The following is a 56044-nucleotide window of genomic DNA, read 5'->3' on the forward strand; positions in this document are numbered from 1 at the left end:
GCGTTGGAAAATGGCGTGGACAAATCTCATTATATAGATGAAGCCAATGCCATTATCGAGCGTTTCGGTTTGGTAAGGGATGAGGCTGCGCTTTCAGCCATCGAGGCAGAGGAAGCGTTAAAGGCAGAGGCTGAACTGCCGACAGTAAATAAATCTCAGAATGCTGCTCCCCGTTATAACGGCAATATGCATCAAATCAGAATGCAAGAAAAAATTGAAAATTACTCCGCTACGCAGAAAGTGGCCTCCATGCAGATTTCGCGTATGCGTTTTATTTTCCCTCATATCAAATAATTTGCTGCATAACCAAAAGGCCGTCTGAAAACCATGAATTTGTGGTTTCAGACGGCCTTTTCATTAAACCTCGTTTTAATGGTCTTCGCGAGCGTGGTTGATTGTATATTTAGGAATTTCTACGACCAAATCTTCATCGGCAACGACTGCCTGACAGCTCAAGCGTGAATCAGCTTCCAAACCCCATGCTTGGTCGAGCAGGTCTTCTTCCAATTCGGTCGGTTCTTCCAGGCTGTCAAAACCTTTGCGGATAATCACGTGGCAGGTGGTGCAGGCGCAGGATTTTTCGCAGGCATGATCGACTTCGATGTCATGGTCGAGCAGTACGTCAAGGACGGTTTGGCCTTCCGGCGCGTCTTCGATAACCGCGCCTTCAGGGCATAATGTCGCGTGTGGGAGTACGGTAATTTTTGGCATTTTTATTGTCTCGGTTGTTTAAGAGTGGTTGTGGTTAAAGTGGTTTCAGACGGCCTTGGATATTCAATATTCAGGCCGTCTGAAAAATGGGTTTATAACATGATGCCTTTACTTCTTAAATTTTCCAAACACTCGTCCAGATAAGCATCATCATGTTCGGCATAAATCGGCGAAGTAGCTGTTTCAGCCGCGTGTGAATGGTATGGGGCAGCGACTTTGCCGCGATATAGCGGGTCTTTCCATAAAGCATCCGGTTTGTAACCGCGCTTTTCCATCTCATCCATAATCAACGCGTGATATAGATAGAGTTTGTAGGGCGAATGGGTAAAAACGTAATTAACCGTCGCATGCGGCCTGCCCCAGCCCGCTCCGCGTAAAGCGGCGCATTCGCGGTGTTGCCCCAAAAGCTGGGCACGGGGGAGTAGGGGGATAAGGGTTTGGTGCCAGAGTCTCATTGTGATTCAAATAATTTTAAATATTCTGTGTAAGCTTTCTCTAAATTTTCTTTTGAATAGGTAGTATAAATATGAAGACCTTCTTCAATTTCAGTAGTTAGCTTTGAACCACTTGTCCCAAAGTATTCGTCTTTATATAAACGGACTTTGGAATTTTTGGGTTTATATGCATTTTCTGAAGAGATGAGATTTCTTAATATGGAAGGATTTTGTTGGTGCTTTTCCTTGATAAAGTCGATAAATGCACTTCTGTTTACTTCAAAGATTTTTTCTTGATGATGTTCTTCGACGGTTTTTTCAAAACCTAACTCTGCTATTTCATTTTTAGGAAATACAATTTCGCCTCTTAATGAGAGAAAAAGCCTTTTCGCAAGATTTTCATCAATTGCAAAAAGCTCAGTTTCTCCTATTTGGCTTTTGCCGAAAATTTCATGAAGTAAGGTTTCTTTTTCTTTATAGTTGTCGGTTTTAATGGCTAGAATGCGTTCTAACCCGGCAACGTTTGCGTAGCCGTTGTTTTCCAAATGGCGCATTCTAGTTTCAAAATTATTTTCGTCAGTAATACCAATTTTATATACGCCTTTGATGACGGTTTTCATCAGGTAGACAATGCCTGCTTTTTCCATTGTTGTCCTTTATTTTTATTTCTGTATGAAGATATCTTTTCAGACGGCCTTTTTATCAAAGGCCGCCTGAAACCATTTGCCGTCAAATATTATCAACGCTTTGTCCTGTCAATGCGCGTTGGATGTTGCGGTTCATGCGTTTGGCGGCGAAGTTGTCGGTGCTGTGGCTGAGCTTGGTGACGGCGGCACGGATGTCTTCGGCTTTGCCGTCTTTCAGACGGCCTTGCAAGTTGGCGATGTCTTGTTGAATCTGTTGCAATTCTTCGGCTTCCAACAAATCTCTGTCTAACTCAAGGGCTGCGTTGACAGCGTCGGTTAAGCTTTCGGCTTCGACTACGGCTTCGGCGCGTGCGCGTGCGGCCATGTCTTCGGCAGCGTTGCTCATGCTGTCTTTGAGCATTTGGGTAATGGTGCCGTCGTCCAAGCCGTAGGAAGGTTTGACTTCGATTTGCGCCTGTACGCCGGTGCTTTGTTCTTGTGCGGAAACGGACAGCAAACCGTCGGCATCAACTTGGAAGGTCACGCGGATACGCGCTGCGCCTGCTGCCATGGGCGGAATACCGCGCAGGGTAAATTTGGCAAGGCTGCGGCAGTCGGAAACGAGTTCGCGCTCGCCTTGAACGACGTGTATCGTCATGGCAGTTTGACCGTCTTTGAAAGTGGTAAAGTCCTGCGCACGCGCGGTAGGAATGGTAGAGTTGCGAGGAATGATTTTCTCGGCAAGACCGCCGTAGGTTTCCAGACCAAGCGATAAAGGTGTAACGTCAAGCAGTAGCCATTCGCCGTCGGTTTTGTTGCCGGCAAGGACGTTTGCTTGTATGGCGGCACCGAGTGCAACCACTTCGTCAGGATTGAGGTTGTTCAGCGGGGTTTGGCCAAAGAATGTGGCAACTGCTTGTTGAACGTGCAACATGCGGGTAGAGCCGCCAACCATAATCACGCCTTTGACATCTGCCTTGGTTACGCCTGCGTCTTTCAAAGCCTGTTTGACGGGCTCGATGGTTTTTTGTACCAGATTTTGGGTCAGATTGTGAAACTCTTGGCGGGTAATGACGGTATGAACTTTATGGCCGTCTGAAAGTGTGGTTTCGATGACGGCTTCGGTTTGAGTGGTCAGTTTTTCTTTGGCGGTACGGACAAGGGAAAGCAGAAGTTGGCTGTCTTGTTCGTTGAGTTTGGAAAGGTCGTTTTGTTCGAGCAGGTAGCAGAACAAACGATGGTCGAAGTCATCGCCGCCCAATGCGCTGTTGCCGCCGGTGGCTTTAACTTCAAACAATCCTTTGGTCAGTTGCAATACTGATACGTCGAATGTACCACCGCCCAGGTCGTAAACGACAAACGTGCCTTCTGAAGCGTTGTCCAGTCCGTAGGCGATTGCGGCGGCGGTCGGCTCGTTGAGGAGGCGCAATACATTCAAGCCTGCCAAGCGTGCGGCATCTTTGGTGGCTTGACGTTGGGCATCGTCGAAATAGGCAGGTACGGTAATGACGGCACCGACCAAATCGCCGCCTAATGTTTCTTCGGCACGCGATTTAAGGGCTTTGAGGATTTCAGCCGATACTTCGATAGGCGTTTTTGCACCTTGACGGGTGTTTAACTCGACCACGCGCTCATTGGGTGTAAATCGATAGGGCAGGTATTGCGCCTCTTGTGCGAGGTCGGTAAGGGTGCGGCCGATCAGGCGTTTGGCGGAGCTGACTGTATTTAGCGGATCGGTTTTTTGGGCAGAAAGGGCGTTTTTGCCGACTTCAACTTCGCCATCCAAATAACGGACAACCGAAGGCAGGGTGGCGCGGCCGTCTGAATCAGGCAGGCAGACTGCGCTGCCGCTGCGGACTGTGGCAACCAAGCTGTTGGTTGTGCCTAAATCAATGCCTACGGCGAGGCGGTGTTGATGGGGGGCGGCGGACATGCCGGGTTCTGAAATCTGCAAAAGAGCCATGATTGTGTGCCTTCTGATGCTGTATTTATTAGGATGGGGCAGATTTTAGCAGATTTTTGGCAGATAGTTGAGTGGTTTGCTAGGAAATAACCATAAGGCCTATTGTTGTTTTTTAATTGAAAAGAAAGTGGATTTTGAATCCGGACTTGTATTTTTTAAGAAATGCGGATAAAATTCAGCCTCTTTGCCTTGCCTTTTACTTCGCATGGTGAAAGGCTGTTTTTAATCATCCATAAGGAGATAACATGCGTCATTACGAGATCGTGTTTATCGTTCATCCTGATCAAAGCGAGCAAGTGCCTGCTATGGTTGAGCGTTACAAAACCATGATTACTGAAGCCAGCGGTAAAATCCACCGTTTGGAAGACTGGGGCCGTCGTCAATTGGCTTACCCAATCAACAAAATCCACAAAGCACATTATGTTTTGATGAATATCGAAACTACTCCTGAAGTGGTTGAAGAGCTGGAAACTGCTTTCCGCTTCAATGATGCCGTACTGCGTCACCTGACCATCAAAACAAAACACGCTGTAACTGAAGCTTCTCCAATGTTGGGCGGCGAAAAAGCAAAAAATTTGCTGAACGGTGCAGCTGAAGAAGTTGCAGCAGCCGAATAAGATTGAACAATCTGATTAAGCTTACCGCCCGTATCTTACAGGTTCAGCCTTTGAGATACACGCCGGCAGGAATTCCTGTTTTAGATGTTGTGTTACAACATGAATCTTGGCAGGAAGAAAACGGACAGAAATGTCTGGTCAAATTTGAAATTCCCGCGCGGATTTTAGGTAAGCAGGCTGAGGAATGGCAGTATCGGCAAGATGCTATCATCGAGTCGGAAGGATTTTTGGCGCAACGCAGCCAACGCTTCCCCAAGCCGGTACTACGCATACAGAACATTAAAGAATATAAAGGTTAAACGACAATGGCTCGTCAATCATTCAAACGTAGAAAATTCTGCCGCTTTACGGCTGAAAAAATCCAAGAAGTTGATTACAAACAAGTTGATTTGTTGAAAGACTTCATCTCTGAAAACGGCAAAATCATCCCTGCCCGCATTACTGGTACTAAAGCACACTACCAACGTCAGTTGGCTACTGCTGTGAAACGTGCCCGTTTCCTGGCTCTGTTGCCTTACACCGATCAACACAAATAATTTTGGAGTTTAAATCATGCAAATTATTCTGTTAGAAAAAATCGGCGGTCTGGGTAACTTGGGTGACATCGTAACCGTTAAAAACGGTTACGCACGCAACTTCCTGATCCCTGCCGGTAAAGCAAAACGTGCAACCGAAGCCAACATGAAAGAATTCGAAGCACGCCGCGCTGAATTGGAAGCCAAACAAGCTGAAATCTTGGCTGATGCTAAAGCACGTCAAGAAAAACTGGAAGGCCAAACCATTACTGTTGCTCAAAAAGCCGGTGTTGATGGTCGTCTGTTCGGCTCTGTTACCAATGCTGACATCGCTGAAGCAATTGTTGCTGCCGGTATCCAAGCTGCTAAAGCAAACGTACGTCTGCCTAACGGCCCATTGAAAGCTGTTGGCGAATACGAAGTTGAAGTGGCTCTGCACACTGACGCTGTTGCTAAAATTACCGTTGCTGTTGTTGCAGCCGCTGAGTAATTGATTCATTCAAGGCCGTCTGAAAATCAAGGGTTTCCTTGGATTTCAGACGGCCTTGTCTATGTGCTTGAGTCGAAGCAAATAGGTACCGAGTTTCTATATTTTTTGGCTGATTAAAAAGATGGCAGTTGGCATAGAGAGATGATGTGTTGGACGAATATTCTTTCGTATTCGGATTTATCATAGTATTTAATAAAGAGATTATTTATGAATAAAATCAAAATCTTTGGGATGGGTCTGGCTGCTTTGGCTCTAGCTTCATGTAGTACCCCGCAAAAGCCTGCTGTCGATACAGCGAAACCTGTTGAGCCTGTTTCTTCTGCAAAACGCCCTGTATTTGATGCAGCGGCTGAATCTGTTGCCAGCAGCGGTTTTAATGAGAACGTCAATGTTCAGCAGTTTATCCAATATGAAGTAAAAAACCGCCGTTTCAGTGCGGAAGAGTTGCGCAATTTCTTTAATGGCGTGGTGTATAAAGGCAACATTATTACCATTATGTACCGCCCAAGCACTTCGCGTCCTTGGTATGAATTCCGCACCGGTAACTCTGGTGCAGCCAAATTTAACGGCGGCAGACAATTCTATGCGGCAAACCGTGCCGTAATCGATGATGTGGCACGCAAATACGGCGTACCTGCCGAATTGATTGTGGCGATTCTCGGTATCGAAACCAATTACGGCAAAAATACGGGTAGCTTCCGCGTTGCCGATGCCTTGAGTACATTGGCCTTTGATTATCCACGCCGTGCCGAGTTCTTCCAAAACGAGTTGAGCGAACTTTTGCAGATGGCAAAAGAAGAAAAAGAAAATATCTTTGACTTCAAAGGCAGCTATGCCGGTGCGATGGGTATGCCGCAATTTATGCCTTCAAGCTACCGTAAATGGGCGGTGGACTATGATGGTGATGGTCATCGCGATATTTGGAATAATGTCGGCGATGTGGCGGCTTCTGTCGCCAATTATATGAAACAGCATGGCTGGCAGACCGGCGGTAAGATGGTTGTGCCGGTAAGTCTGACGATTACTCCGCACTTGCAGGCGATTATCGATGAGAAAACTGCCTTGACGCGCACTGTCGCAGATTTCAAAGCTTTGGGTGTCGTGCCTCAAGCTGCTGTTGCGGATAATGAAAAGGCTGTATTGTATGCTTTGGAAACCAGCCCGGGCGTATTTGAATACTATTTGGGCCTGAATAACTTCTACACTGTATGGCAATACAACCACAGCCGCATGTATGTAACAGCGGTACGCGATATTGCGAATGCAATCAATAACAATGGCCTGTAAGCCATAAGAAAACCACCCATTTGGGTGGTTTTTAAGTATTTGGGGCTTTTACAGAACATTTTAAGCCATCAGTTTGATTTTCATGGCGTAACGTTTTTTGCTGTGCCCTGAAACAAACTGTCCGCCTTTTGCAGGGGATAAAAACGCATTGCCTTCTGCGGTTGGTTCTGCACAAGTATATTGGCCGTTTCTATCGCTCCAGAGGGCATACACAGGCAGATTGTGGGTGCGGATATCCAGTTTCAAGCCGTTAAATGCAACGTGTGCATCCTGGTCGGAGGAAACAAATTCGGTATGGGAGATATAGTCGGCATCGTATGGCGCGCCGTTGAAATCAAATTGTGTACCTGCGGCGGTAAAGTAGGGGTGGAATCCCGGAGACGTGCGGACGGGCGATTCGCCGTAATTGCAGACAGTTAGGATGGCGATGGCTTCATTTTCGTTAGGCAGACTGTAATCAAGCAACCATTCGACGTGTTCATAGCCTTTTTCTGTGCTGATTAATTTCAAGCCGATATCCGATTCATTTTGATGGCGGATTTCCCAGTCTGAAGTTCTGCCGAAACCATGTTGAGCTAGATGATTTTTGCTGTCCGGTCCGAATTGGGGTAAGCAGACGTGCATGCCGCCGCGTAATTTTGTATCATCGCCCACGTGGACGCTGGTTTTCGGAAACAAGACTTCCCGTCCTTTTAGAATCAGGGAGTCAATATATCCGCCCATTGTATTGACTTGCATAGTGGCTGATTGGTTGCGTAGTATGATTTCAGGCATAATGATTTTAGCTTCAAATTGTTTATCATTTGTGTGGCATTCTAACATTGCGATGACATGCTGTCGCTGCCAGCTTGATAGAAAATCCTTAATAAAAATCAAAAAAATGCTAGAATATATGCCATTTTCTGAGGCCGTCTGAAGAGCGGATAATTCTTTTCAGACGGCCTTCCGATTTATTTCCCGTAGAGAAACAACATGGCTTATCAAGTTCTTGCACGAAAATGGCGTCCGAAAACCTTTGCCGATTTGGTCGGTCAGGAACACGTCGTCAAAGCCCTGCGCAACGCGCTGGACGAAGGCCGTCTGCACCATGCCTATCTGCTGACAGGGACGCGCGGTGTGGGCAAGACCACGATTGCCAGGATTTTGGCCAAGAGCTTGAACTGCGAAAATGCCGTGCATGGCGAGCCGTGCGGTCAGTGTGAAAGCTGTACGCAAATCGACAGCGGCCGTTATGTGGACTTATTGGAAATCGACGCGGCATCGAATACCGGCATCGATAATATCCGCGAAGTATTGGAAAATGCGCAATACGCACCGACTGCGGGTAAATACAAAGTCTATATCATCGACGAAGTGCATATGCTTTCCAAAAGCGCGTTCAATGCCATGCTGAAGACTTTGGAAGAACCGCCTGAACACGTTAAATTCATTTTGGCGACCACCGATCCGCATAAAGTCCCCATTACCGTATTGAGCCGCTGTTTGCAGTTTGTTTTGCGCAACATGACAACCCAACAGGTTGCCGAGCATTTGGCACATGTCTTGGACCGTGAAAACGTTCCTTATCAGCCGCAGGCTTTGCAGCTTTTGGGACGTGCCGCCGCCGGTTCGATGCGCGATGCGTTGAGCCTTTTGGATCAGGCGATTGCCATGGGTTCGGGTAAAGTTGCCGAACAAGATGTCCGCCAGATGATCGGAGCGGTCGATAAACAATATTTGTTTGAATTGCTTGAAGGAATCATCAATCAAAACGGTGAGGCCTTGCTGGAAAAGGCTCAGGAAATGTCCGCCAGAGCGATTGGTTTTGACAGCGCCTTGGCAGAATTGGCTATGTTGTTGCAACGTTTGGCTTTGATTCAAACCATTCCTTCTGCCTTGGCAAATGACGACCCTGAGCGTGAAACTTTGCTGCGATTAAGTCAGGCTTTGAGTGGCGAGCAGGTTCAGCTTTATTATCAATGTGCTATTCATGGTAAACAGGATTTGCCGCTGGCTCCGGACGAGTATGCCGGTTTTGTCATGACGCTTTTGCGCATACTTGCATTTGCGCCGTTGGCTGCTTCGGGTTGCGATACGCAAAGTCAGATTGAACACACGGATTTGCATTCCGACCATCAGAAAGCTGAGGCCGAAAAAAAGCCTTTTCAGCTGCCGAAATCTGAACCGATAGCAGCACCGGTGGTTGAGAAAGAGGCTGTTCCGACCAAACAGGATATCGTTGAAAGGCCGTCTGAAGAAACTATTCAGTCTGCTCAACAACAGACGGATGTACCGCCTTGGGAAGACATGCCGAGCCAAGTATCGGCTGAGCCGCCTCAAATTCAAGCGGCGCAGAAGCAAGAAGCTGCGGAGCCATTGCCTGTTGCAAAAGTTCAGACGGCCCCTGAGCTGGAAGAATATCCGCACATGGATGAGGAAATTCCGCCTCCGTATTTTGATGAAGCATATACATATGAAGATTCGCATCATGCTGATGTGATGGAAGTACCACAGCCGGTTGTGTCTGAAGAAGAGGAGGGAGATGAAGAAGAGCTTCAGTTCGCTCCTTTGCCTGAGTTTAAAACTGAGAATTGGCACAGCATTATCGAACGCTTTGCCCGTAAATTAGGCGCGGCGCAGATGTTAGCGCAAAATGCGGCATGGACGAGTTATGATGCGGAAGCAGGTTTAATCATGCTGTCGTTGACGGATGAGGCCAAAGCTACTGCCAATAAAGAGCGCTTGGACAAAATCTGCCAGACGTTGAGCGAGGCTTACCATCTTGGCAATTTAAGGCTGCAAACTGAGCCTTGGCAGGATGATAAAGGCTGGGAAACGCCGGTGATGCGCCGCAAACGTATTCAAGAAGAAGGGCGGCAGCAGGCGCAAGATTTGCTGGAAGCGGATACAACGGCGCAGAAAATCTTGCAAACCTTTGAAGCGCAATGGCTGCCGGATTCTTTAGAGTTGGCAGGACATTCTTAAAATACTGATATACAAGGCCGTCTGAAAGGCAATAGCGTTTTTCAGACGGCATGAGTGAAACCCATTTATTCAAACCCATAGGAGTAAAACATGTTCGGAAAAGCCGGATTAGGCGGCCTGATGAAACAGGCTCAACAAATGCAGGAAAACATGAAAAAGGCACAAGCCAAGCTGGCTGAAACCGAAGTTGAAGGTGAAGCAGGCAATGGTTTGGTGAAAGTTGTGATGACGTGTTCGCATGTTGTCCGCAAACTTGAAATCAGCCCTGATTTGATTCAAGAAGCCGCTGACGACAAAGAAATGCTGGAAGATTTGGTATTGGCCGCCATTAATGCCGCTTCTGAAAAAGCCGAAGAAACCACCAACAAAACCATGGGTGCATTCACCCAAGGCCTGCCTGCCGGTATGGGCGATTTCTTCCGTTGATTTAAAAATAAATAAAAGGCCGTCTGAAGCCAGATTTGGGTTTCAGACGGCCTTTTTTATTATGAGGACTCATGGGCTTTCTTTGGGAAAGAACAAGCGTTCCTTATTGATGTAAAAAAGCCTGAACAGCAGTTCAGGCTTTTGAAATTTGGCTCCCCGACCTGGGCTCGAACCAGGGACCTGCGGATTAACAGTCCGTCGCTCTACCGACTGAGCTATCGGGGAATGGGGCGTATTATAATGGCTGGAAAAAATGTGTCAATCCATATTTTCAAGAAAATGGTGCAAAATATTTCAAATGTTTGAATGTTAAAAATATTTTGTAATCAAGTTTCACATACTCCCCAGCCGTTTCAGACGGCCTTTAGTATTTGGCGTTAACCAATTTGCCGTTTTGGAATACTTGTTGCTGCATCACCGTGCCGTTGTAAGCGTAAGTGGTTAACGAGCCGTTACTTGGCGTGGCACGGAACTGCATCAGTTGGTTGCGGCTGAGGACGTAGGGGTCCGTGCGTTTTTGGCTGTTGTCGCTGTAAAAGTCTTGCACGACATATTCGTTGTTGCGTTTGCTGATCAGTTGGCGATGGAAACCGCCTTTGACTGCGCTGTTGCTGGGTGTGCCGTGTGCATCAAAATAGGTCACAATTTGTTCTTCTGAGATACGGATGCCGTCTGAATCCGTGCCTTTGGTGGTTTTGGTTTTATCCAAGCCGACAGGAATGTTGATGGATGTACCCAGGCCGACGTGGCGGCCGATGCTGGTGCCGACGCCTAAACCGACGGAAACGCCGGGCGTGCCGACTGTACATGCGCTGAGTGAAGCGGCCAAAAGGGCAGGTAAGAGAACTTTTTTCATAATGTGTATCCTTGTAATAAGAAATGTTTGTAATGTGGGAAGTATAGTATTTTTGCGGGGGGGCTGGTGTTAGTATTGGTAAAAGGGCGCAAGGCCGTCTGAAAAACAAGATAGAAACGAATATATCATTCTGGTGTAGAATGTGCCGAAATAATGATTTAATAAGAATGTGAATGAATAATGAAAACTTTAAAATTTACGAAGATGCACGGTTTGGGCAATGATTTTATGGTGGTCAATGCCATCAATCAGGACTTTGATCCGTTGGCTGCGCCGCTTGCCCAATGGGCAGACCGCTATCGCGGCGTGGGTTTTGATCAGTTTTTGGTAGTGGAGAAGCCTTCTTCTGATGCGGTCGATTTTCGGTACCGCATTTTCAATGCTGATGGTCGGGAAGTAGAGCAGTGCGGCAATGGCGCGCGTTGTTTTGCGCGTTTTGTCGCGGATAAGGGGTTGACGGATAAAACGGAAATTTTGGTTGAAACGACCAAAGGGATTATTGTGCCGAAGCTGTTGGATAACGGTTTGGTTACCGTCAATATGGGTAAACCGCGTTTCATGCCGTCTGAAATTCCGTTTGTGCCTGCACATGGTGAAAATGAAGATGCGCTGACGCATATTGTCTTGGTCGGTTTGGAATCTGTACCGGTAAGCTGTGTGAATATGGGTAATCCGCATGCGGTAATTTTGGTTGATAATGTTGAAACCGCACCGGTGGAGCATTGGGGCGGCGCTATTGAATCGCACGAGCAGTTTCCTGAACGGGTCAATGTCGGCTTTTTGCAGGTTGAAGATGAGTTGTCAGTCCGCCTGCGCGTGTTTGAACGCGGGGTGGGGGAAACTCAGGCTTGCGGCACTGGAGCGTGTGCGGCCGTGGTGGCAGGCGTGCGCAATGGCTTGCTGAAAGCGGGTGCGCCTGTGCGTGTTACTCTGCCTGGGGGCGAACTGTTTATCAGTTGGGAAGAAGGCGGCGATGTGCAAATGACCGGCCCTGCTGAAACCGTTTTTGAAGGCGAGTTGCAGTATTCATGATGGTTTCTTTGGATTTTTGGTTTGCCGTCGCGTATGCTGCGGTATCGTTGGCATTTATTTTTCGCGCACAGCGGTTTCAATGGCTTTGGGCTACGGTGTTGTTGTGGCTGGGGATTTCGGCACTGGGCGCACGCTTGTTGCCTGGAATGTGGGGCTTTACGCATACAGGCCCTTTGTTCATCCCTCATTTTTATCTGACAATCGCCAGTATTTTCTTCTTTATCGATGACTGCAGTAAAACGGAAGACAAAAAGTTTTGGTCGGCAGGCGAATATGCCGGTTTGACCTTATTTGCAGTTTCCAATGTCGTCATGACTTTGGCTTTTGTTTTCTTGGCAGGCGTGGTTTATTTCATCTTGCCGCTGGCAGGCTCGGTTTTTGCATGGGTGGCCTTACTGAAAATTTATGCTTTGAAACCCATTTATTGGTTTGTCTTGCAGGGCGTGTTGATGCTGGTGTTTTATCTGCACCGTGTGGTTGTTTGCAAGCAGTCTGCCTCTCTTTTCAGTATGCGGCAGATGTGGGCAGGCTGGATGGTTGCCGTCGTGATGCAGGCTGTGGTTGCCGTTACATTGATTTTTGAGCGCAGTGGATATTGACCGCGCTTGAACCAAAAGTTATAAAGAAAGAAATTTTCGATATTGGTTTTTTAGACGGCCTGAGTTTAATATGCAGGCTGTATTACATCTAAATCAGGAGCAGGAAATGAAAATTGCAAATAATATTACCGAGCTGATCGGCAACACACCTCTGGTGAAACTGAACCGCCTGACCGAAGGTTTAAAAGCGCAAATCGCCGTTAAACTTGAATTCTTTAATCCAGGCAGCAGCGTGAAAGACCGTATTGCCGAAGCCATGATTGAAGCGGCCGAGCAAGCCGGTAAAATCAATAAAGATACCGTTATCGTCGAGGCAACCAGTGGCAATACCGGTATCGGTTTGGCCATGGTGTGCGCGGCCCGCGGTTATAAATTGGCCATCACCATGCCTGAAAGCATGAGTAAAGAACGCAAAATGCTGCTGCGTGCGTTTGGTGCAGAATTGATTTTGACTCCTGCTGCCGAAGGCATGGCAGGCGCTATTGCCAAAGCCCAATCTTTAGTGGACGAACATCCGGGCACTTATTTCATGCCGCGCCAATTTGATAACGAGGCCAATCCTGAAGTTCACCGCAAAACCACTGCCGAAGAGATTTGGCGCGATACAGACGGTAAAGTAGATATTTTCGTGGCCGGTGTGGGTACTGGCGGCACGATTACCGGCGTGGGCGAAGTGTTGAAAAAATACAAACCCGAAGTTCAAATCGTGGCTGTCGAGCCTGAAGCTTCTCCGGTATTGAGTGGTGGCGAAAAAGGCCCACATCCGATTCAAGGTTTGGGCGCAGGCTTTATCCCCAGCGTTTTGAATACGACTGTTTACGACAGCATTGTCAAAGTACCTAACGAAGCAGCGTTTGAAACTGCACGCGCTATGGCTGAAAAAGAAGGCATTTTGGTAGGTATTTCTTCAGGTGCCGCGGTATGGAGCGCATTGCAACTGGCCAAAAAACCTGAAAACGAAGGCAAGCTGATTGTTGTCTTGTTGCCATCGTATGGCGAACGCTATCTTTCTACGCCTCTGTTTGCCGATTTGGCATAATATAGGATTGTTGTTAAAAGGCCGTTTTCAGACGGCCTTTTTTGCGTATGGGCTTGAGATATCGTATGAAATCTGTTGTAATTCAGTTAATCTGTTTTGAATACCGTTATTCAAAAGTTGGTTTCTTCAACGAATCATGCTTATAATGCGCATTATGAAAAAATACATTCTTCCTATCCTTGCTGTAGCGGCACTTGCCGGTTGTGAATCGATTTATGTTCCGACTTTGAAAGAAGTGCCAGTTCGACCAACCAACGTCAAAAAGCCTAAGGCTGATTCACAAGTTTCAGCTACCGGTTATCATTTGGCTCCTTCGCATTGGGCAGATGTTTCCAAGATTCATGATGAAGCACGTCGCTTGAGTACCCAAGTGAGCCAAGGTAGTCTGACCAAAGTTCAGGCTGCACAATATTTGAACCGCTTCCGTATCCAACAAGTGGGACGCAACTCTGTCGATGACAGTATGTACGAAGTTTATCTGCGTTCTGCCGTTGACAGCCAACGTGGTGAAATTACTACCGAGCAATCCAAACAGTACATCCAAGGTGCTTTGCGCGGTTGGCAACAGCGTTGGAAAAACATGGATACCAAGCCAAGCAATCCTGCGTTTACCAATTTCCTGATGGAAGTTATGGGTATGCAGCCTTTGAAATAAAAAAGTCATAAACTGAGAAGGCCGTCTGAATATTCAGACGGCCTTCTTTTTGTATTTATATATGTGTAGTCGAATTGTATCCAATTAAGAACCAAACAACTTGTCAGCCGCTTGACGGGCTTTTTCTTGAATATCTTCGGTCAGATAGTTTTTCATCTGAGAATAAACCAGCGCAATGACGGCAATGTCATCGCTGAAGCCAAATGGAATCAGAAGGTCGGGAATGCTGTCGATAGGGCTGAGGAAATAAACCAGTGCGCCGACAATAATCATTTTAGCCCGTTTGGGCGTGTGTTCGGATTCCCAAAGGTAATAAAGTACATAAAGCTGTCGGACGACAGGTTTGCCCAGGCGGCCGGCAAAGCGTCCGAGTTTTTTCATAAAACCGGATGTGTCCAAGTTTCGACGGCGGAAGGAGGGGATGTAGTCTTCCGGATCGGGTGTGTTTTGATGAGGGGAGTGTGTCATGATGCAGCTTCCTTATAAGGTATGGAAACATTGTTGGTGTTGTGCTGTATTTTAGTCCATCTAGGGATAGATGAAATGTCTTTGAATGTATAACTATGTAAGAGTAGTAGTAATAATGCAATAGTAATAAGTTAAAAATGGCTTATGCCTTTGTAAAGATTAGGTATCAAGAGTGAGAATTTATCTCGCAATAGATACGATTCTCAAATCATAATGATGTTATTGTAAGTGCTTTGATGGGGAGATGGCTTAATTGCAGGAAAGTAACAAAAAAGGCTAGCCACGCAAAAAAAAAAATCTAAGAATGATTGTTTGATTTTATTAGTCTTTTGGTAAAAATCATTAGAGCATTCATAAATTGCACTGTTCAAAATGAGATAAAACAGGTAAATTATGGTTTATGTAGCTTATTGTAGTGCTGAGCTATAGGTTTTGAGCTGATAATAAATCTAGAGGAACTGACCATGTCCGCCAAATCACGCCCGGTATTTTTGGAAATTCCGAATATCCGATTGCCCATACCGGGGATTGTATCTATTCTTCACCGTATCAGCGGCGTCGGCTTATTTGTGATGCTGCCTGTTCTCTTGTATTTCTTCTCTGGAACGCTGGATCGCGAAGCGTCGTTTGAAGCATATCGTTCTGCTATTTCCAATCCGTTTGTGAAGCTGATCCTTATCGGTCTGTTGTGGGCATATCTGCACCACTTTTTTGCCGGTATCCGCTTTCTGTTTTTGGATGTGCATAAAGGCCTGGAATTAAATACTGCCCGTACTACTGCTAAAGTTGTATTTGCTTCTGCTTTGATTCTGACCGTCGTTTTGGGAGCTTTGTTATGGTAGAACGTAAATTGACAGGTGCGCATTACGGTTTGCGCGATTGGGCAATGCAACGTGCAACTGCGGTCATCATGCTGGTGTACACCGTGGTTCTTTTGGTTGTTTTGTTTACGTTGCCTAAAGAATATTCGGCATGGCAGGCATTTTTTGATCAAACTTGGGTGAAGGTGTTTACCCAAGTGAGCTTCTTGGCCGTATTCCTGCATGCATGGGTAGGTATCCGTGATTTGTGGATGGACTACATTAAGCCTTTCGGCGTGCGTTTGTTTTTACAAGTTGCCACCATCGTTTGGTTGGTAGGCTGCTTGGTGTATTCAGTTAAAGTAATTTGGGGGTAAATATGGGTTTTCCTGTTCGCAAGTTTGATGCCGTGATTGTTGGCGGTGGTGGTGCAGGTTTACGCGCAGCCCTCCAATTGTCTAAATCCGGCCTGAATTGTGCTGTTTTGTCTAAAGTCTTCCCAACCCGTTCTCATACTGTAGCGGCTCAAGGTGGTATTTCTGCTTCATTGGGTAATGTGCAGGAAGACCGTTGGGATTGGCATATGTACGATACCGTAAAAGGTTCCGACTGGTTGGGCGACCAAGATGCGATTGAGTTTATGTGTCGCGCAGCGCCTGAAGCTGTAATTGAGTTGGAACACATGGGTATGCCTTTTGACCGTGTGGAAAGTGGCAAAATCTACCAACGTCCTTTCGGTGGTCATACTGCAGAACACGGTAAACGCGCGGTAGAACGTGCATGTGCTGTTGCTGACCGTACCGGTCATGCGATGTTGCATACTTTGTACCAACAAAACGTCCGTGCCAATACACAATTCTTTGTGGAATGGACAGCGCAAGATTTGATTCGTGATGAAAACGGCGACGTAGTCGGTGTAACCGCCATGGAAATGGAAACCGGCGAAGTTTATATTTTCCACGCTAAAGCTGTGATGTTTGCTACCGGTGGTGGCGGTCGTATTTATGCTTCTTCTACCAATGCTTATATGAATACCGGTGACGGTTTGGGTATTTGTGCCCGTGCAGGTATTCCGTTGGAAGACATGGAATTCTGGCAATTCCACCCGACTGGTGTAGCCGGTGCCGGTGTATTGATTACTGAGGGTGTGCGTGGTGAGGGCGGTATTCTGTTGAATGCCGACGGCGAACGCTTTATGGAACGTTACGCACCAACCGTAAAAGACTTGGCTTCCCGTGACGTGGTTTCCCGTGCGATGGCGATGGAAATTTACGAAGGTCGCGGCTGTGGTAAAAACAAAGACCATGTATTGCTGAAAATCGACCATATCGGTGCAGAAAAAATTATGGAAAAACTGCCGGGCATCCGCGAGATTTCCATTCAGTTTGCCGGTATTGACCCGATTAAAGACCCGATTCCTGTTGTGCCGACTACCCACTATATGATGGGCGGTATTCCGACTAACTACCATGGCGAAGTTGTTGTTCCGCAAGGTGAAGATTATGAAGTGCCTGTAAAAGGTCTGTATGCGGCAGGTGAGTGCGCATGTGCTTCCGTACACGGTGCGAACCGCTTGGGTACCAACTCCCTGTTGGACTTGGTGGTATTCGGTAAAGCTGCCGGCGACAGCATGATTAAATTCATCAAAGAGCAAAGCGACTGGAAACCTCTGCCTGCTAATGCCGGTGAATTGACCCGCCAACGTATCGAGCGTTTGGATAATCAAACTGGCGGCGAAAACGTTGATGCATTGCGTCGCGAACTGCAACGCTCCGTACAACTGCACGCCGGTGTGTTCCGTACCGATGAGATTCTGAGCAAAGGCGTTCGAGAAATCATGGAGATTGCCGAGCGCGTGAAACGTACTGAAATCAAAGACAAGAGCAAAGTGTGGAATACCGCGCGTATCGAAGCTTTGGAATTGGATAATTTGATTGAAGTAGCGAAAGCGACTTTGGTGTCCGCCGAAGCGCGTAAAGAATCGCGTGGCGCACACGCTTCAGACGACCATCCTGAGCGCGATGACGAAAACTGGATGAAACATACCCTGTATCATTCAGATACCAATACTTTGTCTTACAAACCGGTACATACCAAGCCTTTGAGCGTGGAATACATCAAACCGGCCAAACGCGTTTATTGATGAGTTTTCAGACGGCCTTTATCTTAAAGGCCGTCTGAAACCTAACCATACCCACATTGAACTGCTTGAATTCATAATACAAAATCATTGGGCAGTTTATGAGAAAAGGAACACTTCTCATGGAAAAAATGAGTTTTGAAATTTACCGTTATAACCCGGACGTTGATGCCAAACCTTATATGCAACGTTACGAGTTGGAATTGGAACCAACGGACGTTAAACTTTTGGACGCTTTGGTGCGTCTGAAAGCACAAGACGATACATTGTCTTTCCGCCGTTCTTGCCGCGAAGGTATTTGCGGTTCTGACGGTATGAACATCAACGGCAAAAACGGCTTGGCATGTCTGACCGATCTGCGTGGTTTGAAACAGCCGGTTAAAATCCGCCCTCTGCCAGGTCTGCCTGTTATCCGCGACCTGATTGTGGATATGACCCAATTCTTCAAACAATATCACTCCATCAAACCTTACGTTGTCAACGATAACCCTATCGATGCGGACAAAGAGCGTCTGCAAACTCAGGAAGAGCGTAAAGAGTTGGACGGTTTGTACGAATGTATTTTGTGTGCTTGCTGCTCGACTGCCTGCCCGTCATTCTGGTGGAACCCTGATAAATTCGTTGGTCCGTCTGGTTTGCTGAATGCTTACCGTTTCATTGCGGATAGCCGTGATACCATTACTAACGAGCGTTTGGATAATCTGAACGACCCATACCGTTTGTTCCGTTGCCACACCATTATGAACTGCGTAGACGTATGTCCTAAACACTTGAATCCGACCCGAGCCATCGGTAAGATTAAAGAGATTATGTTGAAACGAGCCGTTTAAGAAATGATGGTTTTTGACGATATTGCCAAACGGAAAATCCGTTTTCAAACCCGCCGGGGATTATTGGAATTAGATTTAATCTTCGGCAGGTTCATGGAAAAAGAATTCGAGCACCTGAGTGATCAGGAGTTGTCCGAATTTTCCGAAATCCTCGAATTTCAAGACCAAGAGTTGCTTGCCTTGATTAACGGACATTCGGCGACGGACAAGAAACACCTGATTCCCATGCTTGAAAAAATCAGACAGGCATGACGTGTTATAGAGCTTGTTTGCGATGCCAATCCGAACAAGCTCTTTCCATACGGAGGCCGTCTGAAAAAAAGGACCGTGCCGCTTGGGCGGCAACGAAAGCCCCAACTTACAAAGGAGTTTAAGAATGTCTAAATCAGTCAAGCTCACCACCCCAAATCAAGAGACCTTGGAACTGCCAGTATTGGAAGCAAGTATCGGCCATGATGTGGTTGATATTCGTGCTTTGACAAAAAATACAGGTCTGTTTTCCTTCGACCCCGGATTCGTGTCAACTGCAAGTTGCGAATCCAAAATCACTTATATTGATGGCGATGAAGGTCTGTTGTATTACCGTGGTTATCCTATCGAGCAGTTGGCCGAAAAATCCGATTACTTGGAAGTTTGCTACCTGTTGATTTACGGCGAACTGCCTACCCCTGAACAGAAAAAAGAATTTGATGCCACAGTCGGTCGCCATACTATGCTGCATGAGCAGCTGACTTGGTTCTTCCGCGGTTTCCGTCGCGATGCGCATCCGATGGCGATGATGGTTGGCGTGGTTGGCGCTTTGTCTGCTTTCTATCAAGACAGCTTGGATATTGCCAATCCTGAACACCGCAAAATTGCGATTTACCGCTTAATCTCCAAAATCCCGACAATTGCAGCAATGTGTTACCGTTATTCCAACGGTCTGCCGTTCAATTATCCAAAAAATAACCTTTCCTATGCTGAAAACTTCTTGCACATGATGTTTGCGACACCATGTGAAGAATACAAACCTAATCCAGTATTGGCTCGCGCGCTCGACCGTATCTTTATTTTGCATGCCGACCATGAGCAAAACGCCTCTACTTCGACTGTACGTTTGGCCGGTTCTTCAGGCGCGAACCCATTTGCCTGTATCGCTGCCGGTATCGCCTGTCTGTGGGGTGCTTCACACGGCGGTGCAAACGAAGCTGTGTTGAAGATGCTGGACGAAATCGGCGATGTGTCTAATGTTGCTGCATACATGGAAGGTGTGAAACAACGCAAATACCGTCTGATGGGCTTCGGTCACCGCGTATACCGCAATATGGACCCTCGCGCCAACATCATGCGCGAAACCTGTTATGAAGTCTTGAAAGAATTGGGCTTGGAAGACAGTCCTAAATTCAAGCTGGCGATGGAATTGGAACAAATTGCACTGAAAGATCCATTCTTTGTTGAACGCAAGCTGTATCCAAACGTCGATTTCTACTCCGGTATTGTCTTGTCCGCATTGGGTATTCCAACTGAAATGTTTACCGTTATCTTCGCATTATCGCGCAGTGTAGGTTGGATTTCTCATTGGCATGAAATGATTAGCGATCCGACACTGAAAATCGGTCGCCCACGTCAACTGTATACCGGTGCAGAACGTCGTGATTACGTTCCGGTAGATAAACGCTAATAGACAATACATTAATATATTGTTAAAAAGTCGTTTGAAAAAATCGAATTGCCGTTTTCAATGAGGTTGGTCGTAATTAATTAAGTTGATAGCAGGTAATTTGATTTGAAATAGGGTAGAATAAAGTGTCATTTCAGACGGCCTGAATTCCGTTCGGAGAACACGGGATTCTGCCCTTTGTTTATATTTTAAAGAAAAGAGCTCACGCCATGATGGACGAAAAACTCAATTTCTCTTATCTGTTTGGTTCTAATGCGCCATACATCGAGGAGTTGTATGAAAAGTTTCTGGATAATCCAGAATCTGTCGATGAAAAATGGAAACAGTACTTTACCGATTTGAGTAAACAGCCGGGCGCAGTCGCTGTCGATGTTGCCCATACACCGATTCGTGAATCATTTGCCACTTTGGCTAAAAAGAAAATTGCCGCAGCCGTCGCAGGCGGTGTGGATGAGGCAATGATGAAAAAGCAAGTTAGCGTTTTGCGACTGATTTCTGCCTATCGTATCCAAGGCGTGGGTGCAGCCCAACTTGATCCGCTCAAACGTATCCCTCCTCAAAATATCGAAGCTCTCGATCCTAAATTCCACGGTCTGTCAGATGCCGACATGGCGCTTCAATTCAATATGGGCGAGGGCGATTTTTCCGGTCAGAGCAAACTGCCTCTGTCCCAAATCATCAGCAACCTCAAACAAACCTACTGCGGCCATATCGCATTGGAATATATCTATATTCCCAATACTGAAGAGCGTCGTTGGGTGCGCAATTATTTTGAAAGCGTATTGTCTACGCCAAGCTACAACGTTGAACAAAAACGCCGTATCTTGAAAGAGATGACTGCTGCCGAAACTCTGGAACGCTACCTGCATACCAAATATGTCGGTCAAAAACGCTTTGGTGTAGAAGGTGGCGAAAGCGCGATTGCCGGTTTGAACTATCTGATTCAAAACGCCGGTAAAGACGGTGTGGAAGAAGTCATCATCGGTATGGCACACCGTGGCCGTCTGAATGTTTTGGTTAACATTTTGGGCAAAAAACCGGCTGATCTGTTTGCTGAATTTGAAGGCCGTGCCGAAATCAAATTGCCTAGCGGCGACGTGAAATACCATATGGGCTTCAGCTCCGACATCGCTACGCCACACGGCCCAATGCACGTTTCTTTGGCATTCAACCCGTCACACTTGGAAATTGTTAACCCGGTAGTGGAAGGTTCTGCGCGCGCCAAACAAAAACGTTTGGGCGAAAACGGCCGCGATAAAGTCTTGCCGGTATTGATTCACGGTGACTCCGCATTTATCGGTTTGGGTGTTAACCAAGCGACATTCAACCTGTCTAAAACACGCGGTTATACCACCGGCGGTACCGTTCACATCGTGATCAACAACCAAATCGGCTTTACCACTTCCGATACCCGCGATACCCGTTCTACCGTACACTGTACCGATATCGCAAAAATGGTTTCCGCTCCGGTTATCCACGTGAACGGCGATGACCCTGAACGCGTTTGCTTTGCCATTCAAGCCGCTTTGGATTACCGCAAAAAATTCCATAAAGACATCGTGGTCGACGTTGTCTGCTACCGTAAATGGGGCCACAACGAGGGCGATGATCCGACCTTGACCCAACCGATGATGTACAAAAAAGTATCGCAACACCCAGGTGCGCGTGCTTTGTACACCGAGCAACTGATTGCCGAAGGCGTGGTAACTCAAGCTGAGGCTGACGGTTACATCCAAGCCTACCGTGATGCTTTGGACAAAGGCGAACATGTTGAACAAACAACTTTGAGCAACTTCCAACGCACACAAATCGACTGGAGCAAATACCAAGGCAAAGATTGGCGCGAAAAAATCGAAACTGGTTTGCCTGCCGCCGACATCGAGCGCCTTACCGAGAAATTTACCGCCGTACCGGAAGGCTTTGCCCTGCATCCGACTGCAAAACGTGTGATCGAAGCGCGTAAAGCCATGGCATCCGGCAAACAAGCCATCGACTGGGGTATGGCCGAAACCCTCGCATACGCAAGCCTGCTGACCAAAGGTCATGGCGTGCGTATCTCCGGTGAGGACTCCGGCCGCGGTACATTCTCACACCGTCATGCAGTATTGCACGATCAAAACCGTGAAAAATGGGACGACGGTACTTATGTTCCTCTGCGCCATATGGGCGAAGGCATGGGCGAGTTCCTAGTTATCGACTCCATTTTGAACGAAGAAGCCGTGATGGCGTTCGAGTACGGCTTTGCCTGCTCCGCTCCTGACAAGCTGACCATTTGGGAAGCTCAATTCGGTGACTTCGCCAACGGCGCGCAAGTGACTATTGACCAATTCCTGTCTTCAGGCGAAACCAAATGGGGTCGTTTGTGCGGTCTGACCACCATCCTGCCGCACGGTTACGACGGTCAAGGCCCTGAGCACTCTTCTGCACGCGTAGAACGTTGGTTGCAACTGTGTTCAGAGAACAATATGCAAGTCATCATGCCGTCTGAAGCATCGCAAATGTTCCACCTCTTGCAACGTCAAGTCTTGGGTTCATACCGCAAACCGCTGGTGATTTTCATGTCCAAACGCCTGTTGCGCTTCAAAGGTGCAATGAGCCCGCTGGAAAACTTCACCGAAGGTTCGACTTTCCGTCCGGTTATCGGTGATACCGCCGAACGCGCAAGCAACGACAGCGTGAAACGCGTGGTATTGTGTGCCGGTCAGGTTTACTATGACTTGGAAGCAGGCCGTACCGAGCGTAAACTGGAAGATGATGTTGCTATCGTCCGCGTTGAGCAGCTGTATCCGTTCCCATATGAAGAGGTTAAAGCTGAACTGGCGAAATATCCGAATGCAAAATCTGTGGTTTGGGCGCAAGAAGAGCCGAAAAACCAAGGCGCGTTCTACCAAATCCGCCACCGCATCGAAGACGTTATCAGCGAAGAGCAAAAACTGTCTTATGCCGGTCGTCCAAGCAGTGCATCGCCTGCAGTGGGCTACTCAAGCAAACATATTGCTCAATTGAAACAATTGGTTGAAGACGCTTTGGCGTTGTAAACCAAGTAGCATTCCGTCTGAGGCTGCTCAGGCGGAATGCCCATATGCAGAATTAAAAACACACAACAGGCCGTCTGAAAGGGCCATTGGAGACACAAAATGATTATTGATGTAAAAGTACCTATGCTGTCTGAAAGCGTATCTGAAGGCACGCTCTTGGAATGGAAGAAAAAAGTTGGCGAAGCAGTTGCCCGTGACGAAATCCTGATCGATATCGAAACTGACAAAGTGGTTTTGGAAGTACCTTCTCCACAAGCCGGCGTATTGGTTGAAATCGTAGCGCAAGACGGTGAAACCGTTGTTGCCGACCAAGTTTTGGCACGCATCGATACAGCTGCTACTGCCGCTGCTGAAGCACCAGCCGCCGCGCCTGCCGAAGCTGCCCCAGCCGCTGCTCCTGCTGCTGCACAAAACAACGCCGCTATGCCTGCCGCCGCCAAACTGGCTGCCGAGACCGGTGTTGACGTGAACGCATTGCAAGGTTCTGGCCGTGACGGTCGCGTATTGAAAGAAGACGTACAAAATGCCGCTGCCAAACCTGCAGCAGCCGCAGCCCCTGCCGTTGCACTTCCTGCCGGCGCACGTCCTGAAGAACGCGTACCAATGAGCCGCCTGCGTGCCCGTGTTGCAGAACGCCTCCTGGCTTCTCAACAAGAAAACGCCATTCTGACTACATTCAACGAAGTCAACATGAAACCGATCATGGACTTACGTGCGAAGTACAAAGATAAATTCGAGAAAGAACACGGCGTAAAACTGGGCTTTATGTCCTTCTTCGTTAAAGCCGCTGTTGCCGCCCTGAAAAAATACCCGGTTGTGAATGCTTCTGTTGACGGCAAAGACATCGTTTACCACGGCTACTTCGACATTGGTATCGCAATTGGCAGCCCACGCGGTTTGGTTGTGCCAATCCTGCGTGATGCCGACCAAATGAGCATTGCCGACATCGAACAAGCAATTGTTGATTACGCGAAAAAAGCCAAAGACGGCAAAATCGCTATCGAAGATCTGACCGGCGGTACATTCAGTATTACCAACGGTGGTACTTTCGGTTCTATGATGTCTACCCCGATCATCAACCCGCCTCAATCTGCGATTTTGGGTATGCACGCTACTAAAGAGCGCGCTGTGGTTGAAAACGGTCAAGTTGTTGTCCGTCCAATGATGTATCTGGCTCTGTCTTACGACCACCGTATTATTGACGGCCGAGAAGCTGTATTGACCTTGGTAGCCATTAAAGACGCGTTGGAAGACCCAGCTCGCCTGTTGTTGGATCTTTAATCGTTTCAGACGGCCTTTTATTTATTAATGAAAAGGCCGTCTGAATTTTTATTTAGATGTAGCGTAATGTAGTATCGTGCTACAATAGGCTCAACGAACGATTGAGGCCGTCTGAAACATTTGATTCGAATGAATCGACAGATATGGACTTTCAGACGGCCTTTTCTTAAAACCATCAAAACGCAGTCATTCAAAATAAAAAAGAAACAAAAAGTATCGTTTTTATTTTGAGATACTGCCAAAAGCAAAGGATGACACGATGTCTCAATATGATGTAGTAGTGATTGGTGCAGGCCCGGGTGGATACGTTGCCGCCATCCGTGCCGCGCAACTGGGTTTCAAAACCGCTTGCGTCGACGCAGGCGTTAACAAAGCAGGCAATGCCCCTGCATTGGGCGGTACTTGCTTAAACGTAGGCTGTATTCCTTCCAAAGCCCTGTTGCAATCCAGCGAACATTTCCACGCGGCGCAACATGATTTTGCTGAACACGGTATCACTGTCGGCGACGTAAAATTCGACGCGGCCAAAATGATTGAGCGCAAAGATGCCATCGTGACCAAACTGACCGGCGGCGTGAAATTCCTGTTCCAAAAAAACAAAGTAACCAGCCTGTTCGGTACTGCTTCCTTTGCCGGTAAAAATGGCGATGCTTACCAAATCGAAGTCGATAACAAAGGCGAGAAAACCGTTATCGAAGCCAAACACGTCATCGTAGCCACCGGTTCCGTACCGCGTCCGCTGCCACAAGTCGCTATCGACAATGTGAACGTATTGGACAACGAAGGTGCATTGAACCTGACCGAAGTACCTGCCAAACTCGGCGTGATCGGTTCCGGCGTGATTGGTTTGGAAATGGGTTCCGTATGGAACCGCGTGGGTGCAGAAGTTACCATTCTTGAAGCTGCGCCGACCTTCTTGGCTGCCGCCGACCAACAAATCGCCAAAGAAGCCTTCAAATACTTCACTAAAGAGCAAGGCCTGAGCATTGAATTGGGCGTGAAAATCGGCGACATCAAATCCGAAGGCAAAGGCGTTTCCGTTGCTTACGAAACTGCTGCCGGCGAAGCCAAAACCGAAGTATTCGACAAACTGATCGTTGCCATCGGCCGTATTCCAAACACCAAAGGCCTGAACGCGGAAGCCGTAGGCTTGGAAAAAGACGAGCGCGGCTTTATCAAAGTAGATGGCGAATGCCGTACCAACCTGCCTAACGTATGGGCAATCGGCGACGTGGTCCGCGGCCCAATGTTGGCACACAAAGCCAGCGACGAAGGCGTTGCCGTTGCTGAGCGCATTGCCGGTCAAAAACCGCATATCGACTTCAACAACGTACCGTTTGTTATTTACACCGACCCTGAAATCGCTTGGGTGGGTAAAACCGAAGAGCAGCTCAAAGCCGAAGGCGTGGAGTACAAAAAAGGTACTTCAGGTTTCGGTGCAAACGGTCGCGCATTGGCAATGGGCAAAGCCAAAGGTACGGTTAAAGTGTTGGCAGATGCCAAAACCGACCGTATCTTGGGCGTACACATGATCGGCCCGGTTGTCAGCGAATTGGTTACCGAAGGCGTGACTGCGCTCGAATTCTTCGCCAGCAGCGAAGACATCGCCCGCATTATCCATGCCCACCCAACCTTGTCCGAAGTGGTTCACGAAGCTGCATTGGCGGCTGACAAACGCGCTTTGCACGGTTGATAGACATTAAGGCCGTCTGAAACTTTTCAGACGGCCTTAAGGCCTCCGACAAATTGAATGTTTCGAGAGCTTCGTTTTCTGATTTATAATTCCATCAGACAAACAAACAGCATTTACATTCGTTATGAACAAAGAAATAGTCGGTATTTTCTTTATACCGATGGGCATCATCAGCATGTGTATGGCCGCATTGTGGCAAATGTATGTGATGATGACCGAAACTTATACGCTCAACCGTTTCAAAGATAAAGAATTGGTTTGGCGCGTGGCATTGTTGTTTATCAGTTTCAGCCTTGCCGTTTATCTGCTCTGCCCGAATTCGCGTAAAAAAGGCATTGTCTTTTTTATTCTCGGAGGAGGTGGCGCAACCATGTATCTGCTGGCGCGGATGTGGTTGCCCTTCAGTAAATAGTAGGGCCGTCTGAAAATATGGGATTGGCCGCAGGGCGATTCCTAAAACCCACTCACCTTAAGGAGAAATCCATGAATTTACACGAGTATCAGGCTAAAGAACTGCTGGCTAGCTACGGTTTGCCCGTACAAGGCGGTATTTTGGCACACAACGGCGAAGAAGCCGCTGCAGCTTACGACAAATTGGGCGGCAAATTCGCTGTTGTCAAAGCACAAGTACACGCCGGCGGCCGCGGTAAAGCGGGCGGCGTAAAAGTCGTTAAAAGCCGCGAAGAAGCTAAAGAAGTGGCTGAAAGCCTGATTGGTACCAACTTGGTAACTTACCAAACCGATGCCAACGGCCAACCTGTCAACAGCGTTTTGGTTTGCGAAGACATGTATCCGGTTCAAACCGAGCTGTACTTGGGCGCAGTGGTTGACCGTTCTACCCGCCGCGTTACATTCATGGCTTCTACCGAAGGCGGCGTGGAAATCGAAAAAGTTGCTGCCGAAACTCCAGAAAAAATCTTCAAAGTAACCGTTGATCCGCTGGTCGGCCTGCAACCTTGCCAAGCTCGCGAAGTTGCCTTCCAACTGGGCTTGAAAGACAAACAAATCAACGAGTTCGTCAAACTGATGACCGGAGCGTACAAAGCGTTTGTCGAAAACGACTTCGCCCTGTTTGAAGTAAACCCATTGGCAGTCCGTGAAAACGGCGACTTGGCCTGTGTGGACGGCAAAATCGGTATCGACAGCAACGCGCTCTACCGCCTGCCGAAAATTGCCGCTTTGCGCGACAAATCTCAAGAAAACGAACGTGAGCTGAAAGCTTCTGAATTCGACCTGAACTATGTTGCCCTGGAAGGCAACATCGGCTGTATGGTTAACGGCGCAGGTTTGGCGATGGCCACTATGGACATCATCAAACTGAAAGGCGGCCAACCTGCCAACTTCTTGGACGTTGGTGGCGGCGCAACCAAAGACCGCGTGGTTGAAGCGTTCAAACTGATTCTGGAAGACAAATCCGTTAAAGGCGTATTGATCAACATCTTCGGCGGTATCGTACGTTGCGACATGATTGCGGAAGCCATCGTGGCAGCCGTTAAAGAAATCAACGTCAACGTTCCTGTCGTTGTTCGTTTGGAAGGTAACAACGCCGAACTCGGCGCGAAAATCCTGAACGAATCAGGTCTGAAACTGACTTCTGCAGACGGCCTGAATGACGCAGCCGAAAAAATTGTTGCAGCCGTAAACGCCTAAGGAGAAAAGAATGAGCGTATTGATTAATAAAGACACCAAAGTATTGGTTCAAGGTTTCACCGGTAAAAACGGTACTTTCCACTCCGAACAAGCTCTGGCTTACGGCACTAAAGTTGTCGGCGGCGTTACCCCGGGCAAAGGCGGTCAAACCCACCTGAACCTGCCTGTGTTCAACACCATGAAAGAAGCCGTTAAAGAAACCGGCGCAGACGCATCTGTAATTTACGTTCCCGCTCCGTTTGTTTTGGATTCTATCGTTGAAGCCGTAGATTCAGGCGTAGGCTTGGTCGTTGTGATTACCGAAGGCGTGCCTACTCTGGACATGCTCAAAGCCAAACGCTATCTGGAAACCAACGGCAACGGCACACGTTTGGTCGGCCCTAACTGCCCTGGCGTAATTACTCCGGGTGAGTGCAAAATTGGCATTATGCCGGGCCACATCCACCAACCTGGCCGCATCGGTATTATTTCCCGTTCCGGTACATTGACTTACGAAGCCGTGGCACAAACCACCAAACTGGGTTTGGGTCAATCAACCTGTATCGGTATCGGCGGCGACCCGATTCCTGGTATGAACCAAATCGACGCACTGAAACTCTTCCAAGAAGACCCAGATACCGACGCCATCATCATGATCGGTGAAATCGGCGGTACTGCGGAAGAAGAAGCAGCCGAATACATCCAATCCAACGTAACCAAACCTGTTGTAGGTTACATTGCTGGTGTTACCGCTCCTAAAGGCAAACGTATGGGCCACGCCGGTGCGATTATTTCCGGCGGTAAAGGTACTGCCGAAGAAAAATTCGCCGCTTTCGAAAAAGCCGGTATCGCTTACACCCGCAGCCCTGCCGAGTTGGGCACTACCATGCTGGAAGTGTTGAAAGCAAAAGGTTTGGCATAAGACTTAAGTCTTTAAGCTGAATGGAAAAGGCCGTCTGAAGTTTTCAGACGGCCTTTTTTTAAATTTCATTTGTTTGTTTTCAGAATAAGGACTTAATTTTATTTAAATTAACGTTTATTTGGAAATAAATGGTTATAATGTTATTAACAGATGAATAATCTGTAACCATATCAATCTATAGGAGAGTATGTATTATGAAAAAACATAATTTTGAAAAACGTCGTGATGCTTTGTTGGAAGATATCCGAGAAGTAATGGATGATGTGGACGAACTGTACCGCAATGGTGTTGAAGCCGGTTCGGAAGAAGGTAGTAAAATTCGCGCTAAATTGGAAGCAAAATTGGCAGAAGCCAAAGAGCGTTTTAGCAGCTTCGAAGAAGAGATTAGCGAACGATTTAAAGATGGTAAAGAGCTTTTTTCCGATTTAGAATCAGATGCTGGGGCGTGCTTGAAACGCGGTGCCAAACAAGCTGATGAAGTGGTGCATGAAAAACCATATTATGCGATGGGTTTTGCCGCATTGGCCGGTTTGGTTGTCGGTGTGTTGTTGAACCGCCGTTAATGTGAATATGTTAAGGCCGTCTGAACAGGCGTGTACATGAAATCATGGATTTCATTGCGCTGTGCAGACGGCCTTAGCCTTATTTTTCCTGGAAAAAAGGATAATCGAGATGGGAATTCGCCAGCGTTTTGAACATGGCAAGGCTTTGTTGAATCAGGGCGCGGATTTGCTGCTGCTGCGTTTGCAGGTATTGAGCTTGGATTTGACGCGTCAGGCGGAGAATGTGTTCCGGTTGGCGATCTGGCTGGTGTTGTCCGGCGCGCTGTTGATGGTGGGCTTGGTTGGTTTGCTGTTCGGTTTGAACCGCGTGCTGTCTGATGTGGCCGCTTTGTGGGTATTTTTCGGCATTTTCTTCATGAGCCTGCTGATTATTGCAGTATTGTTCCGCAAAGTATCGGCAGATTATCGGGAGCAGGGCAGTCGTGTGGCTGAAACCTTGCAGGATATTCGATCGGACATTGCGTATTTGCGCGGTGAGATAGACAAGGATGCGGACGATGAAGCAACAGGTGTATAGAGTTTTTTAAGAATATTAGAATATGTCAATTCTATTGCAAATGCCGTCATAGATAGACATAAAAATATTCTCGTAGCTTTTAAGATACTCTTGAAACCTTGATTAGGCACTTGCTCTCTAATGATAAGGGGTTGTCCTCAAATAATCAGTAAAAAAAGATTTGTTCTGGTTATCTATAGCAGGGTAGTTCCAGTAATATTAATTTGGGGATAGAGTTTTATCAGTATATGAAGGTTGTTAGAAAATTTAAATGATAGGCAATCACCATTTTCATCCAAATATAGCTTCGACAGATCTTCTAGATAAAGATCAATGACAATATGCTCTTTTCTGTAAAACAAGAGTCTGACAGAATTTACTGTCAGATCAAAGCTTAAAGTAAATCGTTCATCACCGTTAACAAACTTAACGGTCTGAATAACATCGTCTATTTCGCAATCAAACCCATAAATAGACATAAACTCATTACAATTTGGAATCACTAATTTAGCATTATTCATTCTGGTTCCCTCCTTTGAGTATTATGGTAGCAGAAGATCTCGAGTTGTTATTTCTTATTGGAAAAAGACTCTCAAATTTTTAACTTTTTAGGACATTTACATTTTCTTTTGTTTAAGCCTTATGTTTTCCTGAAAAGAGATAATATTGAGATAGCATTGTCAAATCTGGTGGCTTTGAGGATATTTTTAGGTATTTTTTATGAAGCTGTTGATTATACTGTATCATTTTAAACAGTATCGGCAGATTATCGGGAGCAGGGCAGTCGTGTGGCTGAAACCTTGCAGGATATTCGATCGGATATTGCGTATTTGCGCAGTGAGATAGATAAGGATGCGGACGATGAAGCAACAGGAGTATGAAGAAGCGCGCGAGCTGCTTCTTTTGGAAGCCAAGCTGGTGCGGCTGCGGATTGAAGCGGAAAATTTGAAACTGCGTAAAGCGGAAGAAGGTAATGCTCGGCAGACTAATCGCTTGGTAATGTTGGCCGATGTGGCGTATCAGTTGAGTCAAACGCGTTTGCTGTCTCAACGTGCTTTGTTTTCTACATCGCGCCGTCGGCATTGGATTTGGCTGGTATTGGCGGTCATAGTGGGTTTATCGAGATAATCGAGGGCGGAGGTTTGGTCAAAATGATATTTGCGGCGAGTTGTTGGCTCGTGGGAGCCGCTTGTTGAGGACGCTGCGTCATTGTGTTGCCGAAACTGAGACTTTATCTATGTTGAGTATTTTTTACAAAAGACACCGGCCGTCTGAACATTTCAGACGGCCTCAATGTTTGGAGTTTCAGATATAATGGCGGCAATTTTGAAATTATTAAATGAAGGATAAGTGATGAACCGTTTATATCCCCACCCGATTATCGCCCGTGAGGGCTGGCCGATTATCGGCGGCGGTTTGGCTTTGAGCCTGCTGGTGTCGATGTGTTGCGGCTGGTGGTCTTTGCCGTTTTGGGTGTTTACCGTATTTGCTTTGCAGTTTTTCCGCGACCCTGCGCGTGAGATTCCGCAAAATCCTGAAGCGGTGTTGAGCCCTGTTGACGGTCGTATCGTGGTGGTTGAGCGCGCACGCGATCCGTATCGTGATGTCGATGCTTTGAAAATCAGTATTTTTATGAACGTGTTCAACGTGCATTCGCAAAAATCGCCTGCCGATTGTACGGTAACGAAAGTGGTCTATAACAAAGGCAAATTCGTGAATGCGGATTTGGATAAAGCCAGCACGGAAAACGAACGCAATGCGGTGTTGGCGACTACGGCTTCTGGTCGTGAAATTACTTTTGTTCAAGTGGCCGGTTTGGTGGCGCGTCGTATTTTGTGCTACACCCAAGCCGGTGCGAAACTGTCTCGCGGCGAACGCTATGGCTTTATCCGCTTTGGTTCGCGCGTGGATATGTATCTGCCTGTCGATGCGCAGGCGCAAGTGGCGATTGGCGATAAAGTTACCGGCGTCAGCACTGTATTGGCGCGTTTGCCGCTGACTGCGCCGCAAGCTGAATCTGATCCTAAAGCCGCAGCTCCACAAGCTGCGCCTGCTTCACAAGCGGCTCCGGTTGAAACAGTGGCAAGCCAATCTACCGAGCAACAGCAAATCGAAGCAGCGGCGGCTAAGATTCAAGCGGCTGTGCAAGATGTGTTGAAAGATTAATAGTCAGTTTTGAATGATTGGTTAAAACAAGAAAAAGGTTTTCAGACGGCCGTCTGAAAACCTTTTTTGTTTGCCTGTCCGATTTTAAAACTTCACGTTTACACCGCCGGTAAAGCTGCGGCCCATTTGCGGCGTATCAGAGAGGAAGCTGCTGTGGGCGTAAACGGATTGGTTGAGCAGGTTGTCGGCTTTGACGTACCAATTCCACTCACCATAGCGCGTATTGCGGCGATAGTTTGCGCCGAGGTTGAGCATATGGTGTCCGGGCGTGCGCGTTTCGTAGCGGGCGAGTTTGTTTTGGGCGAACACGCGGTAGTAGTCCAAGTTGGCATCGATGCGGTCGGTCAGTGAGGCTTTCAGGTGGACGCCGAGGCGCGCAGCCGGAACACGGGGGGCGTTTTGGTTATCCTGTGCGATGAAAGGACGGTTGCCGTAGGCATCTTCCCTACCGGGTAGGGACGGTAGGTTTTTCAGACGGCCTCGTACATAGTCACCGGAAACGCCGATGCGGTAGCGCGGTGTCGGTTTGAAGTAGATTTCACCTTCCGCGCCGTAGAAGTCGGCGCCGGATTGGTTGTAACGCACAAGCTTCATTTCGCTGTCGTTTTCGATGGATTTGGGGCCGCGTCCGTCGTTTAAGGTTTGGGCGTAAATGTAGTTGTCGAAGCGGTTGCGGTAGAGCGCCAGATTGTATTGCCAGCGTTCGCCTTCGTAGCCCAGCGCGAGTTCGATATTGTTGGAACGCTCTTTGTTGAGGTGTTTGTTGCCGACTTCAAAGGTATTGGTGGCAACGTGTTTGCCGTGTGCGTACAGCTCTTGCGTTGACGGCAGGCGTTCCTGATGGGAGGCGGTCAGGCTGAGTTTGTGGTGTGGCGTGAAATACCAGTTGCCCGAAAGTGCGAACGAGCGGGCGGTTTGGCGGTGCGCGCCGAGGTCGGGTAGGGGTTGGTTGTAGTAGTTTTCCCGATCAATCAATGCTTTGTCGTACTGGATGGAGGCTTTTTGTTTTTCCACGCGTACGCCGCCTTCTAGCGTGAAGTTGTCCCAGTTTGCCTGTTCTACACCGAAAAAGCTGTAATGGCGGACATTGTTGTCAATCAACATCGGTTGTTGGACGGTTTCGGGAATGGCGGAAAGCGCGCTGGATTTTTGTCCCAAATATTGCACGCCCCAGCTGCCTTTCAGACGGCCTATGGGTTGGTGGCGCAACTCGATACGGGCGTTGTGTGTTTTATTGTTGAAGAAGTTTTCCACCGCGTCGCCCGCTTTTTCGTCGTGGTGGTAGTCGTTGCGGTTCAGGTGTACGCGCAGGGCTTCAAAACCTGGGAGCGGCTGCTTCCATTCGGCGCGGAGTTCGTAGCGTTTGTTGCGCAGGTCTATCCACGGTTTGCCGTTGTGGGCATGGGTGTGTGCATTATCGTCGTCGTGGAAGCCGCAGCTCAAGCCCGGATTGTCGTAATCGACGTCTTCTTCGGTCAACAGGTGCGGATAAAGCTGCAAATAGCGTTTGTTAATCAAACTCTTTTGCCAGATGATGTCGGCGTGGCAATCATCGTATTCGTGGCTGTGGGCAGGCAGGCCGTATTGGTCGCGACGGTCGCTGTACGCTACGCCGAGGAAACCTTTATCACCCACCCAAGACAGGCCGATGCTGCCTGTTTTTGAATCGGCATGGCTGTCGGGCAGTCGTTTCAGACGGCCTTCTTCTTTTTGATAGCGCGGTACGGCGTAATCGCCTGATTTGCGGTACAAGCCTTCGGTATGCAGCACGAAGTTGTTGCCCAGTCCGATATTGATGCCTGCGGATGTTAGTTTTTCCAAATTGCCGCTGCTCAAACGCAATCCAGCTTCGCCCGATACGCCGTTTTCAGGCATTTTTTCGGGGATTTTGCCATCGGCAACATCGACCAAACCGGCTACATTGCCCGAGCTGTACAAGAGCGTAACCGGACCGCGTAGGATTTCGACCTGTTGCGACAAGGCGCTGTCCACCATCAAGGCATGGTCGGGAGAGAAGTCTGCCATGTCGCCCGTTTCGCCGTGATGGTTCAATACTTTAATCCGTCTGCCTGTTTGACCGCGAATAACGGGAGCGGACGCGCCGCCGCCGTATTGCGAGGCATGAATGCCCGGTACGCCGTCTAAAGCATCGCCCAAGTTGACGGCTTTTTGGCGCAAGGTATCGCCGGAGATGATTTTGTCGGAGGCGGTCGAAGTGTGCAACAGCCCCGAAGTGGCGCGCGGACGGCTTTTGCCGACAACGGTAACCTCGTCCAAGTCCACCGACTGATCGGTTTCATGCGCTTGGGAGAGAATGGGGGTGCTGATTAAAAGAATAGATAAAACAATGGGTTTGAGTGTGGTTTGTGTCATTTTAGTTTCTCATCATATTTCGAAAGGCTGTTATTATATAACATTTCATCATTAATATAACAAGAATTTAAGAAGTAAATCGCATTTGATGCTGAAAAACAGTCAAGCCAAAGCTCATACAAACAGTGAAAAACCAAAGGTCGTCTGAAGCCCAATATCTTGAAAATGATAAAAAAGATGGAAACAACGGCGGCGCACCATCCCCCCGTTTGCTTGGAACGAATCATGCTGCCTAAACAGCAAAAAAGGTCGTCTGAAAACGTAATATGGTTTTCAGACGACCTTGTCGGTTTGATAACTGCTATTTGGCGGCTTGGGCGGTTTAGATCGGGAAAAAACGCGCTTCGTAATTTTCGATGTTCAAATGAGTTCAAGGGATTTAGACATAAAAGTCCTTAACAGTTGGTTAGACATTGTATAAATCAATGTTTAACCAACTGTTAAGGGGTGCTTGCTGACTATTTAACAGATACTAGAAAGTTATTGATAAAATTCTAAAACAGCTTTAGCAGTGTCATACAATATAAACAATGCATAAATAAATACTGTTAATAACAAAATTTCCAAACTGGCATTAATAATAGTCGGATTCCAAGCCCAATCTATTTTTTTCGATAAAATAGAAAGAACTAGACCACTACCTATCAAAGCAATTTGTTCACGAATAGACAACAACATTTGTGATTTGGTAGCACCAAAGATTTCATTAACTTTTTTTTGATGTTCTCGACTGATTTCATACATTTTTGACAAAATGACAGCTATTGTTGCAGTGTTAATAGCCATCAAAGTAACCAGAATATTGAGCAAATTGTCCTGCATGAATTCTCTGACAAAAGAAATCCCAAATAATGCTTGAATGGCACAAATAACCACAGCAATGACAAAAGATTTGGCAAAGGTGTCAGCAATAGTTTTAATCATTTTCTCTACAAGAATCTTGAATTTTGTCAACAAGGTTATAGGGGTGATATTCAATAGTAATCTCATCAACCGTTAAACTAGAGTGTTCAGTTTTGACGTTGGTAATTGCTTTGACACCTTTATACTTTACTCTAATATTTCCACCTCCTTTACTGCTGTAATCTACCAGTTCAGGAAGTTGCGGCATACTGGGTGAAATATTCAAAGTACCATTTTCGGGAGCAGTCAAAGTCAATTCTGTTGTGGCAGAATTGGACATTTTAGCTATGGCTTTTAATTCTTCACTTAATGACTGAGAAATAGAAGCCATGTTAGGTGTAACTATTTTGAAGATAACCTTTTCTAAGTTGCGACCTTCAATAAATTCCCAAAAGGATTTCTTATCAAATATCGGATTGATTTGCACATTTAAATTATGAATAGCAAGTATTTCATTTAAACGTTTTTCCAAGGTTGCTGCTAATGAATTAGTACTATGAAATGCTATTGGTCGATATTCAATAGCAATAATTTGTTGCTCTGGGTCATTCCAAATAAGTACAAACGCACTTGGCCAATTTTCTTCGGAAACCGATTCAAAATTTTCTGTTTCTCTCTTCAATCGCTTACGTGTAGCAACTTTAAATACAAAAAGTTGCTCACTTTCATCTGCATGGGTACTTGGGAAAATTTGCTTAATTCTTATCTTTCTAGTCGTTTCTTCATATAAATTCAAATCACTCTGCAGGATAAGATTATTAAAGGCTTCGATAAAAAATGCATTTTTATTTTGGATTACTTCTTCAACTGTCATATCCCCAAAAGGCAGACGTTCTTGAATGCGTTCATTCGAAATAATTTGATAGCGATATAAGTGAAAAAGACGGTTAGCCATAATTGATTGAACTCAAGAATAAAACAAGTTCAATCATAACATGATTTAATATAGAAACAATGGTTACTCTAACCCGATTACAGTACCTGAAGCAGCCGAAATCTTGTGTCTAGGTTTCGGCTGTTGGATAAATGGGTTATTTTGTAAAGGTCTTAGTTTGGGCAGCAGCAGTTTCGGCAATCAGATCAAGGAAGACCAACGGCTTTTTGCCGATATTTTTGAGTGCGTGGGACTGGCCGGGGCGGGCGATGGTAATGTCTCCGGCGCCGACTTCGGTTTGTTTGCCTTCGCTGTCGGTAAACAGGCCTTTGCCCGATACGATGATGTAGACGTCTTCATTGCCGGTATGTTTGTGCTGACCGATGGAAGCGCCCGGCGGCAGTGTCAGCCAGCCGATTTCTTTGAATGCGTCTTGGTCGGCGGTTTGATGGCGCGTGAAGGCAAAGCTGCCGAGCAAGGGGCCTTGGCCTCCGGCTGCGTTTTCGCGGTTCCATTCAGTTAAGTCGGCTTTTTTGTACACTTGGATGCTGCGGTCGGTGGGGGCGGTTTGTTCGGTAGCTTGAGCGCTTATGGATGTGCCGAGCAGAAGGGCAACAGATAATGCGGCAAATAGTGGTTTCATGGTGGTTCTCCGTTTGTCAGGTTGAGTCAGATAATGCGGATTCCGTTTTCAGACGGCCTGCGGGGTTGAAATGTGTAACCCCGCAGGCTTTCCCCAAGATTTATTTCACATTGCGCAGATAGTTCAACAATAAAGGAACAGGGCGGCCGGTCGCGCCTTTTTCTCCGCCGGATTTCCATGCGGTACCTGCGATGTCGAGGTGTGCCCATGGATAGTCTTCGGTAAAGTAAGACAGGAATGTTGCGGCGGTAATCGTGCCTGCACCCGGCGTACCGATGTTTGGAATGTCGGCAAAGTTGGATTTGAGTTGGTCTTTGTAGGTTTCAAAGAGCGGCAGTTGCCATGCTTTGTCGTCCACGTTGCGGGAAGCAGTCAGCAGGCTGTCGACCAAATCTTGATTGTTGCCCATCACGCCGCTGACGTCATGACCCAGGGCGATGATGCACGCGCCGGTTAGAGTGGCGACGTCGATGACGGCTTTGGGCTTGAACTGCTCGGCGTAAGTGAGCGCGTCGCACAAAATCAGACGGCCTTCGGCATCGGTGTTCAACACTTCGATGGTCAAGCCTTTCATGCTTTTCACGACGTCGCCCGGTTTGTTGGCCGCGCCGGAAGGCATGTTTTCACAAGTGGCGACGACGGCAATCAGGTTGATCGGCAGTTGCAGTTTGACGGCGGCGCAGAAGGTGCTGATGACGGTTGCCGCGCCGCACATGTCGAACTTCATTTCGTCCATGTTCAGGCCGGGTTTGAGGGAAATGCCGCCGGTATCGAAGGTAATGCCTTTGCCGACCAATACCACAGGCGCGGCTTCTTTGTCGGCCGCACCGAAATAGCTCAGTTCGACTAAATATGGATCCTCGACACTGCCTTTGGCGACAGACCAGAACGAACCCATGTTTTCTTTGATGTAGTCTTTTTCAATGATTTTGGCGTGTGCACCCAATTTTTCGGCTTCGGCTTTGGCAGTACGCGCGAGGAATTCAGGCGTGCATTCGTTCGGCGCGGCATTGCCCAAGTCGCGGCAGAGGCTTTGTCCGTAAACTTGCGCTTCGGCAATGCGCAGGGCTTCTTTGACGGCGGCTTCGTGTGCGCTGTGGAACACGGCTTCTGCAAATTTGGCCGGTTTGGCTTCTTTTTTGTAGCGGTCGAAACGGTAGGCGGCATTGCCGAAAGCAATCGCAAACGCTTCGGCAACGGCGGCGGCTTGCGCTTCTTCAAAGGCGTGAACGTCCACATTGACCGTTTCTTGATTTTGCGCCCATTTGGCGGCTTCGGCTGCAGCTTTGTTCAATGCGGCGCGGTCGGTTTTTTCGAGGCGGGCGATGGCAATGGCCTGCAAACCGTTGTCCGTCGGGATTTTGGTGTCGGCGAAATTTTGACCTTCTTCAAGGGAAGCGAAGAGGGCGAGGGCAGTCGGGTTGTTCAGTTGCGATGCTTCGGTGCAGACAAATAATTGCGCACCTGCCTGTTGAGCCTGCAAAGTTTCGGCTTTTGTGCTAAATTTCACGTTTATTCTCCTGATTGGAACGGTTGTCAGTTGTTCAGACGGCCTGTGACCAACCGTCCGAACAGATGAAAATCATTGTACTCCATTTGTGTCATGCCGTCTGAAGCCTTATTAATAAATATAGGTTTCCCATAAACCGTATACCACGCTCAATCTTATGATTTACCAAAGAAACTTTATTAAAGAACTTTCCTTTACTGCCGTCGGCATCTTTGTCGTCCTCTTGGCGGTATTGGTGTCTACGCAGGCCATCAACCTGCTTGGCCGCGCAGCCGACGGGCGTGTCGCCATCGATGCCGTGTTGGCCTTAGTCGGCTTCTGGGTAATCGGCATGACCCCGCTTTTGCTGGTGTTGACCGCATTTATCAGTACGTTGACCGTATTGACCCGCTACTGGCGCGATAGCGAGATGTCGGTCTGGCTTTCTTGCGGATTGGCATTGAAACAATGGATACGCCCGGTCATGCAGTTTGCCGTGCCGTTTGCCATTTTGATTGCCGTCATGCAGCTTTGGGTGATGCCGTGGGCAGAGTTGCGCAGCCGCGAATATGCTGAAATTTTGAAGCAGAAGCAGGAATTGTCTTTGGTGGAAGCCGGCGAGTTCAATAACTTGGGCAAGCGCAACGGCAGGGTTTATTTTGTCGAAACCTTCGATACCGAATCCGGCATCATGAAAAACCTCTTCCTGCGCGAGCAGGACAAAAACGGCAACGACAACATTGTTTTTGCCAAAGAGGGCAATTTTTCGTTGACCGACAACAAACGCACGCTTGAATTGCGTGACGGCTACCGTTACAGCGGTACGCCCGGCAAAGCCGATTACAACCGCGTTTCTTTCCAACACCTCAGCCTGATTATCAGCACCACGCCCAAACTCATCGACCCTGTATCACACCGCCGCACCATTCCGACTGCCCAACTGATTGGCAGCAGCAATCCCCAACACCAAGCGGAATTGATGTGGCGTATTTCCTTGACCGTCAGCGTTTTGTTGTTGTGCCTGCTTGCCGTGCCGCTTTCCTATTTCAATCCGCGCAGCGGCCATACCTACAATATCCTGATTGCCATCGGTTTATTTTTGGTTTACCAAAACGGGCTGACTTTCCTGCGCAATGCTGTGGAAGACGGCAAAATCCATTTTTGGCTCGGACTGCTGCCTATGCACATCATCATGTTTGTGATTGCCGTCGTCCTGCTGCGCGTGCGCAGTATGCCCAGCCAACCCTTCTGGCAGGCGGTTGCCAAAAGTCTGACATTGAAAGGCGGAAAATGAACCTGATTTCACGTTACATCATCCGTCAAATGGCGGTTATGGCGGTTTACGCCCTCCTTGCCTTCCTCGCTTTGTACAGCTTTTTTGAAATCATCAACGAAGTCGGCGATCTTGGAAAAGGCAGCTATAACGGCGCAAAATTGGGGCAGTATGTTTTAATGCAGATGCCTGCGCGCGCATATGAACTGATGCCGCTTGCCGTTTTGATCGGCGGCCTGATTTCCCTCAGCCAACTGGCTTCCGGCAGCGAGCTGACCGTTATCAAAGCCAGCGGCATGAGCACCAAAAAGCTGCTGTTGATTCTGTCGCAGTTCGGTTTGATTTTCGCCATTGCCACCGTTGCGCTCGGCGAATGGGTTGCCCCCGCGCTGAGCCAAAAAGCCGAAAACATCAAAGCCGCCGCCATCAACGGCAAAATCAGTACCGGCAATACCGGCCTTTGGCTGAAAGAAAAAAACAGTATTATCAACGTGCGCGAAATGTTGCCCGACCATACGCTTTTGGGCATCAAAATTTGGCAGCGCAACGATAAAAACGAACTGACCCAAGCGGCAGAAGCCGAATCCGCCGTTTTGAATCCTGACGGCAGCTGGCAGCTGAAAAATATACGCCGCAGCATATTGGGCGAAGATAAAGTCGAGGTTTCTACTGCTGCCGAAGAAAACTGGCCGATTTCCGTCAAACGCAACCTGATGGATGTATTGCTCGTCAAGCCCGACCAAATGTCTGTCGGCGAATTGACCACTTATATCGACCATCTGGAAAAAAACAACCAAAATACCCAAGTCTATGCCATCGCATGGTGGCGCAAGCTGGTGTATCCCGTTGCCGCATGGGTGATGGCGCTTGTTGCCTTTGCCTTTACCCCGCAAACCACGCGCCACGGCAATATGGGCTTGAAACTCTTCGGCGGTATCTGCCTTGGTTTGCTGTTCCACTTTGCCGGACGGCTCTTCGGCTTTACCAGTCAGTTGTACGGCGTGCCGCCGTTTTTGGCGGGCGCATTGCCGACGGTTTTGTTTGCACTGTTGGCGGTGTATCTGATACGTCGTCAGGAAAAAAGATAAGGCAAAATAAACTTCAGGCCGTCTGAAAGGCAATCTTCAGACGGCCTGAGTATTTTGTGTGCAAAAAACAAAATGCTAAAGTAAAATAATACCTTTCCAAACCAATGCGGCTATTGAAAATGTCCCAAACCATCTGCTTGAATATGATTGTCAAAAACGAAGCGGCAATCATCGAAGAAACACTGGCCAACATCACCGACCACATCAAACTTGACTACTATGTCATCAGCGACACCGGTTCGACCGATGATACCGCCGGCGTGATCCGCCGCTTTTTCGATGCAAAGGGCATCGCAGGCGAGATTCATCATGATGGTTGGCAAAATTTTGCATACAACCGCAATCAGGCTTTGAAACACGCAAAAGACAAAACCGATTATGTGTTGATTTTTGATGCGGACGACCGCTTTGAAGGCAAATTGGAATTGCCCGAGCTGACCGCCGACCGTTACCGCCTCCGCATGCGAAATGCCATGGGCAGCGTGGTTTATTACCGTCCGCTGTTGTTGCGCAATGACGGTACATTCTACTGGCGCGGCGTGTTGCATGAGTTTATCGAAACCGACAAACAAGATACCAGCGAAGCCACGCTTCATGGCGGCTATACGGTTCTCAGCGGCCGTTTCGGTGCGCGCAGCAATATGGCGAACAAATACCTGCTTGACGCCGTTTCTTTGGAAAAAGCGTTTTACAGCCCTGAAGATGAAGACCTGAAACCGCGTTACGCCTTTTATGCGGCACGTTCTTATTGGGATTCTGATATGCCCGAGCGTGCGAGCGAATGGTTTAAAAAACGCATCGAGTTGGGCGGTTGGATCGAGGAAGTGTCGGTTTCTTACCAACAGCTGGGCGAGTGCTACAAATTAATGGGCAAACGCGATGAAGCCTTGGCGACTTGGTTGGCAGGCTATGATTACAACCCGCGCCGTGCCGAATGTCTCTACCTTGCGCAAACCATGTTGCGCCAGGAAGGGAAATACCGCATTTCCCATGCGATCGGTCTGATGGCGAAACGTATCCCGTTCCCAACAGACGATATTCTTTTTGTCCAAAGCAATGTTTATCAGTTGGACATCGATTATGAATTGTCGGTTACCGCCTATGCGGCCGGCGATTTGCGCCAAGGCTATGAATCTTGCCGCCACTTGCTCTTGCTTAATGTACGCGAGGCATTGACCACGGTGACCATGCAAAATATGTGGCTCTACCGCGAACACGCGCAAACCGAAACGCGCGAAGTGTTGGAGCAGCTGGTGGCCGTAATGCAGCCTTATGCCGCGCAAGGCGGACGTTTGGCAGAAGTGACCGAATATTTTGCCGATATTTTGAAAAACCGTTAATTAGCACTTTGACCCAGCCATAAGGCCGTCTGAAAGGAAATTTTTTGAGCAAGCGCAATCTGTTTTCCGTCGATAAATCTTTGGAGCAGCCCGAACGCGTCCTCTTGGTCGGCGTAATGCTGACGGCGGACTATTCTGGCGCAAATGAAACGCGCGAGCGCGGCTTTCAGACGGCCTTGACCGAAGCGGCAGAATTGGTGAGCGCGGCCGGAGGCGATTTGGTTTCTATCGAAACTTCACGCCGCGACAAACCGCATCCGGCTTTGTTTGTCGGTACGGGTAAGGCGGAAGAATTGGCGGCAGTGGTCAAGCAGCATGATGTCGGGCTGGTCGTGTTTAACCACGAACTCACGCCGACACAAGAGCGTAATCTGGAGAAAGAGCTTCAATGCCGCGTCCTCGACAGAGTGGGTTTGATTTTGGCGATTTTTGCCAAACGCGCCCAATCGCAGGAAGGTAAGTTGCAGGTGGAGCTGGCTCAGTTGAACCATTTGAGCGGACGGCTGGTACGCGGTTATGGACACCTGCAAAGTCAGAAGGGCGGTATCGGCTTGAAAGGGCCGGGCGAAACCCAGTTGGAAACCGACCGCCGTTTAATCGGACAAAAAATCACGGCATTGAAAAAACAGCTTGCCGATGTCCGCAAACAACGCGCCACGCGCCGCAAATCGCGCATGAGCGGCCGTCTGAAAACCTTTGCCATTGTCGGCTATACCAATGCCGGAAAATCCAGCCTGTTCAACCGCCTGACCAAAGCGGACGTATTGGCGAAAGACCAATTGTTTGCCACTTTGGATACCACTGCGCGTCGGCTTTTTCTGTCGCACGAGGCGAGCGTGATTTTGACCGATACCGTCGGCTTCGTCCGCGATTTGCCGCACAAGCTGGTGTCGGCGTTTTCCGCTACTTTGGAAGAGACGGCGATGGCGGATGTGCTACTGCACGTTGTTGATGCGTCCAATACCGATTTTGAACGGCAGATGGACGATGTCAACGAAGTCTTGGAAGAAATCGGCGCGCATGAAATTCCGCAATTGGTGGTGTACAACAAAATCGATTTGCTGCCGTCAGGTATGCGTGAAGCAGGCATTTTGCGCGACAATTCCGGGCATGCCGTCGGCGTGAATGTTTCCGTTGCAGAAAGTTTGGGCTTGGACGGTTTGCGCGAAGCAATGATTGAATTGGCCGTACAGCCAAGTGCTTGATAGTATGGAATGAAACAAGGCCGTCTGAATGTTCAGACGGCCTTACCGTAAAATTCTAAATCTGAGGATTATGCCGACAGAGGGCTTTTCTTTTTGAACACGCTTTCGTAAAGCATCCAAGCGGCGAGGCTCAGGTATACGGTGCTGGACAAAATGCCGATAACGGCGAAGATAGGCATAAGGCGATCAATCATGGTGAGGTTTCCCAATAAGTTAGTTTTATAAGTAAATGTGTGTTTTTTTATTTCCGTCTTCGCGGAATGCCTAAAGTATGCTGCTTAAATGGATTGAGGTCAATAAAAAATGTATTGGAGTTTTTAAAAAAGTTCCATTTTTACATTAAAATAATTGGAAGTTTTTAAGGATAAACGGTATTTATATGTTACCGTTCATCATTTGATAAACGGTCAATACTTTGTTTTCCATATTTTTTATAAAATTCGACAGTCTATTAATTCAAAAGTAAATGAAATGAGGCGGAAAAACGCTTTTTGCTAAAATGTAACACCCTGAAACGATTGTTTCAGGCCGTCTGAAAAATAAATCGAACACATTATGACATCTTCCACACATCCCCAAAAAAACTGTTTCCATTGCGGACTTGAAGTCCCGGAGCATCTGCATCTGACGGTTCGTTTTGAAGACGAAGAACACGAAACCTGCTGCGCCGGCTGCCAAGCGGTGGCGCAGAGTATCATTGATGCCGGTTTGGGCAATTATTACAAACAGCGTACCGCAGACGCGGAAAAATCTGAATTGCCACCACCGGAAGTGTTGTCGCAATTAAAGCTGTACGATTTGCCCGAAGTGCAGGCTGATTTTGTCGAGGTTGGCGCAGGGGATGAGCGCGAGGCGGTGTTGATGCTGGGCGGCATTACCTGCGCCGCGTGTGTGTGGCTGATTGAACAGCAGTTGTTGCGTATGAAGGGCGTGGTGCGCGTGGATTTGAATTACAGTACCCACCGCTGCCGCGTGGTGTGGGACAGCGCCCACATTGAATTGTCGGACATTTTGCTGAAAATCCGCCAAACCGGTTATACCGCCGCGCCTTATGACGCGCAAAAAATCGAAGTGCAGGCTCAGAAAGAGCGCAAACAGTTTATCGTCAGATTGGCTGTGGCCGGTCTGGGTATGATGCAGACGATGATGTTTGCCCTGCCGACTTATTTTTACGGCGGCGACATCGAGCCGCTTTATTTGGAAATCCTGCATTGGGGCGGCTTTTTGATGGTATTGCCCGTTGTGTTTTACAGCGCGTTGCCGTTTTACCGCGGCGCATGGCGTGACTGGAAAAACCGCCGTGTCGGCATGGATACGCCGATAGCCATTGCCATTGTGATGACCTTTATCGCCGGTATTTACAGCCTGGCCACCAACGCAGGGCAGGGCATGTATTTTGAATCCATCGCCATGCTGCTGTTTTTCCTGTTGGGCGGGCGTTTTATGGAACAGATTGCCCGACGCAAAGCAGGCGATGCGGCGGAGCGGTTGGTCAAACTGGTTCCGGCATTCTGCCACCGTTTGCCGTCTTATCCTGAAAGCGAAGCCATCGAGGAAGCCGCGGTCGTCTGCCTCAATATCGGCGATACGATTGTTGTGAAGCCCGGCGAAGTCATTCCGGTGGACGGTACGGTTTTGTCCGGCGAGAGTGAAGTTAACGAAGCCATGTTGACCGGCGAAAGCCTGCCCATCGTGAAAAGGCCGTCTGAAAAAGTAACCGCCGGCACGCTCAACACCAGCAGCCCTTTAATCATCCGAACCGACCATACCGGCGGCAACACGCGCCTGTCCCATATCGTCAAACTGCTCGACCGTGCGCTGGCGCAAAAACCGCGTGCCGCCGAGTTGGCCGAAAAATACGCGTCCAGTTTTGTGTTTGGCGAACTTTTGCTTGCGATTCCTGTTTTTATCGGCTGGGCTTGGTATGCAGATGCGCACACTGCCTTATGGATTACCGTTGCCCTGCTGGTCATTACCTGTCCGTGCGCCTTGTCGCTTGCCACACCGACCGCGCTGGCCGCTTCTACCGGTGCGCTGGCCAAAGACGGCATTCTCATCAGCGGCAAACAAAGCCTGGAAACGCTTGCCCAAATTGGCGATGTCGTGTTCGACAAAACCGGTACGCTGACCAAAGGGCAGCTTTCCGTCAGCCGTATGTTGTCCGCAGGCCGTCTGAACGAAGCTCAAGCCCTTGCTATCGCCCAAGCATTGGAGCAGCAATCCGAACACCCCATCGCCCGTGCCATTTTGAACCATAAGCTTTCAGACGGCCTGGTATCCGCGCTTGATGTGAAAGTGCAGCAACGGGTCAACCGTATTGGGTACGGTGTCAGCGCGCAAATCGAATTTGATGGCGAAACCCAAGTTTGGGCTTTGGGCAAAGCGGCGTTTGTTTCGGAAATCGCCGGTAATCTGCCTGAAACATTTGCCCATATCGACCACACAGGCAGCATTATTTTCTTGGGCAATCAAAGCGGTTTTCAGACGGCCTTTTTGCTGGAAGACCAAATCAAAGACAGCGCCGCTGAAATGTTGCAAAACCTGAAACAACACGGCATCCGTTTACACCTTTTAAGTGGCGACCGTCAGGCTGCCGTAGCCCAAGTCGCGCAAGAGCTGGGTTTGGATGCCTATTGTGCCGAAGCTATGCCTGAAGATAAGCTGGCTTATGTGGAGAATCTGCAAAAACAAGGACGTAAAGTCATGATGATCGGCGACGGGATTAACGATGCCCCCGTCCTTGCCCAAGCCAACGTGTCGGCCGCCGTGGCCACGAGTGCCGATGTGGCGCGAGACGGGGCCGATGTGGTTTTGCTCAATGATGATTTGAACGTTTTGCCCGTGATGATGGAACAGGCACGCCGTACCCATCAAATCATCCGCCAAAACCTGACTTGGGCGAGCGCATACAATCTGGTTGCCGTTCCGCTGGCCGTGTTTGGTTACGTTACCCCGTGGATCGCCGCGCTCGGCATGAGTTTCAGCTCGCTGCTGGTGTTGGGCAATGCCTTGAGATTGTTGAAAACCAAAAAGGCCGTCTGAAAACAGCAAATCCATTGCCTAAACGAAAGAATACGCCATGCCTAAAGCCACTTTTTATACACACGTTGCCCGACCGGCCGCCTTTGCCTGTCGCTTGATTTCGCGCGCCATACGCGATGGCGGGCAGATTTTGGTGTGGTCGGATTCTGCCGCGGCAGTACAGCAACTCGACATTGATTTGTGGCAGCAGATTCCCGAAAGCTTTATTCCGCATGAAATCTGGCTGTCTACCGACCCCATGCCGTCTGAAACGCCGGTATTGCTTGCGTTTGGAAACGCATTGCCGAATATTTCGCAAGATTGCACGGTTTTGAACCTGTCTGCTGATTTCTGGAGTCAAGCCCCGGCCATTCCAAACCGTATCCTTGAAATTGTGGGAAATAGCTTAGAAGATTTGGCCGAAGCCCGAGACCGTTTCCGAGCTTATCGTCAGAGCGGATTTGAGATTGAGCATTTTTCGAGAGAAGGGAAGGATTGAGTATTGAAGATATTCAAGGCCGTCTGAATATAAACAAAGGGACATTTTGATGATGTCCCTTTCTGCTATTTATTGGAAACAATAGGGCTTATTGGGAATATTTCTTGCCTAAGGCTGTGGCAGCCTTTTCTACTTCTTGATTGGCTGCACGCAGGGTTTCTTGCAATTTTTGAGATTTTTCTTGGAAATCTTTGGCAAATTTGACTGCATCTTTATCTTTGCCGTCGATAGTCAGCTCAGAAGAATACTTGCCTGCATAAATCATCAGGTTGTTGGCAGCACTGCTGACTTGCAGTGTACGATCCATAACTGCTTTGATTTCAGGATCTTTGATATCGAGGGCAATTGCGCTCTGATGGAATTGCTCCAGAGCGTCAGTCAGTTTTTTCATCTGATCTAAAGTCTCGGCTTCTTTACCTTGTCTGGCCAGTTGCTGTAATTCTTGCCCCATCTTACCGATGTTTTGAGCTTCTTCACTGGTGGTGAAGTGAATGAATTTTTGCAATTCGGCAAGACCTTCTGGAGATTTTTTATCGGAAATAACAATAGGTTCAGCCAGTTTAGGATCTGCTTCCGGGAATTCACTCAAAGCTTTTTCGTATTTATTGTCTGAACTAGATTCGCTTTGAGCGACTTGTTCTGCTGGTTTGTCGCTGCTGCCTTTATTGCCGGAGTCGCCGCAAGCTGTCAGCAGGGAAGCGGTCAAGATCAGCATACCGAATTTGTTTAATACGTTCATATTAGGATTCCTTCTTAAGTTAGGGGAAAATTGGGGGAAATTTGTTTTTATTGATGAGCGTAGATAATTATTTGTGCTTTTGTCCTATTTTATTACAAATTTGTTTATTTTCCTTAAATTAGGTTAAGTGGTATGTTTTTGGAATTAAACGGCGAAGATGGATGGTTGTAAAATATTGAACATATAATGAAATTAACAAGGGTAATAATAAGGCAAGCTGTGCTGTTTTGAATTAAAGTAGATTTTTTTATTAAGATGTTGTTGATTTATGTAATGGAAATAAAAAAGGCCGTCTGAAACAATAAAGTTTCAGACGGCCTTTTGATTGGCTGGAATTAGTTGCCTAAGTCGAATGCTTTATGCAGAACGCGGGTGGCCAGTTCCATGTATTTTTCGTCAATCAGGACGGATACTTTGATTTCGGAAGTTGAAATCATTTGGATGTTGATGCCTTCTTCTGCGAGGGTGCGGAAGATTTTGGCAGCTACGCCGACGTGTGAACGCATGCCCAAGCCGACTGCGGAGACTTTGCATACGGTGTCGTCGCCGTCGATGTAAGCGGCGCCGATGCTGTCTTGGCGTTGTTGCAGGAGTTCGATGGTTTGTTTGTAGTCGCCGCGTGGAACGGTGAAGGAGAAGTCGGTTGTGCCTTCACTGCCGACATTTTGGATGATCATGTCGACTTCGATGTTGGCATCGGCAACTGCGCCGAGGATTTGGTAGGCAACGCCGGGTTTGTCAGGTACGCCGCGTACGTTGATGCGTGCTTGGTTTTTGTCGAATGCGATACCGGTTACGGCTGCTCTTTCCATGTTGTCGTCCTCTTCAAAGGTAATCAGGGTGCCGTTGCCGCCATCTTGCAGGCTGCTGAGTACGCGCAGGCGCACTTTGTATTTTCCGGCGAATTCTACGGAGCGGATTTGTAAAACTTTTGAGCCGAGGCTGGCCAATTCGATCATTTCTTCGAATGTGATCGTGTCCATGCGGCGCGCTTCGGGTACGACGCGCGGGTCGGTGGTGTAAACGCCGTCCACGTCAGTGTAAATTTGGCATTCGTCGGCTTTGAGGGCTGCGGCGATGGCAACGGCGGAGGTGTCAGAACCACCACGGCCAAGAGTTGAGATATTGCCTTCGCTGCTGATGCCTTGGAAACCGGCTACGATAACGACTTTTCCGGCGGCCAAATCGGCACGCATTTTCTCGTCGTCGATGTTTTCGATGCGGGCTTTGGTGTGGGAAGTGTCGGTTTGGAGGGCGACTTGCCAGCCGGTGTAGCTCTTGGCGTCAACGCCGATGTCTTTCAGGGCCATGGCCAGCAGGCCGATGGTCACTTGTTCGCCGGTAGCGAGAACGACGTCGAGTTCGCGCGGATCGGGATGCTCTTGCATTTCGTGCGCCAGTGCGACCAGTCGGTTGGTTTCGCCGCTCATGGCGGATACGACGACTACGATGTCGTGTCCTTCGGCGCGGGCTTTGGCGACACGTTTGGCTACGTTTTTGATGCGTTCGGGCGAGCCTACTGATGTGCCGCCGTATTTATGTACGATTAACGCCATGTTTCGTGCTTTCTTGTGGGGGGTTGTCGGGCAGCTTGGTTTGCTGGAAAAAGGGTTATTATTACTATTTTTTACATGGAATTCAAGGATGGGACGCGCTTTTTTGAGTAAATACGCATAAAGGGGTTTGGTTAAAAAAGGCCGTCTGAAAGTTTTCAGACGGCCTTGCTGATTATCGGGCCAAAAGGGCGGCCTGCTGGTGTTGAACCAATTCGGCAATGCCTTTGTGCGCGAGGGCAATCAGCTTGCCCAATTCTTCGATGCTAAACGGCGCGCCTTCGGCCGTACCTTGGATTTCGATGATTTTGCCGGATGCAGTCATGATGATATTAACGTCACTGTCGCAGCCTGAATCTTCGGGATAGTCCAAGTCCAAAAGCGGTACACCGCCTACCACGCCGGCGGAAACGGCGGCAACGGCTTCACGGATTGGGTTTTCGCTGATAAGGCCGTCTGAAAGGAGTTTGTCCACGGCGATTTGCAGGGCAACGTAGGCACCGGTAATGGAGGCGGTACGCGTGCCGCCGTCGGCTTGGATGACGTCGCAGTCAATCAGGATTTGGCGTTCGCCGAGTTTTTCCATATCGACAACGGCGCGCAGCGAGCGGCCGATCAGACGTTGGATTTCTTGTGTGCGGCCGGACTGTTTGCCTGCGGCGGCCTCGCGGCGCATACGGGAGGCGGTAGAAGCCGGCAACATGCCGTATTCGGCCGTTACCCAGCCTTGTTCTTTACCGCGCAAGAAGGGCGGGACATTTTCGTCGATGGAGGCAGTGCAAATCACTTTGGTGTTGCCGCACTCGATAAGGCAGGAGCCGTCGGCGTGTGGCAGGAAATTGGGGGTGATTTTAATGTTGCGCAGGCTGTCGGCAGCGCGGCCGGTGCGGGTGTAGTCGCTCATGATGGTCCTTTGGGGGGAATAAAAAATGGGCTGCCTTGAATTATAGAGGAATTTGGCAGCAAAGGCCGTCTGAAAATCGTCGGTCGGGTGTGTTATAGTGTCCATACTTTCACTCGTATTTGGAAACGGAGTAAAACCATGGCTACAAGACGAAATATTCAAATTCACAGTATGACCGGCTTTGCCAATGCCGCAGGCGAATGCGGCGGCAAGCGGATTAATTTGGAAATCCGCGCGGTCAACCATCGTTATTTGGATGTCCAATTCCGTATGCCGGAAGAGTTGCGCTATTTGGAAGGAGCATTGCGCGAACAGATTGCCGCGGCTGTGGCGCGCGGTAAACTGGAATGCCGTGTTCAGCTGCAAGATGCGGCTTCTGGCGGTCAGACTTTGGAAGTCAATCAGGATTTGGTCTCACAGCTGGCGCATTTGAACAAAGAATGGCGCAAGGAACACAATTTCGGCAAGCTGAGCGTGGCCGACGTTTTGCGTTTCCCCGGCGTTTTGGCAGGTCAGAGCGAAGACTCCGAGGCTTTGGCGAAAGGTGTCAAAGATTTATTGACCGGCGCGTTGAAAGAGTTCACAGCTGCCCGCAAACGCGAAGGCAAAAAACTGGGCGAACATTTGCTACAACGTCTGGACGGCATGGAAGAGATTGTGGATGCTTTGAACGAATTGTTCCCAAGCCTTTTGCAGGCACATATGGACAAAGTTAAAACCCGTTTGGCAGAAGCCGTCGGCAATATCGACAACGACCGCCTGCAACAGGAATTTGCTTTATTCATCCAAAAATCTGATGTGGATGAGGAATTCAGCCGTTTGCGCACCCATATCGCCGAAGTGCGCCGCATCGTTACTGAAGGCAAGAGCAGCGCAGGCAAACGTTTGGATTTTCTAATGCAGGAGCTCAACCGCGAAGCCAACACTTTGGGCAGCAAGGCCATCGCCGCCGAATGCACGCAAGCTTCGGTTGAACTGAAAGTCTTAATCGAACAAATGCGCGAACAGGTTCAAAATATCGAATAAATCGATAATGAACGGATAAAACAAGGCCGTCTGAAAAGTTTCAGACGGCCTTTGTGTTGATATTGGGTGGAGTCAGTGTGGTTTGTTTTTAAACATTATTGGATGATGGATTTCCTGTTTCGTTACTGTAATTGCGCATAAGAGTTAACATGTGTTAAATTATGGCAATTATTGTCATGATAAAAACATACAAAGGAGTAAAAACATGAACTTTCTGACCGCTATCAGTCGGCAAATGACCCGCTTCACCGCCTTGATTATTGTCCTTGCCTCCATCATCGCCTTTATCGAACCTGCCACTTTTTCGTGGGTAAAAGGCGATACGCAAGTCGTTGTACTCGGCATCATCATGCTCGGCATGGGCATGACTTTGGGTAAAGAAGATTATCAAATTCTGGCGCAACGTCCGCTCGATATTTTCATCGGCGCAATCGCCCAATACACGATTATGCCCCTGCTTGCCATCGGCATTGCCAAAGCCTTTGACCTTTCGCCCGGATTGACGCTAGGTCTGGTTTTGGTCGGTACCTGCCCGGGCGGTGTTTCGTCCAATATCATGAGTTTTTTGGCTAAAGGCGATGTTGCCTTTTCGGTTGGCATGACCACTGTTTCCACCGTCCTCGCGCCTGTGATGACGCCGCTGTGGATGACTTATTTGGTCGGACAAACCGTCGAAATGGACGGCTGGGGTATGTTCAAATTTATGCTGCTCGTTACCCTGTTGCCTGTCGTTATCGGCTCTGCCGCCAATATATTGCTGCATAAAAAACATTGGTTTGAAGACGTGCGCGCGATTATGCCTGCCGTTGCCGTTGTCGCGTTTGCCTGTATCGTCGGCGGCGTTGCTGCCGTTCACGGCCACCGCTTTGCTGAATCCGCTTTTGTTATGGTACTCGCCATCGCTGCCCACAACATCGGCGGCTACATCCTCGGCTATTACAGTGGCGCGCTGACCGGCATGAATACTGCTAAAAAACGCACCCTTGCCATCGAAGTCGGCGTACAAAATGCCGGACTTGCCACTGGTTTGAGTGCTAAATTCTTCCCCGGCAATGCCGAATCTGCCGTTGCCGCCGCCGTTGCCTGCGTTTGGCACTCTGTGTCAGGAACAGTTTTGGGTAATTTGTTTGCTTGGTGGGACAAGCGTAAGCAATAAGCCGGTAAACATTGCCAGATAACAAAAGGCCGTCTGAAACACTTCAGACGGCCTTTTGATTGCCTTTTATTATCAATGCGCTTTATGCGTCGTGCTGTACACGATTTTGTCCGTTAAAGCCATGGCAAGCGCGGAAATCAGGAAACAGATGTGGGTAATACATTGCCACATGATTTGTTTTTCCGACAGATTGGCGGCGTTGAGGAAGGTTTGCAGCAGATGGATGGAGGAAATGCTGATGATGGACATCGACAGCTTAACCTTCAAAACCGAAGCATTGACATGGCTGAGCCATTCGGGCTGGTCGGGATGCTCGTCAACGTGAAGGCGGGAGACGAAGGTCTCGTAGCCGCCGACAATGACCATGGTCAGCAGATTGGCAATCATCACGACATCAATCAGGTTCAATACGGCGATCATGATGGTGTTTTCATCCATGATGCTGAAATTGGATACCAAGTGCCACAAGGATTTGAGGAACTTACAGGCATAAATGACTTGGGCGATAATCAAGCCTATATAAATCGGCAGTTGCAGCCAGCGGCTGGCAAAAATGAAATGCGCGAAGATGCCCATTCGGTCGTGGGCTGTGCGTTTGGTCGGGGTGGAATGTTCCATAAAATGTTTTGTGTGTAGGAAAGATAAGGGGCGGCATTTTAATGGAAAAATTTTTAAGCCGCAATTTGAGTGGTTGAATTTAAAAAGAAAGGCCGTCTGAAAACAGGATATTGTTTCTTGTTTTCAGACGGCCTTGTAGGTTGTCAGGATAGGCAAATACGCGCAAAATCGCTTTGCTTTTTAGAGATGGACATTATGCTTGCAGATTTGTTTTTTTATTATCTGGTGTTGGTCGGCTTTGCCGCAGGGCTGATGGATGCGGCGGTTGGCGGCGGAGGGCTGTTGCAGATTCCCGGATTGTTCAATCTATTGCCAAACGCTACGCCTGTGGCCTCGGTGATGGGTGTCAATAAATTTGCTTCCTGCTGTGGCACGTTGACCGCGACGGGGCAATATCTGCGCCGAATCCCCGTGCCGTGGAAAATGCTGCTGCCTGCCGCGGCGTTAGCATTTGCCGCTTCATATTTGGGCGCGAAAACGGTGGTGTATTTCCCCGTGCAATACATGAAACCGGCAATGCTGGTCATCATGATTGCCATGTGCCTGTACACTTTTTTGAAAAAAGACTTGGGGCAGACGGTGCGCACTGAAAAGCTGACGCGCCGCGAAACTTTATGGGGATTATTTTTCGGCGCGTTAATCGGGTTTTACGACGGCGTGTTCGGGCCGGGAACGGGCAGCCTGCTGGCTTTTGTGTTCGTCCGCTTTTACGGCTATGATTTTCTGGCGGCAAATGCTTCGGCAAAGGTCATCAATTCGACCACGAATCTTGCCGCGCTGACGTTTTTTATCCCGCAAGGCCATGTTGCGTGGGAATGGGCGATACCGTTGGCAGTGGCGAATTTGTGCGGCGGCGTGGTCGGCGCGCGCTTGGCAATACGCGGCGGAACTAAATTACTTCGTTATGGGTTTATGTTGCTGCTGTGCCTGACCATTGGGAAGTTTGCTTGGGATTTATTGGGTTGATATCGAATGAAAAAAAGGCCGTCTGAAAGTTTCAGATGGCCTTTGCGTTTTACAGTTTAACCGAATGTTCGCGTGTTTCGTGGAACACGATGTCCGGCCAGCGTTCTTGTGTCAGATTTAAGTTTACGCGGTTAGGCGCGAGGTAGGCGAGGTTGCCGCCAGCGTCTATCGAAAGGTTGCCTGCATTGGCTTTTTCAAATTCCGCCAGCTTTTTCTTGTCTTCGCACGATACCCAGCGCGCCGACCAGATGGATGCGCTGTCGAACACGGCTTCTACGCCGTATTCGTTAGCCAGCCGCGAGGTAACGACTTCAAACTGCAACACGCCGACCGCGCCTAAAATCAAATCCGCGCCGCTCATCGGTTTGAAAACCTGTACCGCGCCTTCTTCGCCGAGCTGTTGCAAACCTTTTTGCAGTTGCTTGATTTTCAGCGGGTTTTTGATGCGTACGCTGCGGAACAGTTCGGGCGCGAAGAATGGGATGCCGGTAAATGCCAGTTGTTCGCCTTCGGAGAAGCTGTCGCCGATTTGGATGTTGCCGTGGTTCGGGATGCCGATGATGTCGCCCGCGTAGGCTTCCTCGACCAGCTCGCGGTCGTGCGACATGAAGGTTACTACGCTGGAGGCGGCGATTTCGCGGTTGATACGCAGGTGTTTCATCTTCATGCCGCGCTCAAACTTACCGGAGCAGACGCGCAAGAAGGCGATACGGTCACGGTGTTTCGGGTCCATATTGGCTTGGATTTTGAAGATAAATCCGGAGAATTTCGGCTCGTCCGGCTCGACCATGCGTACGGTCGCATCGCGCGGTTTCGGCGCAGGCGCCCATTCAATCAATGAATTGAGGATTTCCTGAATACCGAAGTTGTTAATCGCCGATCCGAAGAACACGGGCGTGAGTTCACCGGCGAGGAATTCGTCGAGATTAAATTCATTGGAAGCAGCCTGCACCAATTCGATTTCGTCGCGCAACTGCTGGATTTCCAATGGAAAGCGTTGTTCCAATTCAGGATTGTCGATGCCTTTGATGATGTCGAACTCGTGCGGCAGACGTTCGCCGCCTGCGTCGAAGAGATAGATTTCGTCATTCAGGATGTGGTACACGCCTTTGAAGTTTTTGCCCATGCCGATTGGCCAGGTTACGGGCGCGCAGCGGATTTGCAGGATGTTTTCCACTTCGTCCAGCAACTCCAACGAATCGCGTACTTCGCGGTCGTATTTGTTCATGAACGTGACAATCGGCGTATTGCGCAGGCGGCAGACGTTCAAGAGTTTGATGGTTTGCGCTTCCACACCTTTTGCCGCGTCGATGACCATCAAGGCGCTGTCCACGGCGGTCAATACGCGGTAGGTATCTTCGGAGAAGTCTTGGTGTCCCGGCGTGTCCAAGAGGTTGACGGTATGGTCTTTGTAGTCGAATTGCATTACGGACGAGGCCACGGAAATGCCGCGCTGCTTCTCGATTTCCATCCAGTCGGAAGTGGCGAATTTACCGGTTTTCTTGCCTTTTACCGTACCCGCGCTTTGAATCGCACCTGAAAACAGCAGCAGTTTTTCGGTCAGCGTGGTTTTACCCGCGTCGGGGTGGGAGATGATGGCAAACGTGCGGCGGCGGCGCACTTGGTCGAGGATTTCTTGGGACATGGTTTTCTTTGCAAAAAGTTTCAGGCCGCTTTTTCAGACGGCCTGAAGGATATGGGTGTTGGAAAACAGGCTAAAATAAGGGCGTGTGCAACACGCCCTGCAATAGATTGAAAGATGCGGAATTGTACAAAAAAATGCTTGATAATTCAATGTTTGTACCAAAACAAAGGCCGTCTGAAAAGTTTCAGACGGCCTTTGGTTATGAATCGATGATTAAATATCCATCGGTTTCCATTCTGCGCCTTTTACCGGCGGCAGCCATGATTGCGTACCACTGGAGGAAAATACCCATAAGGTGTCGGGGAGGCCGTAATGGTCGGCGCGCGTCGGATCGAGTTGCGTTTCGATTTCATCTTCGCGGCCTTCACGGATTTGCGTGGCGATGTGCGGATTAATCATCACGGTTTTGCCCAATGCGATAAATTCTGCCCAGCCGGTTTCATAGGCGGCCAAAATTTGATCGGCGGTAAACAGGTTGCCCACGCCGATAAGCGGCAGTTTGCCGTTGATGCGTTCGTGGATAAACTGCATACGGGTTTGGACGGTATCGCCGCCGCGACGGATTTTTTTATCAAATTCCCACAAGGAAACGTGCAGATATTGCAGCGGTTTTTGTACCAATGCGTCAATCAGTGCGCCGGTTTCGGTCATGGTTAAGCCGTCGTCGCCCGGTTCTTCAGGGGAGAAGCGGTAGCCGATGATGAAGCCGTTGCGCTGGTGTTTTTCACGGACGGCAACCACGGCATCAATAACGGCCAGCGGGAAGCGCATTCTGTTTTCCAGACTGCCGCCCCATTGGTCGTTGCGGCGGTTGCTTTGGGCAGAGTAA

General features: G+C 48.5%; 57 protein-coding genes and 1 tRNA gene (2 of these 58 running past the window's edge). 37 read left to right on the forward strand and 21 right to left on the reverse strand.

Annotated elements, in window-relative coordinates; translation table 11 throughout:
* Positions 1 to 294: the final stretch of a hypothetical protein gene (locus LPB400_RS03870; protein ID WP_070461312.1), read on the forward strand. Its footprint begins 327 nt before the window's first position; only the last 294 of its 621 coding nucleotides appear in the window; the start codon falls outside the window, past its left edge; it ends in the stop codon at positions 292 to 294.
* A 75-nt stretch (positions 295 to 369) separates the two neighbouring features.
* On the opposite strand, the gene fdx is transcribed toward LPB400_RS03870, so the two are convergent.
* The 4 genes from fdx to hscA all read right to left on the reverse strand — a co-directional run bounded on the left by fdx (position 370) and on the right by hscA (position 3734).
* On the reverse strand, positions 370 to 711 hold the full coding sequence (fdx, locus tag LPB400_RS03875; RefSeq protein ID WP_003686005.1) for an ISC system 2Fe-2S type ferredoxin: 342 nt from the start codon (positions 709 to 711) through the stop codon (positions 370 to 372).
* Positions 712 to 803: 92 nt separating this feature from the next.
* Positions 804 to 1166: a TIGR02328 family protein gene (locus tag LPB400_RS03880; RefSeq protein WP_070461313.1), complete on the reverse strand. Its 363-nt coding sequence runs from the start codon at positions 1164 to 1166 to the stop codon at positions 804 to 806.
* The gene (locus LPB400_RS03885) at positions 1163 to 1792 is read right to left on the reverse strand and encodes a GIY-YIG nuclease family protein (RefSeq protein WP_107768907.1); all 630 of its coding nucleotides are present in this window, start codon (positions 1790 to 1792) and stop codon (positions 1163 to 1165) included. The genes LPB400_RS03880 and LPB400_RS03885 overlap by 4 nt, the downstream gene beginning before the upstream one ends.
* Before the next feature lie 82 nt (positions 1793 to 1874).
* Complete coding sequence (hscA, locus tag LPB400_RS03890; RefSeq protein WP_070461315.1) at positions 1875 to 3734, reverse strand: Fe-S protein assembly chaperone HscA; 1860 nt, start codon at positions 3732 to 3734, stop codon at positions 1875 to 1877.
* A gap of 245 nt (positions 3735 to 3979) precedes the next feature.
* Here hscA and rpsF point away from each other — a divergent pair, with 245 nt between their 5' ends.
* From rpsF to mltB, 5 genes are all read left to right on the forward strand, one after another.
* A complete protein-coding gene (gene rpsF / locus LPB400_RS03895) occupies positions 3980 to 4351 on the forward strand; it encodes a 30S ribosomal protein S6 (RefSeq protein ID WP_003686150.1) in 372 nt (123 codons plus the stop codon).
* Positions 4348 to 4650 carry a primosomal replication protein N gene (gene priB / locus LPB400_RS03900; protein WP_191620669.1) on the forward strand — a complete coding sequence of 101 codons (303 nt, stop codon included), beginning with the start codon at positions 4348 to 4350 and terminating at the stop codon, positions 4648 to 4650. The genes rpsF and priB overlap by 4 nt, the downstream gene beginning before the upstream one ends.
* 6 nt (positions 4651 to 4656) lie before the next feature.
* The gene (gene rpsR, locus LPB400_RS03905; RefSeq protein ID WP_003678863.1) at positions 4657 to 4887 is read left to right on the forward strand and encodes a 30S ribosomal protein S18; all 231 of its coding nucleotides are present in this window, start codon (positions 4657 to 4659) and stop codon (positions 4885 to 4887) included.
* A gap of 16 nt (positions 4888 to 4903) precedes the next feature.
* Positions 4904 to 5356: a 50S ribosomal protein L9 gene (gene rplI, locus LPB400_RS03910; RefSeq protein WP_003678862.1), complete on the forward strand. Its 453-nt coding sequence runs from the start codon at positions 4904 to 4906 to the stop codon at positions 5354 to 5356.
* Between the two features lie 207 nt (positions 5357 to 5563).
* Complete coding sequence (gene mltB, locus LPB400_RS03915; RefSeq protein ID WP_070461317.1) at positions 5564 to 6643, forward strand: lytic murein transglycosylase B; 1080 nt, start codon at positions 5564 to 5566, stop codon at positions 6641 to 6643.
* Positions 6644 to 6703: 60 nt separating this feature from the next.
* On the opposite strand, the gene LPB400_RS03920 is transcribed toward mltB, so the two are convergent.
* Complete coding sequence (locus tag LPB400_RS03920; protein WP_070461503.1) at positions 6704 to 7417, reverse strand: aldose epimerase; 714 nt, start codon at positions 7415 to 7417, stop codon at positions 6704 to 6706.
* Between the two features lie 198 nt (positions 7418 to 7615).
* Between LPB400_RS03920 and dnaX the strand changes: the two genes are divergently transcribed.
* Both dnaX and LPB400_RS03930 read left to right on the forward strand, forming a co-directional pair.
* Positions 7616 to 9607, forward strand: coding sequence for a DNA polymerase III subunit gamma/tau (gene dnaX / locus LPB400_RS03925; RefSeq protein WP_107792444.1), 1992 nt, complete (start codon positions 7616 to 7618; stop codon positions 9605 to 9607).
* 90 nt (positions 9608 to 9697) lie between these two features.
* Positions 9698 to 10033, forward strand: coding sequence for a YbaB/EbfC family nucleoid-associated protein (locus tag LPB400_RS03930; protein WP_003678854.1), 336 nt, complete (start codon positions 9698 to 9700; stop codon positions 10031 to 10033).
* Positions 10034 to 10182: 149 nt separating this feature from the next.
* On the opposite strand, the gene LPB400_RS03935 is transcribed toward LPB400_RS03930, so the two are convergent.
* A tRNA-Asn gene (locus LPB400_RS03935) sits at positions 10183 to 10258 on the reverse strand.
* Positions 10259 to 10397: 139 nt separating this feature from the next.
* Positions 10398 to 10889 carry a hypothetical protein gene (locus LPB400_RS03940; RefSeq protein WP_003678851.1) on the reverse strand — a complete coding sequence of 164 codons (492 nt, stop codon included), beginning with the start codon at positions 10887 to 10889 and terminating at the stop codon, positions 10398 to 10400.
* Between the two features lie 180 nt (positions 10890 to 11069).
* On the opposite strand from LPB400_RS03940, the gene dapF reads away from it, so the two are divergent.
* The 4 genes from dapF (at position 11070) to LPB400_RS03960 (ending at position 14214) form a co-directional block, all read left to right on the forward strand.
* Entirely contained in the window at positions 11070 to 11921 is an 852-nt protein-coding gene (gene dapF / locus LPB400_RS03945; RefSeq protein WP_004519258.1) for a diaminopimelate epimerase, read from the forward strand.
* Positions 11918 to 12520 (forward strand): hypothetical protein, encoded by a 603-nt coding sequence (locus tag LPB400_RS03950; RefSeq protein WP_070461321.1) that lies wholly within the window; start codon positions 11918 to 11920, stop codon positions 12518 to 12520. The genes dapF and LPB400_RS03950 overlap by 4 nt, the downstream gene beginning before the upstream one ends.
* Before the next feature lie 106 nt (positions 12521 to 12626).
* Positions 12627 to 13559, forward strand: coding sequence for a cysteine synthase A (gene cysK / locus LPB400_RS03955; protein WP_100066632.1), 933 nt, complete (start codon positions 12627 to 12629; stop codon positions 13557 to 13559).
* 154 nt (positions 13560 to 13713) lie between these two features.
* On the forward strand, positions 13714 to 14214 hold the full coding sequence (locus LPB400_RS03960; RefSeq protein WP_371444493.1) for a membrane lipoprotein lipid attachment site-containing protein: 501 nt from the start codon (positions 13714 to 13716) through the stop codon (positions 14212 to 14214).
* Positions 14215 to 14298: 84 nt separating this feature from the next.
* Here LPB400_RS03960 and LPB400_RS03965 read toward each other — a convergent pair whose 3' ends face one another.
* Positions 14299 to 14682, reverse strand: coding sequence for a YkvA family protein (locus tag LPB400_RS03965; RefSeq protein WP_039861948.1), 384 nt, complete (start codon positions 14680 to 14682; stop codon positions 14299 to 14301).
* A gap of 464 nt (positions 14683 to 15146) precedes the next feature.
* Between LPB400_RS03965 and sdhC the strand changes: the two genes are divergently transcribed.
* The 14 genes from sdhC (at position 15147) to LPB400_RS04035 (ending at position 29755) form a co-directional block, all read left to right on the forward strand.
* Entirely contained in the window at positions 15147 to 15524 is a 378-nt protein-coding gene (gene sdhC / locus LPB400_RS03970) for a succinate dehydrogenase, cytochrome b556 subunit (protein ID WP_004519263.1), read from the forward strand.
* Positions 15518 to 15859 carry a succinate dehydrogenase, hydrophobic membrane anchor protein gene (sdhD, locus tag LPB400_RS03975; protein ID WP_004519264.1) on the forward strand — a complete coding sequence of 114 codons (342 nt, stop codon included), beginning with the start codon at positions 15518 to 15520 and terminating at the stop codon, positions 15857 to 15859. The genes sdhC and sdhD overlap by 7 nt, the downstream gene beginning before the upstream one ends.
* Before the next feature lie 2 nt (positions 15860 to 15861).
* Positions 15862 to 17625 carry a succinate dehydrogenase flavoprotein subunit gene (gene sdhA, locus LPB400_RS03980; RefSeq protein ID WP_070461322.1) on the forward strand — a complete coding sequence of 588 codons (1764 nt, stop codon included), beginning with the start codon at positions 15862 to 15864 and terminating at the stop codon, positions 17623 to 17625.
* A gap of 119 nt (positions 17626 to 17744) precedes the next feature.
* Entirely contained in the window at positions 17745 to 18452 is a 708-nt protein-coding gene (locus LPB400_RS03985) for a succinate dehydrogenase iron-sulfur subunit (RefSeq protein WP_002241462.1), read from the forward strand.
* Between the two features lie 3 nt (positions 18453 to 18455).
* Positions 18456 to 18704: a succinate dehydrogenase assembly factor 2 gene (locus LPB400_RS03990; RefSeq protein WP_003678830.1), complete on the forward strand. Its 249-nt coding sequence runs from the start codon at positions 18456 to 18458 to the stop codon at positions 18702 to 18704.
* Positions 18705 to 18828: 124 nt separating this feature from the next.
* A complete protein-coding gene (gltA, locus tag LPB400_RS03995; RefSeq protein ID WP_219089471.1) occupies positions 18829 to 20112 on the forward strand; it encodes a citrate synthase in 1284 nt (427 codons plus the stop codon).
* Between the two features lie 209 nt (positions 20113 to 20321).
* The gene (locus LPB400_RS04000; RefSeq protein ID WP_219089474.1) at positions 20322 to 23150 is read left to right on the forward strand and encodes a 2-oxoglutarate dehydrogenase E1 component; all 2829 of its coding nucleotides are present in this window, start codon (positions 20322 to 20324) and stop codon (positions 23148 to 23150) included.
* A 99-nt stretch (positions 23151 to 23249) separates the two neighbouring features.
* Positions 23250 to 24431 carry a 2-oxoglutarate dehydrogenase complex dihydrolipoyllysine-residue succinyltransferase gene (odhB, locus tag LPB400_RS04005; RefSeq protein WP_063075931.1) on the forward strand — a complete coding sequence of 394 codons (1182 nt, stop codon included), beginning with the start codon at positions 23250 to 23252 and terminating at the stop codon, positions 24429 to 24431.
* Positions 24432 to 24690: 259 nt separating this feature from the next.
* Positions 24691 to 26124, forward strand: coding sequence for a dihydrolipoyl dehydrogenase (gene lpdA / locus LPB400_RS04010; protein ID WP_002217382.1), 1434 nt, complete (start codon positions 24691 to 24693; stop codon positions 26122 to 26124).
* A 124-nt stretch (positions 26125 to 26248) separates the two neighbouring features.
* Positions 26249 to 26536 carry a hypothetical protein gene (locus LPB400_RS04015; RefSeq protein WP_004519272.1) on the forward strand — a complete coding sequence of 96 codons (288 nt, stop codon included), beginning with the start codon at positions 26249 to 26251 and terminating at the stop codon, positions 26534 to 26536.
* A 71-nt stretch (positions 26537 to 26607) separates the two neighbouring features.
* A complete protein-coding gene (gene sucC / locus LPB400_RS04020) occupies positions 26608 to 27774 on the forward strand; it encodes an ADP-forming succinate--CoA ligase subunit beta (RefSeq protein ID WP_049352726.1) in 1167 nt (388 codons plus the stop codon).
* Between the two features lie 10 nt (positions 27775 to 27784).
* On the forward strand, positions 27785 to 28675 hold the full coding sequence (gene sucD, locus LPB400_RS04025) for a succinate--CoA ligase subunit alpha (RefSeq protein WP_003678822.1): 891 nt from the start codon (positions 27785 to 27787) through the stop codon (positions 28673 to 28675).
* A gap of 194 nt (positions 28676 to 28869) precedes the next feature.
* Positions 28870 to 29238 carry a DUF883 family protein gene (locus LPB400_RS04030; protein WP_063068023.1) on the forward strand — a complete coding sequence of 123 codons (369 nt, stop codon included), beginning with the start codon at positions 28870 to 28872 and terminating at the stop codon, positions 29236 to 29238.
* A 109-nt stretch (positions 29239 to 29347) separates the two neighbouring features.
* Positions 29348 to 29755 carry a phage holin family protein gene (locus tag LPB400_RS04035; RefSeq protein ID WP_219089475.1) on the forward strand — a complete coding sequence of 136 codons (408 nt, stop codon included), beginning with the start codon at positions 29348 to 29350 and terminating at the stop codon, positions 29753 to 29755.
* A 173-nt stretch (positions 29756 to 29928) separates the two neighbouring features.
* Here the strand turns inward: LPB400_RS04035 and LPB400_RS04040 are convergent, their stop codons facing one another.
* Positions 29929 to 30255: a hypothetical protein gene (locus LPB400_RS04040; protein ID WP_219089477.1), complete on the reverse strand. Its 327-nt coding sequence runs from the start codon at positions 30253 to 30255 to the stop codon at positions 29929 to 29931.
* 340 nt (positions 30256 to 30595) lie between these two features.
* On the opposite strand from LPB400_RS04040, the gene LPB400_RS04045 reads away from it, so the two are divergent.
* Complete coding sequence (locus LPB400_RS04045; protein WP_219089479.1) at positions 30596 to 30862, forward strand: hypothetical protein; 267 nt, start codon at positions 30596 to 30598, stop codon at positions 30860 to 30862.
* A 225-nt stretch (positions 30863 to 31087) separates the two neighbouring features.
* Positions 31088 to 31900, forward strand: a complete 813-nt coding sequence (locus LPB400_RS04050) for a phosphatidylserine decarboxylase (RefSeq protein WP_219089481.1) — start codon at positions 31088 to 31090, stop codon at positions 31898 to 31900.
* Between the two features lie 84 nt (positions 31901 to 31984).
* Here the strand turns inward: LPB400_RS04050 and znuD are convergent, their stop codons facing one another.
* From znuD to LPB400_RS04075, 5 genes are all read right to left on the reverse strand, one after another.
* Positions 31985 to 34273 carry a TonB-dependent zinc receptor ZnuD gene (znuD, locus tag LPB400_RS04055; protein ID WP_219089483.1) on the reverse strand — a complete coding sequence of 763 codons (2289 nt, stop codon included), beginning with the start codon at positions 34271 to 34273 and terminating at the stop codon, positions 31985 to 31987.
* Positions 34274 to 34753: 480 nt separating this feature from the next.
* Positions 34754 to 35197 carry a hypothetical protein gene (locus LPB400_RS04060; protein WP_070461331.1) on the reverse strand — a complete coding sequence of 148 codons (444 nt, stop codon included), beginning with the start codon at positions 35195 to 35197 and terminating at the stop codon, positions 34754 to 34756.
* A complete protein-coding gene (locus tag LPB400_RS04065) occupies positions 35190 to 36071 on the reverse strand; it encodes a hypothetical protein (RefSeq protein WP_141743138.1) in 882 nt (293 codons plus the stop codon). The genes LPB400_RS04060 and LPB400_RS04065 overlap by 8 nt, the downstream gene beginning before the upstream one ends.
* A 136-nt stretch (positions 36072 to 36207) precedes the next feature.
* Positions 36208 to 36693, reverse strand: a complete 486-nt coding sequence (locus tag LPB400_RS04070; RefSeq protein ID WP_070461333.1) for a cupin domain-containing protein — start codon at positions 36691 to 36693, stop codon at positions 36208 to 36210.
* A gap of 100 nt (positions 36694 to 36793) precedes the next feature.
* Positions 36794 to 38203, reverse strand: coding sequence for a leucyl aminopeptidase (locus LPB400_RS04075; protein WP_219089485.1), 1410 nt, complete (start codon positions 38201 to 38203; stop codon positions 36794 to 36796).
* A gap of 157 nt (positions 38204 to 38360) precedes the next feature.
* Here LPB400_RS04075 and lptF point away from each other — a divergent pair, with 157 nt between their 5' ends.
* The 4 genes from lptF to hflX all read left to right on the forward strand — a co-directional run bounded on the left by lptF (position 38361) and on the right by hflX (position 43088).
* The gene (gene lptF, locus LPB400_RS04080) at positions 38361 to 39476 is read left to right on the forward strand and encodes an LPS export ABC transporter permease LptF (protein WP_003686055.1); all 1116 of its coding nucleotides are present in this window, start codon (positions 38361 to 38363) and stop codon (positions 39474 to 39476) included.
* Entirely contained in the window at positions 39473 to 40543 is a 1071-nt protein-coding gene (gene lptG, locus LPB400_RS04085; RefSeq protein ID WP_219089487.1) for an LPS export ABC transporter permease LptG, read from the forward strand. The genes lptF and lptG overlap by 4 nt, the downstream gene beginning before the upstream one ends.
* Before the next feature lie 119 nt (positions 40544 to 40662).
* A complete protein-coding gene (locus LPB400_RS04090) occupies positions 40663 to 41883 on the forward strand; it encodes a glycosyltransferase (RefSeq protein WP_225905494.1) in 1221 nt (406 codons plus the stop codon).
* A 44-nt stretch (positions 41884 to 41927) separates the two neighbouring features.
* A complete protein-coding gene (hflX, locus tag LPB400_RS04095) occupies positions 41928 to 43088 on the forward strand; it encodes a GTPase HflX (protein WP_070461337.1) in 1161 nt (386 codons plus the stop codon).
* Between the two features lie 68 nt (positions 43089 to 43156).
* Here hflX and LPB400_RS10990 read toward each other — a convergent pair whose 3' ends face one another.
* The gene (locus LPB400_RS10990; protein ID WP_003678791.1) at positions 43157 to 43282 is read right to left on the reverse strand and encodes a hypothetical protein; all 126 of its coding nucleotides are present in this window, start codon (positions 43280 to 43282) and stop codon (positions 43157 to 43159) included.
* Between the two features lie 361 nt (positions 43283 to 43643).
* Between LPB400_RS10990 and LPB400_RS04100 the strand changes: the two genes are divergently transcribed.
* Together LPB400_RS04100 and LPB400_RS04105 are read left to right on the forward strand one after the other, a co-directional pair.
* Positions 43644 to 46130, forward strand: coding sequence for a heavy metal translocating P-type ATPase (locus LPB400_RS04100; protein ID WP_219089489.1), 2487 nt, complete (start codon positions 43644 to 43646; stop codon positions 46128 to 46130).
* Between the two features lie 37 nt (positions 46131 to 46167).
* Positions 46168 to 46608: a DNA polymerase III subunit chi gene (locus LPB400_RS04105; RefSeq protein ID WP_219089491.1), complete on the forward strand. Its 441-nt coding sequence runs from the start codon at positions 46168 to 46170 to the stop codon at positions 46606 to 46608.
* An 88-nt stretch (positions 46609 to 46696) separates the two neighbouring features.
* On the opposite strand, the gene LPB400_RS04110 is transcribed toward LPB400_RS04105, so the two are convergent.
* The 3 genes from LPB400_RS04110 to rph all read right to left on the reverse strand — a co-directional run bounded on the left by LPB400_RS04110 (position 46697) and on the right by rph (position 49804).
* A complete protein-coding gene (locus LPB400_RS04110) occupies positions 46697 to 47323 on the reverse strand; it encodes a hypothetical protein (RefSeq protein WP_225905506.1) in 627 nt (208 codons plus the stop codon).
* Positions 47324 to 47682: 359 nt separating this feature from the next.
* A complete protein-coding gene (locus tag LPB400_RS04115; protein ID WP_063075945.1) occupies positions 47683 to 48903 on the reverse strand; it encodes an aspartate kinase in 1221 nt (406 codons plus the stop codon).
* A gap of 172 nt (positions 48904 to 49075) precedes the next feature.
* Entirely contained in the window at positions 49076 to 49804 is a 729-nt protein-coding gene (rph, locus tag LPB400_RS04120) for a ribonuclease PH (protein ID WP_003686003.1), read from the reverse strand.
* Between the two features lie 138 nt (positions 49805 to 49942).
* On the opposite strand from rph, the gene LPB400_RS04125 reads away from it, so the two are divergent.
* Both LPB400_RS04125 and LPB400_RS04130 read left to right on the forward strand, forming a co-directional pair.
* Positions 49943 to 50830 carry a YicC/YloC family endoribonuclease gene (locus LPB400_RS04125; protein WP_225905493.1) on the forward strand — a complete coding sequence of 296 codons (888 nt, stop codon included), beginning with the start codon at positions 49943 to 49945 and terminating at the stop codon, positions 50828 to 50830.
* Positions 50831 to 51035: 205 nt separating this feature from the next.
* A complete protein-coding gene (locus tag LPB400_RS04130; protein WP_107696963.1) occupies positions 51036 to 51986 on the forward strand; it encodes a bile acid:sodium symporter family protein in 951 nt (316 codons plus the stop codon).
* 72 nt (positions 51987 to 52058) lie between these two features.
* Here LPB400_RS04130 and LPB400_RS04135 read toward each other — a convergent pair whose 3' ends face one another.
* Complete coding sequence (locus LPB400_RS04135) at positions 52059 to 52604, reverse strand: TIGR00645 family protein (RefSeq protein WP_004519303.1); 546 nt, start codon at positions 52602 to 52604, stop codon at positions 52059 to 52061.
* Between the two features lie 195 nt (positions 52605 to 52799).
* On the opposite strand from LPB400_RS04135, the gene LPB400_RS04140 reads away from it, so the two are divergent.
* The gene (locus tag LPB400_RS04140; protein ID WP_219089495.1) at positions 52800 to 53570 is read left to right on the forward strand and encodes a sulfite exporter TauE/SafE family protein; all 771 of its coding nucleotides are present in this window, start codon (positions 52800 to 52802) and stop codon (positions 53568 to 53570) included.
* Positions 53571 to 53619: 49 nt separating this feature from the next.
* Here the strand turns inward: LPB400_RS04140 and LPB400_RS04145 are convergent, their stop codons facing one another.
* Positions 53620 to 55215: a peptide chain release factor 3 gene (locus tag LPB400_RS04145; protein ID WP_101755285.1), complete on the reverse strand. Its 1596-nt coding sequence runs from the start codon at positions 55213 to 55215 to the stop codon at positions 53620 to 53622.
* 213 nt (positions 55216 to 55428) lie between these two features.
* Positions 55429 to 56044: the 3' portion of an NADH-dependent flavin oxidoreductase gene (locus LPB400_RS04150; RefSeq protein WP_219089497.1), read on the reverse strand. The gene runs 527 nt beyond the window's last position; 616 of the gene's 1143 nt are visible here — the last part of the coding sequence; its start codon lies beyond the right edge, outside the window — the gene reads right to left on this strand; the stop codon is at positions 55429 to 55431.

Source organism: Neisseria perflava (assembly GCF_019334725.1).
GTDB classification, from domain to species: Bacteria; Pseudomonadota; Gammaproteobacteria; order Burkholderiales; family Neisseriaceae; genus Neisseria; species Neisseria subflava_A.

Excerpts from the sequence above, each read along its gene's own strand:
- fdx (WP_003686005.1), bottom strand. The coding sequence starts at position 711 with ATGCCAAAAATTACCGTACTCCCACACGCGACATTATGCCCTGAAGGC.
- LPB400_RS03880 (WP_070461313.1), bottom strand. The coding sequence starts at position 1,166 with ATGAGACTCTGGCACCAAACCCTTATCCCCCTACTCCCCCGTGCCCAG.
- LPB400_RS03885 (WP_107768907.1), bottom strand. The coding sequence starts at position 1,792 with ATGGAAAAAGCAGGCATTGTCTACCTGATGAAAACCGTCATCAAAGGC.
- hscA (WP_070461315.1), bottom strand. The coding sequence starts at position 3,734 with ATGGCTCTTTTGCAGATTTCAGAACCCGGCATGTCCGCCGCCCCCCAT.
- rpsF (WP_003686150.1), top strand. The coding sequence starts at position 3,980 with ATGCGTCATTACGAGATCGTGTTTATCGTTCATCCTGATCAAAGCGAG.
- rpsR (WP_003678863.1), top strand. The coding sequence starts at position 4,657 with ATGGCTCGTCAATCATTCAAACGTAGAAAATTCTGCCGCTTTACGGCT.
- rplI (WP_003678862.1), top strand. The coding sequence starts at position 4,904 with ATGCAAATTATTCTGTTAGAAAAAATCGGCGGTCTGGGTAACTTGGGT.
- mltB (WP_070461317.1), top strand. The coding sequence starts at position 5,564 with ATGAATAAAATCAAAATCTTTGGGATGGGTCTGGCTGCTTTGGCTCTA.
- LPB400_RS03920 (WP_070461503.1), bottom strand. The coding sequence starts at position 7,417 with ATGCCTGAAATCATACTACGCAACCAATCAGCCACTATGCAAGTCAAT.
- dnaX (WP_107792444.1), top strand. The coding sequence starts at position 7,616 with ATGGCTTATCAAGTTCTTGCACGAAAATGGCGTCCGAAAACCTTTGCC.
- LPB400_RS03930 (WP_003678854.1), top strand. The coding sequence starts at position 9,698 with ATGTTCGGAAAAGCCGGATTAGGCGGCCTGATGAAACAGGCTCAACAA.
- LPB400_RS03940 (WP_003678851.1), bottom strand. The coding sequence starts at position 10,889 with ATGAAAAAAGTTCTCTTACCTGCCCTTTTGGCCGCTTCACTCAGCGCA.
- dapF (WP_004519258.1), top strand. The coding sequence starts at position 11,070 with ATGAAAACTTTAAAATTTACGAAGATGCACGGTTTGGGCAATGATTTT.
- LPB400_RS03950 (WP_070461321.1), top strand. The coding sequence starts at position 11,918 with ATGATGGTTTCTTTGGATTTTTGGTTTGCCGTCGCGTATGCTGCGGTA.
- cysK (WP_100066632.1), top strand. The coding sequence starts at position 12,627 with ATGAAAATTGCAAATAATATTACCGAGCTGATCGGCAACACACCTCTG.
- LPB400_RS03960 (WP_371444493.1), top strand. The coding sequence starts at position 13,714 with ATGAAAAAATACATTCTTCCTATCCTTGCTGTAGCGGCACTTGCCGGT.
- LPB400_RS03965 (WP_039861948.1), bottom strand. The coding sequence starts at position 14,682 with ATGACACACTCCCCTCATCAAAACACACCCGATCCGGAAGACTACATC.
- sdhC (WP_004519263.1), top strand. The coding sequence starts at position 15,147 with ATGTCCGCCAAATCACGCCCGGTATTTTTGGAAATTCCGAATATCCGA.
- sdhD (WP_004519264.1), top strand. The coding sequence starts at position 15,518 with ATGGTAGAACGTAAATTGACAGGTGCGCATTACGGTTTGCGCGATTGG.
- sdhA (WP_070461322.1), top strand. The coding sequence starts at position 15,862 with ATGGGTTTTCCTGTTCGCAAGTTTGATGCCGTGATTGTTGGCGGTGGT.
- LPB400_RS03985 (WP_002241462.1), top strand. The coding sequence starts at position 17,745 with ATGGAAAAAATGAGTTTTGAAATTTACCGTTATAACCCGGACGTTGAT.
- LPB400_RS03990 (WP_003678830.1), top strand. The coding sequence starts at position 18,456 with ATGATGGTTTTTGACGATATTGCCAAACGGAAAATCCGTTTTCAAACC.
- gltA (WP_219089471.1), top strand. The coding sequence starts at position 18,829 with ATGTCTAAATCAGTCAAGCTCACCACCCCAAATCAAGAGACCTTGGAA.
- LPB400_RS04000 (WP_219089474.1), top strand. The coding sequence starts at position 20,322 with ATGATGGACGAAAAACTCAATTTCTCTTATCTGTTTGGTTCTAATGCG.
- odhB (WP_063075931.1), top strand. The coding sequence starts at position 23,250 with ATGATTATTGATGTAAAAGTACCTATGCTGTCTGAAAGCGTATCTGAA.
- lpdA (WP_002217382.1), top strand. The coding sequence starts at position 24,691 with ATGTCTCAATATGATGTAGTAGTGATTGGTGCAGGCCCGGGTGGATAC.
- LPB400_RS04015 (WP_004519272.1), top strand. The coding sequence starts at position 26,249 with ATGAACAAAGAAATAGTCGGTATTTTCTTTATACCGATGGGCATCATC.
- sucC (WP_049352726.1), top strand. The coding sequence starts at position 26,608 with ATGAATTTACACGAGTATCAGGCTAAAGAACTGCTGGCTAGCTACGGT.
- sucD (WP_003678822.1), top strand. The coding sequence starts at position 27,785 with ATGAGCGTATTGATTAATAAAGACACCAAAGTATTGGTTCAAGGTTTC.
- LPB400_RS04030 (WP_063068023.1), top strand. The coding sequence starts at position 28,870 with ATGAAAAAACATAATTTTGAAAAACGTCGTGATGCTTTGTTGGAAGAT.
- LPB400_RS04035 (WP_219089475.1), top strand. The coding sequence starts at position 29,348 with ATGGGAATTCGCCAGCGTTTTGAACATGGCAAGGCTTTGTTGAATCAG.
- LPB400_RS04040 (WP_219089477.1), bottom strand. The coding sequence starts at position 30,255 with ATGAATAATGCTAAATTAGTGATTCCAAATTGTAATGAGTTTATGTCT.
- LPB400_RS04045 (WP_219089479.1), top strand. The coding sequence starts at position 30,596 with ATGAAGCAACAGGAGTATGAAGAAGCGCGCGAGCTGCTTCTTTTGGAA.
- LPB400_RS04050 (WP_219089481.1), top strand. The coding sequence starts at position 31,088 with ATGAACCGTTTATATCCCCACCCGATTATCGCCCGTGAGGGCTGGCCG.
- znuD (WP_219089483.1), bottom strand. The coding sequence starts at position 34,273 with ATGACACAAACCACACTCAAACCCATTGTTTTATCTATTCTTTTAATC.
- LPB400_RS04060 (WP_070461331.1), bottom strand. The coding sequence starts at position 35,197 with ATGATTAAAACTATTGCTGACACCTTTGCCAAATCTTTTGTCATTGCT.
- LPB400_RS04065 (WP_141743138.1), bottom strand. The coding sequence starts at position 36,071 with ATGGCTAACCGTCTTTTTCACTTATATCGCTATCAAATTATTTCGAAT.
- LPB400_RS04070 (WP_070461333.1), bottom strand. The coding sequence starts at position 36,693 with ATGAAACCACTATTTGCCGCATTATCTGTTGCCCTTCTGCTCGGCACA.
- lptF (WP_003686055.1), top strand. The coding sequence starts at position 38,361 with ATGATTTACCAAAGAAACTTTATTAAAGAACTTTCCTTTACTGCCGTC.
- lptG (WP_219089487.1), top strand. The coding sequence starts at position 39,473 with ATGAACCTGATTTCACGTTACATCATCCGTCAAATGGCGGTTATGGCG.
- LPB400_RS04090 (WP_225905494.1), top strand. The coding sequence starts at position 40,663 with ATGTCCCAAACCATCTGCTTGAATATGATTGTCAAAAACGAAGCGGCA.
- LPB400_RS10990 (WP_003678791.1), bottom strand. The coding sequence starts at position 43,282 with ATGATTGATCGCCTTATGCCTATCTTCGCCGTTATCGGCATTTTGTCC.
- LPB400_RS04100 (WP_219089489.1), top strand. The coding sequence starts at position 43,644 with ATGACATCTTCCACACATCCCCAAAAAAACTGTTTCCATTGCGGACTT.
- LPB400_RS04105 (WP_219089491.1), top strand. The coding sequence starts at position 46,168 with ATGCCTAAAGCCACTTTTTATACACACGTTGCCCGACCGGCCGCCTTT.
- LPB400_RS04110 (WP_225905506.1), bottom strand. The coding sequence starts at position 47,323 with ATGCTGATCTTGACCGCTTCCCTGCTGACAGCTTGCGGCGACTCCGGC.
- LPB400_RS04115 (WP_063075945.1), bottom strand. The coding sequence starts at position 48,903 with ATGGCGTTAATCGTACATAAATACGGCGGCACATCAGTAGGCTCGCCC.
- rph (WP_003686003.1), bottom strand. The coding sequence starts at position 49,804 with ATGAGCGACTACACCCGCACCGGCCGCGCTGCCGACAGCCTGCGCAAC.
- LPB400_RS04125 (WP_225905493.1), top strand. The coding sequence starts at position 49,943 with ATGGCTACAAGACGAAATATTCAAATTCACAGTATGACCGGCTTTGCC.
- LPB400_RS04130 (WP_107696963.1), top strand. The coding sequence starts at position 51,036 with ATGAACTTTCTGACCGCTATCAGTCGGCAAATGACCCGCTTCACCGCC.
- LPB400_RS04135 (WP_004519303.1), bottom strand. The coding sequence starts at position 52,604 with ATGGAACATTCCACCCCGACCAAACGCACAGCCCACGACCGAATGGGC.
- LPB400_RS04140 (WP_219089495.1), top strand. The coding sequence starts at position 52,800 with ATGCTTGCAGATTTGTTTTTTTATTATCTGGTGTTGGTCGGCTTTGCC.
- LPB400_RS04145 (WP_101755285.1), bottom strand. The coding sequence starts at position 55,215 with ATGTCCCAAGAAATCCTCGACCAAGTGCGCCGCCGCCGCACGTTTGCC.